This window comes from Xenorhabdus eapokensis (assembly GCF_001908105.1).
The window spans coordinates 1-57,671 of record NZ_MKGQ01000009.1 but is presented as its reverse complement, the minus strand read 5'-3'; the positions used below and the strand labels follow the sequence as shown (position 1 = coordinate 57,671).

Genomic DNA, 57,671 nt, shown 5'->3' with positions numbered 1-57,671 from the left:
TTCATTTATTGTTTTTTTGTTGCTTTTATCGGCAACTGTCATCGTATTACCTTTTTTTCCAAATAAAGAAATTTGGTTACTTGTGCGGTGCATTGCCGGTGTGGCCGTTGCTGGTATCTTTGTTGTGGTCGAATCCTGGCTATTGATCGGCGATAACCCCAAAGAACGCGCTAAACGCCTAAGCTTTTATATGACTTCCCTTTACGGGGGGACAACTGTAGGGCAATTATTGATTGGGCCTATCGGCACGCAGGGGATACTCCCCTTTATGGTGATTTCGGCACTGCTGTTTGTCGCGATTTTGCCCCCATTATTCGTTCGTCATGGTCAGCCTCCTGCTCTCCACCACCAAAGTATCTCGCTGAGAAAAATCACTGAATTCAGTAAACCCGCGATTGTTGGCTGCATGACATCCGGTATCGTTATGGGCACTATCTATGGTTTGATGCCTTTATCACTAAGTCAAAGTCATTTCAGTACTGATCAAGTCGGTGTATTGATGGCAGCCATTATTCTGGGCGGAATGGTCATACAACCGATTATCAGCAAGCTGTCCGTCATCATGAGCAAAACTTTCCTATTGGCAATGGTTTCATTATTGGGTGTATTCGCTGTAGGGCTGACTTATCTCTTTGAACATTACATTGTCATGATAGTGGCATTGGCTCTTTTGGGAATGTCGTCTTTTGCACTGTATCCCATTGCAATCACCCTTGCCTGTGACAAGCTGGATGCATCCTATATTGTAGCGGCAAGCCAAGCCATGCTGTTAAGTTACAGTATCGGTTCTGCCCTTGGACCACTGAGCGCAGGCCATTTTATGTTACAGCACTACTTTAAAGTTCAGCACAATGGGCTGATGAGTTTCTTTTTCATCGTGTTATTGGCTACTGCGATTTATATGTTGCTGGCGAGTTTGTGCCGCAAAGACCGTGTATTAGCAAGCTAATGAAAAATAAGCTAGATTCTTCCATACTGGTTATTGACAATACCAGACATATTCCCACCAAAAATAGAAGCTATAAATTATGTTAGCCAGTTGCATGTTCTTAACAGAAAAAATTAGAGATATGAAATGAAAATACAACAAGCCACCAACGCTGATTTTTTGACACTAATTCAGATTTGGGAAGCCTCTGTACTTGCTACGCATGATTTCTTGCCCAAAGCTATGATTGAGGTTTTACGCCCACAAATCCTTAACGATTATTTGCCCAATCTCACTGTTTATAAGGCGGTAGATGAACAAAATAATATCGTAGGATTTATTAGTACCGATCAACATCGTGTAGAAATGTTGTTTATTGCGCCACAAGCGCGGGGAACAGGGATCGGTAAGATGTTATTGCAATTTGCTATTAATAAGTTACAGATCAAAGAGTTGGATGTAAACGAACAAAATACACAAGGCGTCGGCTTCTACCAATATATGGGATTTCAGGTATTTTCCCGCTCAGAGCTTGATGGACAAGGAAATCCATTTCCTCTATTACATATGAAACTGGTTTGAAAGCCTCAAGATGTTAAAAAAATATATATAAATAAGATAAATACATAAATAATACTATTTACTATAAAAAATAAATAAATTTAAAGTAATGGCGTATTTTGTAAACATTGGAGTAGATTTTGATAAATCAATGATATAATGAAGCCTGTCTATCCCCATCACCTTTCAAGTTACAGCTTTGTCAGCTACGTTCATTCCCCTTAGTCACGTAGTTTTAAACACAGAGTTCGCTATATTCTTGGGGAACTTTTTCCCTTGCCACCGTGCTACAACTTGAAATCCAGTGGGTATAAATATTTTTTATTTTTGTTGAGTTTGAATATTAATGAGTAAATTACAACAACCTTCGCCTTCAGGAATGAAACTGTTTGCTGATCTTATCGGAAAACGTACTATGCCAGGGGTATATTGGCATTCCTCCAGCTATCGCGCTAAATTTGCCCTACGCAGTCTTCTGACTCCTGTTTCTACATTAAAGCTTTTGAATGGTATCACCAGAACGCCACATTATTTGGATATTCTGAAAAAACAACCCAGTTGGCCTTGTAAATTACATCGCCCATACTTAAGCATTAATTTTAAGCGCGACCAGATTGTCGGCGCCCTGAATGATCATTATCAAATATTATTCAAACAGTTAAAATCTACTGTTATTAGCCGGATTTTTGATGTTCATGATTATTTACTGGCAACCATTCAAGGAAAAAATGAAACATTTCTGATATATATTGATGCACTGGATAACCTGAATAAAGAAGGTGAACTCTCTCTCTATATAACTACCGCAGAGAATGTCACTCTGGCCAAATGCGCCTTCACTTTATTAACGATTGATCGCAAACAGACACTCTTTATTGGTGCACTACAAGGGCCGACTAAAGGGGATAATTCTCTGGAGATTATCCGCCATGCGACTAAAGAGTGTTATGGACTATTCCCTAAGCGCCTGTTGATTGAGGCTATTTGTCGTTTTGCCGATCATATGAATTGTGAGCAGATCTTGGCAGCCAGTAACGAGACTCATATCTACCGTAGCATCCGTTATTGGCATAAAAAGAAAAATCAGATGGTGGCCGATTACAATTCTTTCTGGGAATCGCTAAGTGGCATCAGAAAGGAAAACAATGAATTCCATCTGCCATCATTCATAGAAAGAAAATCTTTGGATGAGATCCCCAGTAAAAAACGCGCCGAATATCGTCGTCGCTATCAATTACTGGATGATCTGGAAAACAATATCAAGGCATCCCTGGAGACCGCCTGATTTCTACCAGAAAAAAAGACAAATCGACACTCAACGTGGCTTCGTCATTAACCAGGTAAGATGCGTTTTAATGGCGGGCCATTCATTGAACAGAATGCTATAAACGCAAGTATCCCTTATCGAACCATCTTTGGCACGTAAGTGATGACGCAAAATACCATCCAGTTTTGCTCCCAATCGTTCTATCGCCTTGCGGCTTTGATGATTTAAAAAATGGGTACGGAGTTCCACTGCAACACATTCCAGTTCCTCAAATGCATGCTGCAACAGTAAAAACTTTGCTTCCGTATTAATCGCAGTACGTTGGACAGAATGCGCATACCATGTAGAGCCAATTTCCAAGCGGGGAATATTCGCATCGATATTCATATAAGTTGTCATACCAACTGCCATCCCCGTTGCATTATTGATAACAGCAAAAGGCAACATACTGCCCTTGGCGTGCAGGGTTAAACGACGTTCAATTTCCGCATGAACATTGACGGGATCAGGCACACTGGCATACCACAGTTTATGTAGCTGTCCATCCTCAATAGAACGAACAAATTCATCATGTCTAGCATGTGACAAAGGTACTAAAGTCACACTTTTTCCGGTTAACGTAACCCAATCGGTTATTTTTCCCATAATGACATTCCCCCACATTTATTTCTATCACACTTATTTCTATCACACTTATTTCTACCAAGACTTAATTCCACCATTCTTATCGATCATTACGGAAGAATATATTCACAGTATGCACAGTTAAAAACATGCGACAATCATAAATAAGAGGCATTTCTCGCCTCAATAGATTTTCATTAAGGTGCCATTGAAGCTCTATTTCATGATATTTGTCACAATCAATTAACAAAGTGGTTCCAATAACGCCGGAACTGTCTAAATTTGATCATAATCTCATCCGACCACTTGGCTGTTTAGCCCCATACAGAAAACAATAATATTTTTTGAGCTACCAAATATTTGATGGAGAATGCAATGAGCAATTACCCTCACCTGCTTGCACCGCTGGATTTGGGCTTTACCACACTAAAAAACCGTGTATTGATGGGTTCAATGCACACTGGGCTTGAAGAGCATCCCGATGGTGCCCAACGTCTGGCGCAATTTTATGCAGAACGGGCTGCGGGAGGAGTCGCACTGATTGTGACCGGCGGTATCGCACCAAACCCGCAGGGCGTTGTTGCCGCAGGAGCAAGTGTCCTGAATAGTGAAGACCACCTGCCCCACCACAAGCTTATTACAAAGGCGGTACATCAGGCTGGGGGAAAGATTGCTTTGCAAATCCTGCATGCCGGACGCTATAGCTACCAGAAACATTCCGTTGCGCCTTCGGCCATTCAAGCGCCTATTAACCCCTTTATGCCTAAAGAAATGTCTGAGCATGACATCCAGCAGACAATAAAGGATTTTGCCCACTGTGCCCAACTGGCACAACGAGCAGGCTATGATGGCGTGGAAATCATGGGTTCAGAAGGTTATCTCATCAATCAGTTTCTGGTCACACGCACCAATCATCGACAGGATAAATGGGGGGGAACCTTCGAAAATCGCATGCGTTTTGCGATAGAAATTGTCAAAGCTGTCCGCGCTATCACGGGGGAACGTTTTATCATCATCTACCGCCTTTCCATGCTGGATTTAGTGGAAGATGGATCTAATTGGCAAGAGATTGAACAACTGGCACGGGAGATTGAAAAAGCAGGGGCATCCATTATCAATACCGGCATCGGTTGGCATGAAGCCCGTATCCCAACAATTGCCACAATGGTGCCCAGAGCCGGATTTAGCTGGGTTACACAAAAATTAATGGGGAAAGTCAGCATCCCTCTAATTACGACCAACCGCATCAATAATCCCCAGGTTGCCGAACAAATTCTCAGTGAAGGCTGCGCCGATATGATTTCTATGGCGCGTCCGTTTCTCGCTGATGCCGAATTTGTATTGAAAGCTGAACAAAACCGCGCTGATGAAATCAACACTTGCATAGGCTGCAACCAAGCCTGTTTGGATAGGATCTTTGTCGGCAAACTGACGTCTTGTCTGGTTAATCCACGCGCCTGCCATGAAACTGAATTCATTGCCACTCCGGTAAAAGCCCCCAAAACTATCGCTGTCATCGGTGCCGGACCGGCGGGATTATCCTTTGCTGTCACAGCAGCCAGCCGAGGACACCATGTCACGCTATTTGAACGAGACAACCAAATCGGCGGACAGTTTAATATCGCCAAACAGATCCCTGGAAAAGAAGAATTCCATGAAACCTTACGCTATTTTGAACGCCAATTAGCATTAAATGGTGTCAAAGTATGCCTTAACCATACTGCAACTATCGACCAACTTTTATCATTTGATGAAGTGGTCATCGCAACAGGGATTATGCCTCGCATCCCCAATATTGATGGTATTGAACATAAAAAGGTACTGACTTACCTTGATGTATTGAAACATAAACGGCAAGTCGGAAAACGTGTCGCCATTATCGGTGCCGGAGGCATTGGTTTTGACACCGCGGAATATCTCAGTCAAAACGGGCAAAGCACCAGCCTGAGTAGCCATGCTTTTAGCCATGAGTGGGGCATTGATCGGACAATTATGCATAGGGGGGGATTACGTCCCGAAGGTGCCCAGGTAGAGCGTTCCCCGCGTAAAATCTATCTGCTGCAACGCAAGGATTCCAAGGTCGGGGATGGCTTAGGAAAAACCACAGGTTGGGTACATAAAACCAGCCTGTTAATGCGAGGGGTCACTTTGTTAAACAGCGTTCAATATTTGAAAATTGATGATCAGGGGCTGCATATTCGTCGTGGCGATGAACAACAATGCCTGGAAGTCGATAATGTGATTATTTGCGCAGGACAAGAGCCACTGAAAGCACTCTACCAACCGTTACAAACAATGGGAAAAAGTGTACATCTCATTGGTGGTGCCGATATTGCCGCTGAGTTAGATGCACGCAGGGCAATCGCTCAAGGAGCTCAATTGGCGCTTAAAGCGTAGATCAAATCTCAAAGCAAGAACGGTGATAATTTATGCTAAACCCATTATCACCGTTCTTATTCCCGCTATTCGCCATTAACGCTGCGCCAGTTGATCAGCCGCTGAGCGAGACTCTTCGGCCTGACAAGCGGCTGCGGTAAACAGCACATCGGTAGAAGAATTCAGCGCAGTTTCAACAGAATCTTGCACTACACCGATGATCATACCCACTGCAACAACCTGCATGGCTATTTCATTGGAAATACCAAACATACTACATCCTAGCGGAATCAATAATAAAGACCCCCCAACAACCCCTGAAGTACCACATGCAGCAACAGCAGAAACTACGCTCAACAAAATGGCGGTTGGCAGATCAACATGAATATTCAACGTATTCACGGCGGCTAATGTCAATACGGTTATCGTCACTGCGGCTCCTCCCATATTGATGATCGCCCCCAAAGGAATAGAAATAGAATAAGTATCTTCATTTAAATTCATGCGACGACACATTGCTATATTAACTGGAATATTTGCCGCAGAACTACGAGTGAAGAATGCGGTTATTCCACTTTCACGCAAGCAAGCAAAAACTAACGGGTAAGGATTACGACGAATTTTCCAAAAAACAATTAATGGATTAATTATTAAGGCAATAAAAACCATACACCCTAACAATACAGACAATAATTGCACATAATCTAATAAAACATTAAACCCTGTTGTTGCAATCGTTGAAGATACCAATCCAAAAATACCAATAGGTGCAAAACGAATAATCACACGCAAAACTTGCATTACTGCTTCTGCTAGATCATGGACTATAAATTTAGTTGATTCTTTTCCATGACGTAAAGCGATACCTATTCCTGTTGACCATGCTAATATACTGATATAGTTGGCATTGATAAGTGCATCAATGGGGTTAGCTACTATATTGAGCAATATCCCTTTCAGAACTTCAATAATATTTTCTGGTGGTAATATCTGAATATCATTGGTCACTAACGTCAACGTCGATGGAAACAGCATACTACCAATTACAGCTACAATCGCTGCCAAGAAAGTTCCTAAAAGATATAGGAACAGTATGGGACGAATGCTACTTTTTTGGCCTGCTTTATAATTTGCAATCGCGGACATAACCAATACCCATACCAGAACAGGTGCTGCCGCTTTTAATGCTCCTACAAAAAGTGTCCCTAGTAATTCGACTGATTTAGCCACAGAAGGAGCCAACCATGCCAGTAATATTCCAGCAATTAAACCGATAGATATTTGTGTAACGAGGCTTCCTCGTATAACATAGTGTGCAAAGCCTTTTTGTTTTTTTTCCATAGTCTTTCCAATTGATATTTATACTTAATGAATCTGCCTGTATTTATATTTACTTTTTCAAGACAAGAAAATTTGAAAAGCCATAATCAATCCAACAAACAAAAATATCAACACTTAGTAACAAAATACTCACACTTATGTGATCAAAACGACAACCTTTGCCATTTCAAATAAATTAGCACATGCATTAACTTTTTAAGGCAAATCACTTTCCACAACTTAATAACAATTTAAAACCATTTAACCATCAAAAATAATCAGTTAAAAATGTTCACATTGTAAATGAATAAATAGTTATTCCTCTACATCACTAAAACAACTGAAATTTTGATGATTTGATATAATAACAATAGTTATTGTCAGAATAGGAAAATATATACCAATCTCACTTCAATATGCATGTAATATCTCCCCGCAAAGCGGGGAGAAATCAGGTTTCATATCGTGTTGTAAATTGCAGCTTGAAGTTTAATGCGTATAAACACCAGCCTTGCAATAAGGGAAAAACTCATATATAAAAACGATCTCTACAAAATAAAAAATGAGGATCAACATGTTTATTAATGTAACTAACAATCATCAAAATATAACAACCAATGAGATTAAAACAAACATTATTAAAGAAATGAAAGATAATAACTTTGTATATCTAAAAGCTGATCACTCTATGAAACTAATAAACAAATACATAAAGAATCGATCATTTGATATTGATAAATTTGTAAACAGCTGGAATAAGTTAGAACTTGATAAGTATATGGGTGACGGCGGTCAATATAGGAGAAGAAGATATTCAACATTAAGTTCCTATGTTAACTCAAAAGAAATAACACTCGAACCTCATCAATCTCACTTTCAAACAAAACACTATAACAATCTAAATGGAGATATAGAAAGGCATTATGAACCAATAAAAGACGAAATAATAAAAAGTGAAATCATGCAAGGTATTTTTCATTTATCACATGATTTATTTACAGAACTATCACCAAAAGGTAATTGGCATATAGAAACTCATCAATTTAGAATTGAAGTAACAGATAGTCAAATCGGAAAACCAACACCAGAGGGGATACATAGAGATGGTGTAGATTATGTTTTCATGCTATGCATAAACAGAATAAATTGTATTGGAGGCGAAAGTACTATTTATGACAAGAATAAAAATAAGTTAATATCTTTCACCATGAAAAATGCTTTTGAACTGGTAATGCTCAATGATAAAGAACTATTTCATGGAGTTAGTTCTATCTCCAGAAAAGATAAAGAAAAAAAAGCAGTAAGAGATATGCTTGTAATAACTTTCAGAAAAAAATAAGAGTAATAAAATGATTGAATTATTTGCTATTGCGACAGTAACTATTTTAGCGGTTATTAGTCCTGGAGCTGATTTTGCCATGATAACAAGAAATAGTCTTATTTATGGTCGTAAATCTGGGATTTACTCATCATTAGGAATATCTACTGGAGTCTTAGTTCATGTTTTTTATACTCTTATTGGCATCGGAGTATTAATAAGCCAAACACCCAGTCTTTTCTCTATAATAAGAATCGTAGGTGCATTATATCTAATATACATAGGTTATAATACTTTCATAAGTAAGAATACTGCTTTTGATAATAGTGAAAAATCAGAAATTATAGGAAATTTTGATTCTTTCAAGAATGGTTTTTTTACTAATGCCTTAAATCCAAAAACAACCTTATTCGTACTTAGTGTTTACACGCAAATTGTAAGTTCTTCAACGCCATTATACATCCAAATTTTGTATGGGATATTTATGTCTTTTTCTCATTTAATATGGTTTAGTTTTGTTGCTTATTTTCTATCCAGCAACAGATTAAGAGAAAAGTTATTAAATAAACAAAAAGCGATAAATATGGTTATAGGTATAGCACTTGCCATAATTGGTTTGTGGCTGATGATTTCACAGTTAATATAACAAAATCATTTCTCATAACAATTTCTATACATGAAGTATGTGATATGAAAACATTCACAGTCTCCTATACCTTTCTTCCAATTTGAAACTTTAGCTGTTCAATTGCCAACCCAGTCACATAGTCATCTTTGTGACTGGCATCTCATTTCTATGTCCTGTGACTCCAAATCTAATAGTATTGGACTAAAACCCATTTATTCACAACTAAAAGCCCTATCCATTACCAAAATCTTCTGTCTCGATACGGCTGATTTTGTTAAAGTGTGCCAGTCTATCTTTATGCCATCTTGAAGGGATTTCGAGATCATTTTATGACAACTGATATTAATAACTTTTGCTTACAAAGTATTTAATAGAAATTAACCATAAATGCACCATAAAAGTAAGATTTAATCCTTAATCCGTGTTTTAGGAACATTTGATGGAAATTGTAACAGACCTTATTTATGCACTCTGGCACCAAGATTACGAAACACTGGCTAATCCGTCGTTGGTATGGGTAATCTACATACTGCTATTTACCATCCTGTTTCTGGAAAACGGGATATTACCTGCGGCCTTTTTACCAGGCGATAGCCTGTTGATATTAGTCGGTGTCTTAATTGCAAAAGAAACCATGAGTTTCCCTGTAACATTAGTCATTCTCACCACCGGAGCCAGCCTCGGCTGTTGGATCGGATATCTTCAGGGAAAATGGCTTGGCAATACAAAATTAGTTCAGGGCTGGCTATCACATCTTCCTGCACATTATCATCAACGCGCACATAACTTATTCCATCGTCATGGCTTATCTGCCTTACTGATAGGTCGTTTTCTCGCTTTTATCAGGACATTGTTGCCAACACTGGCAGGACTTGCTGGGCTAAAAAATGGACGTTTTCAAATATTCAATTGGCTTAGCGGGTTCATATGGGTGGTTATTCTAACAACATTAGGTTATGCCCTTGGTAAAAGTCCTCTGTTCCGCCAGTATGAAGAATATCTGATGAGTTTTTTGATTTTGTTACCTGTGTGTCTATTGCTCATCGGGTTAATTGGCAGCCTGACTGTTATTTGGCGCAAAAAGCGCGCTAATAAACCTCTATCATAACGTTTTATTTTCCCTTTAGTTTCCCTGTGGTATGGTCGCGAAATATACCACAGGGAATTGATCTTTTGGTTCATCTAACTTTATCTATTCATCTTTGTCTCACAGCGACAGTCCTACTGTACTGCAGAACGCTTACTTGGATATCTCAACCATATTACTTAGTCTATCGTTCGGGAGTATTATGTTCTCCTTTTTGATGGTAAACTGAATTTTTTCACCTATACATTTTGCTCTTCGCAGAATCCGATAGGAGCAGAGAGGAATATCGGTCCAGTTTTGGCTGGCACCGTTGGTTTGCTGGTAGGTCTGGTTCATCACGAACGCTACTTCGTCGGAATCTCTAAGTTTCAGCACATCAGGAGAAAATAGCCTGACTGCATCATGGCTATCGCTGCTTCGACCAACCCAACCTTGCGTCTCGACAGCATTACCCACACCATAGTGCTTTCCCTGCCTACGGTAATCCTCGATCACATAGGGTTGTACACTATCGTCAGGGGCTTGCCAGTAAACCTTTTCGCGCACACGAACGTTTTTATGTCTTAGGTCCTCCAATACACCAGTACTGCTCGTCCAGATCAAATCGTGAGTAATGTGGCCACCGGCACCTTTTCTCATGTTGAGTGTATGGAATCCGATTATCTTGGGAGCTAATAGTTCAAGCAACCTAGGGCATTCTCTGATCAAATAGCTCCTCGTTTTTGAGTACTTCTTCCACCGTTCGGGTGATACTTTACTCATCACTGATACCAACTGTTCCACCCGGAAAGTATTCCCCCTACTGACCAGATTGACGACATCATGTAACTCACTATGTCGGATACGCTCATAGTGGGGGTTATCAGTTCTTAAAACTTTTTCAAATTCGGTAACCTGGAACATATGTTTCCTCCTGCAAACTCGTCTGGTTCACTGTCATTCAGCCAAAAAACATTATCACTTAATGTAAATCCGTGACAATTTTTCATCTATTCATACTTTCATCTCCTGATAAAAGCGTCTATGGTTGAAATTCATCCATCGTATATTTAAGGAGACAGGAAATGCCACAAAAGAAAAGCTCTGAAGATCTACGTGCTGAATTACAATCTCTTGCAGATACGCTAGAAGAAGTCCTCAATAGCTCCAGTGAAAACTCAAAAGCAGAGCTGGAAAAACTACGCAGCAAGGCAGAAAGAACGCTGAAAAATGCGCGTATGACGCTCAGTGAAGCGAGTGAGAAGCTGGTAGGTCAAACTAAAGAAATTGCAGGTCATGCGGATAGTTATGTTCGCGAAAATCCGTGGGCTGGTGTCGGTATAGGTGCTGCAATTGGGGTTGTATTGGGCGTTCTGCTTTCAAGGCGCTAATATGACCCAATCCTCTCACTCGAAAGGCCCTGGAAAAGGGCTATTTGATGCTGTACGGCGAGTAGCAGCAATTGCTGTTCATATAGTTGAAACTCGTATCCAACTCATTGCCGTTGAGTTGGAAGAGGGAACCGCAACACTGATACAATTGCTACTGCTGGTAGGATTGACATTATTATTCGCGGGCTTTGGTCTGATGTGCCTATTGCTGCTGATATTCTGGGCCACTGATCCAGCCTACCGAATAACGGCAATCGCTATCACGGCCGGAATGTTACTGCTCCTCGCCGTAGTTAGTGCAATATGGACGATAAAAAAGGCTCGAAAACTGACCTTTCTTAACGCAACTCGAACGCAATTGCATGTTGACCGCAAAATGCTGGAGGATGATTCTCATGAATAAATCGGGCTATCACCAGCGGAAGTTGCGAAAGCAGCAGCTATTAAAAGAGATCCAGCAACAGCGACAGTTAATTGCTGCATATAGCCGGAACTGGCTTGAAGTGATACAACCGTATGATAAGTTTTGGCAAACTCTTGTTGCTTTTAAGCCCTATGTTGCCATCGGTTCTGGCCTTGCCCTTCTTTATGGACTCCGCCATCCCAGGCAGTTTTATCGCTGGTCACGTCATATAATCAACATATTAGGGATCATTAAAATCGTACGAAACACCCTATACAAACATTAACATCAACGAACTTCTTCAAAAAAACTGCATGAAATAGTTAATATTCCTTACTATCAACCAATAACCTCCCTCTTTAGAATACTTCCCATCAGATAATGATTAACAAATTGTGCTATTCAGTCCACTTTTTGGACACTGAAATCTAAGCAGAGACTTATTTATCGCGACCGGCGGTATTTTGGGAGATAATAATGAAAAAATTTGAAGATAGTAGCCTATTAGTTGCCCGTATTTTAATATCCGTTCTTTTCATTATCGCAGGATATGGAAAATTAGGTAATGCCTATGCTGGAACGCAGGAATTTATGGAAGCCATGAAAGTGCCGGGTATTCTCTTACCACTGACTATCTTGCTTGAACTAGGGGGCGGACTTGCTGTGATGTTTGGCTTATTGACCCGCACCACGGCTGTGTTTACATTTATTTTTTGTATCCTGACCGCGATCCTGTTCCATAGCGATTTTTCAAATGACCTGAACATGACCATGTTTCTGAAAAACTTCTCCATCAGCGCAGGCTACCTGTTACTGGCGATGATGGGACCAGGAAGATTCAGTATTGACCATGTAATGAAGAAAAGTTGGTAATCGAAGAAAAACAGATCATTGCCCTTTTTATCGCCCCTGGCTGTGTATTTGCAGCAAGGGGCTTTTAATATTCGCTACATTCGCTTTATTATCTTGGCAGCATGCACCTTAATTGTTTTTCACGCATGTCATTGTTTAGCAAATAATTTAGGGATTTCACGCAAGCACCAAGACTTCGCTTCTCCCATACTATCACGCCGCCATGCCATGATAATGTTGGTTTCATGGCTGTATTCCGAACCAATCACCCGCAAACGACCTTCGGCAATATCTTGTTCCACCATAGGGTATGGCATAGTTGCCACTCCCAGTCCTGCCAAAAGCGCCTGACGTTTATTTTCCAGTGAACTCACCGTCAGGCGCGGTTGTTTATCCAATAACTTAACCGTCAACACCGGACGTTCCCTTGCCGTATCAGCAACAGCTATTCCACGATATTTCACCCATGTAGCATCAGACAAGGGTTCGGGTTCGTGATGAATAGGGTGATCTGCACTGGCAACATAGACATTGTTAATCGAATAAAGGGTCCGTGAATTCACTTCTGCTGACGGCCTGAAATGAAGATCAGGTGCAATCACAATATCAGCATATCCTGTTTCCAGACGCTCCCAGGCACCTGCCAATACTTCCGTCATTAACGAGAGTTGTGTATTCGATTTCGCCGCCAATTTATCCACGAGGGGAAACAGCGATGTCATTGGGAACAGCGCTTCACACACAATAGTCAGGTGTGTTTCCCAACCACGGGCGAGTGCTTCTGCATCTGCGGTCAATTTATCCGCAGCTTCAAGCAGTAACCGCCCTCGCTCCAATAGCATCCGGCCAACATTAGTAAATTTTGTGCGATGACCAGAGCGATCAAACAGTACAACGTCCAATTCCTCTTCCAATTTCTGCATGGTATAACTCAGCGCAGAAGGAACCCGACCCAACTCATCTGCTGCCGCAGCAAAACTTCCCCGTCGATCTATCGCATCCATTACCCGCAGGGATTCCAAGGTAAGCGCGCGCTCTTTGCCCATATTTTTCTCAATCAGGAATTTTGAATATAGCCACCAGATTAACTGGCTAACATTTCAACGTCCAGATAAAGAAAAAGCCCTATAAAGCATCTGCTCTATAGGGCCGAATCTGTGAAGTTGACCGATAAGCCGGGTTCTGTCTTGGACAGCCATTCATCTAGGCCAGCACTTGCGCACTGGCTCAAGCAACCTACCCGGGTTCGGTACGGGCCGTACCCTATGAACCCCTATTTGGTCTTGCTCCGGGTGGAGTTTACCGTGCCACGAACTGTTGCCAGCCGCGCGGTGCGCTCTTACCGCACCCTTTCACCCTTACCTGATCCCAAAATTGCTTTTACAAACAAAGCCAGGCCATCGGCGGTTTGCTCTCTGTTGCACTAGTCGTAGGCTTTCACCTCCCAGACGTTATCTGGCACCCTGCCCTATGGAGCCCGGACTTTCCTCCCCTTTACTTCTCCCGAAAGAGCAGTAAAGCAGCGACTGTCTGGTCAACTCCGGCGCGGATTATAAGAGGTTTACTATCCAATGTATAGGGTTTTCACGCGTCTTCTTCGATTTGTCCCGACGTCGTGTTTTGATCAAGTGCATAACGATACAAGGCATTTTTCTTCACACCGTGGATCTCTGCCGCCAAGGCTGCCGCCTTTTTCAATGGCAGCTCTTTTTGCAGCAGTGCCAATGTCCGTAAGGCTTCCTGTGGCAAGCTATCTTCGGCAGGCTTATGATACCCTTCCACAATCAGAACCATTTCTCCGCGGCGACGAGTTTCATCTTCCTTAACCCATGCCAGAAGTTCACCGGCGGGCATTCCTTGAATCGATTCCCACGTTTTGGTTAATTCCCGTGCCAACACGATATAGCGATCTGCACCCCAGACTTTCACAATATCTTCTAAACTGTCCAACAGACGGTGTGTCGATTCGTAGAAAATCAGCGTACGCGGCTCTTGTGCTAACTCACGCAGGGTATCCTGACGTCCTTTACTTTTCGCAGGCAAGAAACCTTCATAGCAAAAACGATCTGAAGGCAAGCCAGCAGCAGACAGTGCTGTAATTGCCGCACAAGGGCCAGGTAGTGGAACCACATTGATACCGGCTTCACGGCAACGGCGAACCAGATGATAGCCCGGATCGTTAATCAACGGCGTACCAGCATCAGATACCAAGGCGATGCTCGCTCCTTGTTCGAGTTTCGTAAGCAATTGATCTGCTTTTTGCTGTTCATTATGATCGTGAAGTGCGAACATGCGCGCATTAATGGCAAAATGTTGAAGCAACAAGCCAGTGTGTCGCGTATCTTCGGCTGCAATCAGATCGACATGTTTAAGAACTTCAAGAGCACGCTGAGTAATATCCCCCAGATTTCCAATAGGGGTTGGCACAACATATAGCGTGGATGTCGTAACCACTGCTCGATTGGTTTGATTCATTGTTTCATCCGAATGACCGATTTAAAATTGAGCATCTTTGAAAAAAACATCACTGGATACAGTATGCTTCCCTCAATTTTTGTGCGTTTAAAAACTGGTTTAATCTATACAGCGCTGCTGTCAACTATGATTATTGCAGGGTGTACCATGCCCGAACAGCAAGGGCAACCAACTTCTAAGCCTCAGGATAAGATCAGCGCAGAGATTAACCGCTATCAGGCCATTATTGACGCAGCACATAATCAGCCATCGTTGGATGTGATCCGTGCTTATATCGCATTGGCTTCCTACGCCCCAGATGAAGCTGCCCGCCAGAAAAATCTCGATGAGACCTGGCAATTACTGACGCAACTCTCCCCACAGCAAATGAGCGAATTGGTGATTAATGCCAATGAATATACGTTGCAGGGCTGGCTTGATTTACTCAATACCTATCAGACCAATAAACAGGATCTTGATAAACTGCGCCTCGCTATTCATGATTGGCAAACCCGTTATCCAAACAACCCGGCGGCACACAGTTTACCTACTGTCCTGCAACAAATGTTACAGGGAGCCAGCGGCAGCCATGCCACCATTGGATTATTTCTGCCTTTGAGCGGTCCGGCTAAAATATTTGGTGACGCTATTCGCCAAGGCTTCCTTGATGCCCAAAAAGGATTACCAAAGCCATCATTACCAAAACCGTCATTGCCAGAATCATCGTCGCCAAAATCATTATTGCCAGCAAACGACATCGATCCAAACGGTGCTGTTAACGCCGAGTCCTCTGCCAACCCTGAGAATGCCAGCACTGCAAACTCAGGGAATACTGGTACTGCCACAACTGAACCGGAAATAGGTGCGATCACAGATACAGCATCCCCAGAGACAACATCTCCGACAACCACAGCCTCTTCTACAATTAATGATGCTCCTGTCAATGATCAGACTATAAAAGTCTATGACACCAACAGCCAACCCCTTACCGAGCTACTGGAACAGGCTAAACAAGATGGTGTCACTCTGGTGGTTGGACCTTTACTGAAACCCAATGTGGAACAACTAGCTCAAATTGAAACTCCACTAAATATTCTGGCGCTCAATGAACTCGATATGCCACAAAGTCGGCCGAATATCTGTTATTTCTCACTCTCTCCTGAAGATGAGGCGAAAAATGCCGCCATGCATATCTGGCAACAGCAAAAGCGCAACCCCTTAGTGTTGATACCTCGCACCGAATTAGGCAGCCGAGTTGCAAAAGCCTTTGCACAAGAGTGGCAAAAGCTGGGTGGTCAGACGGTATTGCAACAATCTTTTGGTACGCTGGATGAAATGAGGCAATCCATGAATCGTGGTATTGGCATTCGTTTGTCGGGTACGCCGGTTATTTCCACAACCCCAGCAATGGCTCCCATCGATGCCGTTTATATTGTCGCAACAGCAAATGAACTGACAATGATCAAGCCAATGATCGATATGGCAATCAGCTCCCGTAAAAAGCCAGCACTGTATGCCAGCTCACGCAGTAATAAAGCTGGTTCAGGCGCTGATTTCCGCCTGGAAATGGATGGCATGCAGTTTAGCGACATTCCATTGCTGACAGGCATAAATGTGCCGTTAATACAGCAAGCAGCCAAAAAATTCACCAATGATTATTCGCTGATGCGTCTCTATGCAATGGGCATTGATGCGTGGTCACTGACCAATCAATTTACGCAAATGCAGCAAGAAATGGGCTTTCATTTGAGCGGTGCTTCGGGGGAACTATCCGTGATGGATAACTGTACTATCTTGCGTCAGTTGCCTTGGATGCAATTCAATAATGGGCGCATAATCCTTGAAAATGCCAATAACACCGAAAATACCAATAGCACGGAAGGGATCGTGGCCATTTCAGAATGAAAAAACCAACAGGCAATCGCTACGCACTGGGACGCCATTATGAACATCAGTCTAAACTGTTCTTGCAAAAACAAGGGCTTGTTTTTGTTGCTGAGAATGTAAAAATTCGGGGCGGGGAAATCGATCTGATTATGCGTGACAGGCATACATGGGTATTCGTTGAAGTTCGTTTCCGCCGAAATGCGCAATATGGTGGCGCCATTGCTACAATTACTCAAAGTAAGCGCAGGAAGCTCTTGTATACAGCTGCTGTCTGGCTGTCCCGACGCAATGAATGTCTGGAAACGGCATCATGCCGCTTCGATGTTTGTGCAATAACAGGACAGAAATTTGAATGGCTGAAAAATGCCTTCACCCTGAATGAGAACCTATTTCAATAGGTTCTCAATTTTATCGCTAAGTAAATAATTCCAATATACATAGGTCATAACGTGCTGGATAGAATTAAAGTCTGTTTTACAGAAAGTATTCAAACTCAGATCGCAGCAGCAGAAGCATTACCCGACGCAATATCACGCGCCGCGATGATGATGGTGCAATCACTGCTAAGCGGCAACAAAATTCTTTGCTGTGGTAATGGTGGATCTGCCGCAACGGCACAACGTTTTACTGCCAGCATGATCAATCGTTTTGAAACGGATCGACCAAGTCTGCCAGCCCTGTCGTTGAATACTGATAATGTGGTGATCACCGCTATCGCTAACAGTAAACAGCCTGACGAAATCTACGCTAAACAAGTCAGAGCCCTGGGACAAGCGGGGGACGTCTTGCTTGCGATTTCTACACATGGAAACAGTCGAGATATTATTAAAGCGGTGGAAGCTGCTGTTACACGTGATATGACGATCGTTGCACTGACGGGTTACGATGGCGGTGAACTGGCGGGGTTACTCGGTCCTCAGGATGTTGAGATACGTATTCCCTCACATCACAGCGTCAGGATCCAAGAAGTTCATATGTTGACAATCAACTGTCTGTGCGACTTAATCGACAACACGTTATTCCCTCATCAGGATGAATAAGGAGCCAATTCATGCGGTTATTTTCTCTATTATTGGTATGTTTCAGTGTCATGTTGTTACAAGGATGTATTGGTGCAGCTGTCGTAGGTTCCGCTGCAATTGCCACAAAAGCCGGTTCCGATCCGCGAACCATTGGGCAACAAGTTGACGACACTACGCTGGAAGCCCGTGTCAGCAATGCCATCAGCAAAGATCCACAAATTAAGGCACAAGCCCGCGTGGCGGTGACTGTATATCAAGGCAAGGTTCTTTTAACTGGGCAAAGCCCCAATATGGCTCTGGCCGAACGGGCAAAACAGATGGCTGCAAAAGTAGGAGGCACTGACGTGATATATAATGAGATCCGTCAGGGCAATCCCATTACTCTAGGCACGGCCTCCACTGATGCTTGGTTAACAACCAAAGTGCGCTCCAAAATTTTAACCAGTGATGCCGTGAAATCATCCAGCATCAAAGTAGTGACAGAAGATGGTGAAGTCTTTTTGTTTGGCATCGTCACCCAACAAGAGGGATCTGCGGCGGCGAAAATCGCCAGCGAAACCAGTGGCGTAAAACGTGTCACAACCGCATTTACTTATCTGAACTAAAAATCATCATTAGGGCGGCATCAATCAATACCGCCCGCTCTCACATCCTGTACTCGACTCCCACTTCAAGTTATTTTGCTTTAAGTAATTCACACCCCCCATTAACTGTATTTGCCGCAAAATCCATTGCTGACGTTGCAGTATGTACCTGGAAGGCGCATTGACTTTATAACGATGAGGGTTTGGCAATACAGCAGCAAGCAATGCCGATTCTGTAGCTGTCAATCGACAGGCAGGCTTGCCAAAGTAATGCTGAGCCGCTTCCTCAACCCCAAAAATACCGTTGCCAAATTCAGCAATATTGAGATAGACCGTTAAAATACGTTTCTTTGACCAGAGTAATTCCAGTGCGGCCGTCATTCCCGCTTCTAATCCTTTTCTTACCCAACTACGACCTTCCCAGAGAAATAAATTTTTGGTTGTTTGCTGGGAAATTGTCGATGCTCCTCGAATTCGCTTCTCATATTTTTTGTTATATGCCACAGCAGTTTCGATAGCCTCAAAATCAAATCCCCAATGTTTTGGGAATTTTTGATCTTCTGCTGCAATGACAGCTAGCGCCATATAAGGTGAAATATGATTCTGATCCGTCCACGAAGAACGAGAAACATAAGATAAATTAATTGACATTAAAGCAGAGACTTGCCTCTCTATCATCATCATAGAAAACGGCACGGGCAAAAATGAAAAGGCGATTACAGCAACAAACCACAAAACCGTGATCGACACGACAATTCTTTTCAGCCAGCGCCACAATATTGAAAAAGAATTTCTCATCCGATTACTCAATAATTTCCAATATTTTTCTAACCAATTTATCAATTCCTTTTTCTGCCTGAGCCAAAGATTCTGCGAGCATATAAGCGGGTGTTGTTACAATTTTGTTTTCAAAATCAATGACAATATCATCAACAGGGCACGCCACATGTATCCCTCCCATTTTCTCTATTTGAGTCACCGTTGCTGGATCGTTACCGATGGTTACTTTTATCGGTTTGCCTAATATTTTAGATACCATAACAGGGGCAATGCACATGAATCCCATTGGTTTACCTTGTTGATGCATATTTCGCACTATACTCAACAATTCTTTATTTATTTCACAATCTGATCCTTTGAATGCGAAATTACATAAATTCTTGGCCGCACCAAAACCACCAGGAATAATTAGCGCATCCAGCTCATCAATATTAACTTTAGATAAAGGCTGTATATTTCCACGTGTCAGGCGAGCTGATTCTTCCATTATGCAGCGACTTTCTGACTTCTCTTCTCCGTTAAGGTGATTAATAACATGATGTTGTAATTCATCTGGCGAAAAAAAAGACACTTCAGCGCCAAGACGGCTTAAAGAGAGCATAGTGAGAACTGATTCGTGAATTTCACTTCCATCGTACACACCACATCCACTTAATATAACGGCAACAGATTTCATATTTCTCTCCATTTGTAGTAGATTAATGCTTAACCCCTTAGAGGGTTAAACACCAATCTTCATCACAGATTTTAATGAATCTTGTAACAAAAATTCTTATCTTTGCTATGTTGATACTTGTATTCTGTGTGAAAGAATTCTTTAATGACTCGCATCGAAAACAAACCTTAGATAAGCGGGTAAACAAGTTTCCCTGGTGTTGGCGCAGTATTAGCGCACCCCAACTTCGGTTGGGGTTATTTTTTTGTAACGCTTGATAACCAATTTCTTAATATTTCCATATCTTGCTTCCATTCCAACTTTAACTCATCCACCCATTCCTGAACATTATCCCACCACGCAGGTAAATCCGGTGACTGAATCTGCTGAGCCAATTGCTGCAAATGGCGTAACCCTACTGAACCAGCCGCTCCTTTGATCTTATGTGCCTCTTCCGTAATGCCTTTTTGATCTCTGGCAGTCATATTGGAATCCAGCAAGGCAAGGTAATTTGGCATCATGGTTTCAAAAATAACCAGGTTGTCTGTGATCATTTTTGGCCCAACTAATTCGATATATTGGTTAAGCATCTCCGTATCCAGCCGCTCTTCCTCCTGATTCACAAGGTCAACTTCAACTAAGGTGTTGTCAGAATCAGTTCCCTTACCCCAATACTTTTCAATCACGGCAGTCAACGCCTTGACAGATAACGGCTTATTGAGCACATCATTCATACCCGCATCAAGGTATTCTTTTTTATCTTTTAATACATTAGCCGTCAGCGCGATCAAAGGAGGCAACGATTGAGAAGAGTAACGTTGATGCAATTGGCGGGAAATATCCAACCCCGTCATATCCGGTAATTGGATATCCAGTAACACTAAGTCATATTCATCAGGATCAAACATTGCCAGTGCATCATGGCCATTCATGGCAACATCCACACTGTTCCCTAATTTCTCCAGTACCGAACGGGCTACAATGACGTTCAATTCAATATCTTCTACCAATAAGATATTCAATGCTGGTAATGGCATAATATCTTGTTCAGCCTTCCCTTCCGGGTGTTCATTAATAGCTGGGGCAACGACAGATAGGGTAAAGCAAGAACCTTTGCCTAACGTACTGTTCACTACAATGTCCCCTCCCATGCTTAGGGCAAGACGCTTCGAAACCGCAAGGCCAATTCCGGTTCCGGTGGCAGGACGCCCGCCAGCACTGTCTTTAACCTGGTAGTACATGGCAAAGATTTTTTCCCATTCGTCAGCAGGAATCCCAATGCCGGAATCTGTCACTTCAAAGAATAGGCGTTCTTCTTCACACCAGATACGAACTTTAATTTCACCTTCTGGCGTAAATTTCACGGCATTACTAATCAGGTTCCACAAAATTTGTCGCAAACGGGTTCCATCCGTCAGCACTTTTGTGGGTAATGGCAACTCTGGCTCCAGAACAAATTTAATCCCCTTCGGCTGCGCTAATAAACCTGCAATATTTTCTAAATCTGTCATGAAACCCGTGAAATCAATCGGTTGGTTATCAAGTTGGATTTTGCGGCGCTCAATTTTATCTAACTCTATAATATCATTAAAAATATTACCCAAAGTAATGGCGCTGACATGGATTGTTTCCAGGTATTTACGTTGTTCTGGTGTTAAGTCGGTATCCATCAGAATTCGGCTCAAGCCCACAATGCCATTTAAAGGCGTACGAAGCTCGTGGCTAATCGTAGAGATAAAAGTGGTCTTATCCCTGCTGGCGTTTTCTAATGCGTCCTGATAGCGTTTACGCTCCGTTATATCGCGCCCAAATCCCATTAATCCATGTCGCTTGCCAACGCGATCATAAAAAGGCACTTTCCTGAGTTCAAAGCAGGCCTTGCGTCCATCGGGGTAAACTAACCATTGCTCATAGGTCAGGGATACATTGTGGCGAAATACTTTTTCATCGGTTTCCATCACCTTGCTGGCAATTTCTTTATCGTAAACATCTGTCGGCGTCAGGCCGATAAGCTGTTTTTCGCTTTTGCCAGTCAGCAATTCCATCGCCCGATTACAACCGGAAAATTCATTATCTTCATTACGGTAATAAACTAAGTCCGGGGAAGCATCCAGAAACGAACGCAGCAGTACCGATTGCTGCTCAAGCTCAATCTGGGTTTTTTCACGCTGTTCCATTTCCAGTTTGAGTTTATCCAACAAAACCAAATGGGCTTTTTCCGCCTTCTCTCTGTCGCTAATCTCTTGGTTCAATTGGTCGATGTTTTCTTTGAGTTGCAGGTTTAATTTCGCATCACGCTGGCGCATTTCTTCCAGTTTTGCGACCAGACTCGATAAACTCTGGCGGGATTCTTCAAGCTGTTCGACGACAATGGAGAGAAAATAAACGGCCCAGGGGGTAATCAACAAACCAAAAAAGATGGAACGAATTAAATCAATACTTTGTACTTCCCCATGCAGGACAAATGTCACCGCCATCTGCATTGCCATCGCAAGAACAACTAAAACTGATGCAAGTAATATAGAAAAACGTACCAATCCCAGCTTCATCATCAAATCTACATAATATTGGGCAAGTCCTCGAATCAGCTTCATAACAGCTCCCAGTAAAATCTTTTCCAGTAAAGTTACTAGATTGAATCATAACGTAAAAAAGTCCCAACTTCGTTATGGGATATTACTTCCACCCCCTCACAAGGAATAAAAATGAAAATAACAAGAATAATTATGCAAATAAATTTCACCACTTCCATTTTGATTAAAAAACACCCATCACTTATTCTTCCAAATTGGAAAATACACAATATAAATCCAACTTAATCAAGAAAATTAGAGAAAAACATCAAAACAGTGACATTTTAATGCATATTCAAAATAGATAATGTGGCGATTTTAGTGATATAAATCACATCATTTAAGAGAAATGATCTTAGTCACAAAATACAAAAAATCGCCATTTACTCATAAAAATCAAAAAAATAGATACAAAACATCAATAAAAAACGTGATTTAACACGATTTGACCAACTCTGTTTTTACCGTTAAGTTGGGAATTCGCTGAAAATCACTTGTCAGATGATCCTCTGACTCATATTTATGCAGTGATAGATAACATAACATCATTTTGATCCACCGCTTGTTAACGCCAATAAAACAAGTGGCGTTTTACTGAGGGCGCAAATCAGACGCCTGTAGAAAAAAGATATATTGATGCCACCTCGCGAGTGATGTGAGAGTCGGACAGAACTTGGGGAGCTTTACAATGTTGTATGATAAATTGCAGGAAAAAGATAACTGTGGCTTTGGATTAATCGCACATATTGAAGGAGAGCCAAGCCACAAGGTGGTACGCACAGCCATACACGCACTGGCTCGGATGCAACACCGCGGCGCAATTCTGGCAGATGGAAAAACGGGTGATGGCTGTGGTTTGTTAATGCAAAAACCTGACCATTTCTTTCAAATGGTCGCCCGTGAGCAATCATGGCGGCTTGCTAAAAATTATGCCGTCGGCATGTTGTTTCTCAGTCAGGATGCCAAAATCGCCCAATTATGCCGTGATATTATTGAACAGGAATTACAGCACGAAACCCTGTCCATTGTGGGTTGGCGGGAAGTTCCAATCAATCGCGCTATCTTAGGTGATATCGCCCTATCGAGTTTACCTCGCATTGAGCAAGTTTTTATTAATGCACCTGCCGGATGGCGAGCGCAAGATCTGGAACGCCGCCTGTTCGTTTCCCGCCGCCGCATAGAAAAACGTATCACCGACAACGACTTTTATATTTGCAGCCTGTCCAATCTGGTCACGATATATAAAGGATTGTGCATGGCTGCGGATTTACCGCGTTTCTACCCCGATTTGGCTGACCTGCGCATGGAGTCTGCCATCTGTTTGTTCCACCAACGCTTTTCAACCAATACCGTTCCCCGCTGGCCACTGGCACAACCCTTTCGCTATCTGGCTCACAATGGGGAAATCAATACCATTACCGGAAACCGCGAATGGGCGAAAGCACGCGCCTATAAATTCCGCACGCCATTGATCCCTGACTTACATACTGCTGCGCCTTTTGTTAATGAAACCGGCTCCGATTCCAGTTCACTGGACAACATGCTGGAACTGTTTCTCAATGGCGGTATGGATTTAATCCGCGCAATGCGTCTGCTCGTTCCACCGGCATGGCAGAATAATCCTGATATGGATGATGATCTGCGGGCGTTCTTCGATTTTAATTCCATGCACATGGAACCTTGGGATGGTCCCGCCGGCATCGTTATTTCTGATGGGCGTTATGCCGCCTGTAATTTGGATCGCAATGGCTTGCGCCCTGCCCGCTATGTGATTACCAAAGATAAGCTGATTACCTGTGCTTCGGAAGTCGGTATTTGGGATTACCAACCCGATGAAGTCGTCGAGAAAGGCCGAGTCGGGCCAGGTGAGTTAATGGTTATCGATACCTATGAAGGACGTATTCTCCACTCAGCGGAAACTGACAATGATTTGAAAAGCCGTCACCCTTATAAAGAATGGCTAGAAAAAAACGTCAAACGGTTGATTCCCTTTGAAGAGTTGCCGGAAGCACAGGTCGGACAGCGAAATTTAGATGATCGCCTGTTGGCAACTTATCATAAGCAGTTTACCTACAGTAATGAGGAGTTGGATCAAGTTATCCGTACCCTCGGTGAGAATGCTCAAGAGGCGACCGGCTCAATGGGCGATGATACACCGTTTGCCGTACTCTCCAGCCGTCCTCGCATTATCTACGACTATTTTCGCCAGCAATTCGCCCAAGTGACTAATCCTCCCATCGATCCATTACGTGAAGCCCATGTGATGTCTCTGGCTACCCGCATTGGGCGAGAAATGAATGTCTTTTGTGAAGCGGAAGGGCAGGCTCATCGGTTGTGCTTTCAATCACCCGTCCTGCTCTACTCTGATTTCGTACAACTGACAACACATCAGGAATCCTATTATCGCGCGGATACGCTGGATTTGACCTTCAATCCACAGGAAATCCCCCTGAAACAGGCTGTGTTAGCTTTATGTGAAAGGGCAGAAGAACTCGCCCGCAATGGGGCTGTGTTGCTGGTATTGTCCGATCGCAATATTTCACCTGAACGCGTCCCCATCCCTGCGCCAATGGCTGTCGGAGCGATCCAACACTGCCTGGTTGAAAAAAAACTGCGCTGTGACACCAACTTGATCGTAGAAACCGCCAGTGCACGTGATCCACATCATTTTGCCGTGTTGATTGGTTTTGGCGCTACCGCTGTTTACCCTTATTTGGCCTATGAATCACTGGGAAAAATGGTGGATGATGGCACAATCAATGCGCCCTATGCCCGCGTGATGTTGAATTACCGCAATGGCATTAATAAAGGGTTGTATAAAATTATGTCCAAAATGGGCATTTCTACTATTTCTTCTTACCGTTGCTCTAAATTATTTGAAGCCGTCGGCCTGCATTCCGACGTAACAAATATCTGTTTCAATGGTGTTGTCAGCCGTATTGGCGGGGCTGATTTCAGCGATTTTGAACAAGATCTGCGTAATCTTTCTAAAAGAGCTTGGCTGCATCGCTATCCCATCGATCAAGGGGGACTGCTGAAATATGTCCATAATGGGGAATATCACGCTTATAACCCTGATGTTATCGGAACATTGCAAGCCGCCGTTCACAGTGGCAACTACAGTGATTATCTGAAATATTCCGAACTGGTCAATGGGCGCCCCATTACAACATTGCGGGATCTGCTAGCCCTTGCTCCTAAAGGTGATCCCATCAATATTGCCGATGTTGAGCCCGTAGAAGAATTATTCAAACGTTTTGATACCGCCGCCATGTCCATTGGTGCACTTAGCCCCGAAGCTCATGAAGCGTTGGCCGAAGCGATGAATACACTAGGGGGTTTTTCTAATTCTGGAGAAGGTGGCGAAGATCCCGCGCGTTATCATACAAATAAAGTTTCCCGTATCAAGCAAGTTGCTTCAGGCCGATTTGGGGTTACACCCGCGTATCTAGCCAGTGCCGATGTGATCCAGATAAAAGTTGCCCAAGGGGCAAAACCCGGGGAAGGCGGTCAATTGCCAGGAGATAAGGTCACGCCTTATATTGCCAAATTGCGCTACTCCGTTCCTGGGGTTACTCTGATTTCTCCCCCCCCACATCACGATATTTATTCAATCGAAGATCTGGCTCAATTGATTTTCGATCTTAAACAAGTGAATCCGCAGGCGCTGATCTCCGTCAAACTGGTTTCAGAGCCTGGTGTAGGAACTATTGCCACAGGTGTCGCCAAAGCCTATGCCGATTTGATCACTATTGCTGGTTATGATGGCGGAACAGGTGCCAGCCCTCTCTCTTCTGTCAAATACGCGGGTTGTCCGTGGGAGTTGGGACTTGTAGAAACCCAACAAGCGCTGGTTGCCAATGGGCTACGCCATAAAATCCGCCTTCAGATTGATGGTGGTTTGAAAACGGGACTGGATATCATCAAAGCGGCTATTTTAGGTGCAGAAAGTTTCGGTTTTGGTACTGGCCCAATGGTTGCCCTCGGCTGTAAATATTTGCGCATCTGTCACTTAAATAACTGTGCCACAGGTGTCGCTACACAAGATGAAAAACTACGCCAATCTCATTATCACGGCCTGCCAGAAAGAGTGATTAACTATTTCCGCTTTATTGCGCAGGAAACACGTGAACTGATGGCACAATTAGGGGTGAAAAAACTGACCGATTTGATTGGCCGAACAGACTTGCTGGAAATACTTGAGGGCATTTCTGCCAGACAAAGCAAGCTCAATCTCGAACCATTACTGGAAACGGCAGAACCTCATATCGGCAAAGCGTTACATTGCACAGAAGGTAATCCACCTTTTGACCAGGGTACGCTAAATAAATTGATCGTCGCCCAAGCGATGCCTTATGTAGAAAACGCACAAAGCAAGACGTTCTATTTTGATATCTACAACACCGATCGTTCTGTTGGCGCCTCTCTCTCCGGTGAAATTGCGGCGAGGTATGGCGATCAAGGGCGGGCTACCGATCCGATCAAATTGCACTTCAATGGAACGGCTGGACAAAGTTTCGGCGTCTGGAATGCTGCCGGTGTCGAACTGACCTTAATTGGTGATGCCAATGATTATGTTGGTAAAGGTATGGCTGGCGGCTGTATTGCCATCCTTCCTCCTGCCGGCTCAGCATTTAAAAGCAATGAAACCACTATTATCGGCAATACCTGCCTTTATGGTGCAACCGGCGGGAAACTCTTTGCTGCTGGACATGCCGGTGAACGCTTCGCAGTACGTAATTCCGGTGCCATCACCGTTATTGAGGGGATCGGCGATAATGGTTGTGAATACATGACTGGCGGGATCGTCTGTGTCCTGGGCAGCACTGGCGTAAATTTTGGCGCAGGCATGACTGGTGGATTTGCTTACGTACTTGATGAATTTGCTGACTTCCGCAAACGCGTCAATCCAGAACTAGTAGAAGTACTCTCAATAGATACCCTTGCTATTCATAAAGAACATCTGCGGGGATTAATCACCGAACATGTCCGTCTGACAAACTCTCAACACGGTGAAAGCATATTGGAAAATTGGTCTCAGTGGGTCAATAAGTTTGCTTTGGTGAAACCGAAATCCAGTGATGTCAATGCGTTGTTAGGGCACCGTAGCCGTTCTTCTGCCGAATTGCGGGTTCAGGCACAGTAAGGAGTTAATAATGAGCCAAAATGTTTATCAATTTATCGACTTACAACGTGTCGATCCTCCTAAGAAATCATTGAAAATCAGAAAAATAGAATTTGTTGAGATTTATGAGCCATTTTCTGAGATTCAGGCACAGGCACAAGCAGATCGCTGTCTCTCTTGTGGTAATCCATACTGTGAATGGAAATGTCCGGTACATAACTACATCCCAAATTGGCTGAAACTCGCTAATGAAGGGCGCATCATTGAAGCAGCAGAATTATCCCACCAGACCAACAGTCTGCCGGAAGTCTGCGGGCGGGTCTGTCCGCAAGATCGCCTGTGTGAAGGTGCTTGTACCCTGAATGATGACTTTGGTGCTGTCACTATCGGCAACATTGAACGCTATATTAATGACACCGCTATCGCAATGGGCTGGAAACCGGATCTGTCGCATGTCATCCCAACCGGTAAACGTGTCGCCGTGGTTGGAGCAGGGCCAGCAGGATTAGCCTGCGCAGATGTCCTGACACGTAATGGCGTACAAGTGGTGGTCTACGACCGCCATCCTGAAATTGGCGGCTTGCTCACCTTTGGTATTCCCGCCTTTAAACTGGAAAAAGAGGTGATAATTCGCCGTCGTGAAATATTTTCCGGGATGGGTATTGAATTCCGGCTAAATACAGAGATAGGCCGAGATATCACTCTGGCCGAACTCGCCAAAGAATTTGATGCCGTATTTCTTGGGGTGGGTACATATCAATCCATCCACGGTGGACTGGAGAACGAAAACGCGGATGGAGTATATGATGCCTTGCCTTTCTTAATCGCCAACACCCGTCATTTGATGGGTTACTCTTCTCTGCCTGAACAACCTTATGTCGATATGAAGGGTAAACGTGTTCTGGTACTGGGCGGCGGTGATACAGCAATGGACTGCGTCCGTACTTCAATTCGCCAGGGTGCAACCCATGTTATCTGTGCCTATCGGCGGGATGAGGAAAATATGCCCGGCTCTCGTCGTGAAGTAAAAAATGCTAAAGAAGAGGGCGTTGAGTTTCGTTTTAATCTGCAACCAATCAGCGTTGAGATTAATGGCGCAGGACGGGTTTGTGGTGTCAAGGTGGTGAAAACACAACTGAGTGCCACCGATGAAAAAGGCCGTCGTCAGGCTGAAATTATTCAAGGTTCCGAATTTTTGATAGAAGCCGATGCGGTGATTACGGCATTTGGTTTCAAACCTCACACCATGAGCTGGCTGGATGAACATCACGTCAAGTGCGATCAAAACGGCCGCATTATAGCGCCTGAATCCAGTGAACTCCCTTTCCAAACCAGTAATCCTAAAATATTCGCAGGTGGGGATGCTGTACGTGGTTCTGATTTGGTAGTGACCGCCATTGATGAAGGCAGAAAAGCCGCTTTCAGTCTCCTCGACTACCTTGAAATCTAATATTTCATTCTTTTTTCTAATAGCTTCTCCGACCTTTTAGTCGGGGAAGTTCTCCCAAAATAAAAATACCAACCTTTTTTTATTTTCTTTTACTACCAGATTACTTGTATTTTTGGCATTTATGCGACTATTCTTATACTCTAAAGTTAAATATATCGATTTAACCTCCTGCTCATTATAGCAATACAGCGATAGTGCAATACCGTAATACAGCAATAAGGTTTATTTTTTTCGGCAATAAAATTGCTTAGCAAAACTGATTAAATAGAAATGAAATAAAAAACGATTACAGTGATAATAACAGGTAGAAATATATGCGCTTACTCACCCAGATACTCTGCTTCTCTTTTATATCCTTGGCAAGTTTGCCCTCACTGGCCAGATTCTCTACTCCTGCCGAAATTATGCAGCAAGTGCGAGAAAGAGGAGTAAATTCTGTTGTAGCAGAGATAAACGCAGAACATAACGGGGAGAAGATTATCCAGAATATTGCAACCGGTGATAAACAATGGCTGCAAGTTGCCTTTAAGCTATCCCCCAATATCCATCCAGAATTTTCGCGGCAAATTACTTATGCTTTATCGGTTGCTTTAACTGAAAATCCGGTAGAGGTATTGTCACTGATAAAATCACATCGCACTCTCTCATTTACTGATATCTGCAATATACCGCCAACGATCAGAGGACCAAGTCAACAAAAAGCATTTGCCAAGAAAATGATAGATAGGCTAAGAGCTGCGGAAAAATCTAATCAGGGAGCAAACCAATATAATATCGAAGCCTGTATATGGCAATTTGAGAAAACGCTTAGTTACATGTAAGACTAATATGCTAAAAATAAAGGAGATCAATGTCTCCTCTATTTTCATCTCTAACGAAACCTTTCACCTTTCAGGCTGCGGTCTTACTGACTGCAATTTGAACTCTATTAGGTATAAGATTTGAACAATTATTTTACGACGCGCAAGGCTGGGCGGCCTTTTGGCGGTTGAGGTGGTTCGTCATCTGGCGAATCATCATCGTAAGAAGCTTTTCTATTATGCTTACTCTTATGGATAAGCACCAGATTATCCGCTGCTGGTATATCCGTTTCTTCTGACTCGGTATTATCCACGTCATAGGCTAATTCTGGCTCAAACATCATTCCGGCGCCATTTTCACGGGCATAAACCGCAATCACTGCCGCCATTGGAACAGTTACTTGACGACCAACACCACCAAATCGAGCATTGAATCTCACTTCATCGTTCGTCAATTGCAAATTGCCAACCGCTCTCGGCGAGATATTCAAAATAATTTGCCCATTTTGTGCATATTCCATCGGGACGTTAACGCCATAAAAGTTAACATCCACAACAATATGCGGGGTCATGTCATTATCCAACAGCCATTCATAATGTGCCCGCAATAGATAGGGGCGGCGTGGAGACATTTGAGTCATCTCCATATATTAACTCCGTGATTGTAAACGCATTTCACGTTCAGCTTCCGTCAACGAAGCCAGGAATGCGTCACGTTCAAATACACGCTGCATATAGACTTGAAGATCTTTGGCACCTGGTCCTGATAGCTCAACGCCCAAGACAGGCAAACGCCACAGCAGCGGAGATAAATAACAATCTACCAAGCTGAACTCTTCACTCATGAAGAAAGGCATTTCTCTGAAAATTGGCCCAATCGCCAGCAATTCTTCAGCAAGCTGTTTACGTGCAGCATTCGCTTCCTGAACACTGCCTTCCTGAATTTTGTACATCAGGGAATACCAGTCTTTTTCAATTCTATGCATCATCAGACGGCTGGAGCCTCGTGCGACAGGATACACAGGCATGAGTGGTGGATGCGGAAAACGCTCATCCAGATATTCCATAATGATGCGAGAATCATACAGGGTCAGCTCACGATCAACGAGAGTAGGAACAGATTGATAAGGATTCAAGTCAATCAAATCCTGAGGCAAATTACCCGCTTCAACGTGTTCAATTTCTACGCTGACCCCTTTTTCCGCCAGCACAATTCTCACTTGATGGCTAAAAATGTCGGTCGGGCCGGAAAACAGAGTCATTACCGAACGTTTGTTGGCAGCGACAGCCATGAAAACCTCCAAGTTTATCTAAAAAAAGGAACGAACAGCCCTTCAATAAACAGCGGCTATTCTCGCTCATATTCTCATCCTGTTTCGCACTTATTATCCGAGGTTATCCCCTTTATCTCCTGGTAACGGCTTTATTGGCTGTAACGAGAAAATATCTTGGGATATTACATCTTACCTCTGCCAAATCGGGCAAACTCATGGATAAGGCAAAAAATTGTTACTAGTTTACCAGATTTTGCACATTTTGTGGGGAAGTACATTGAGAATTAATGATGAAATATTAGAGTCTGGGAATTAATTTCTCAAAAATGCTCTTTTTTTGCAAAAAATAGCGAATTATCGGAGAGTGAACAATCTGAAGGGATAAAAAACCCGCCATAAAAATGGCGGGTTTTTAACTTTAACCCACTGCCACAGTTGTGGCAATAAATTAACGTTTGGAGAACTGTGGACGACGACGTGCTTTGCGCAGACCCACTTTTTTACGTTCAACTTCACGAGCATCGCGAGTAACGAAGCCAGCTTTGCGAAGTTCAGAACGCAGAGTCTCGTCATAAGCCATCAGTGCACGGGTGATACCGTGACGGATTGCGCCTGCCTGACCAGAAATACCACCACCTTTAACAGTGATGTACAGATCCAGTTTGTTCAGCATATCAACCAGCTCAAGTGGCTGACGAACAACCATGCGTGCAGTTTCACGGCCGAAGTAAACTTCGAGGCTGCGTTGGTTGATTACGATGTTACCGCTACCTGGCTTAATGAAGACACGAGCGGAAGAGCTTTTGCGGCGACCAGTGCCGTAGTATTGATTTTCAGCCATTGCCTATAATCCCGATTAAATGTCCAGAACTTGTGGTTGCTGTGCCGCGTGGTTGTGCTCGCTGCCCGCGTAAACTTTCAGTTTACGGTACATTGCACGACCCAGTGGCCCTTTTGGCAGCATGCCTTTAACCGCGATTTCAATGACACGCTCAGGACGGCGGGCAATCATCTCTTCAAAGGTCGCTTGCTTGATACCACCGATGTGGCCAGTGTGGTGATAATAAATTTTGTCAGAACGTTTGTTGCCGGTGACAGCAACTTTTTCTGCGTTAACAATAATGATGTAATCACCAGTATCAACGTGCGGAGTGTACTCCGCCTTGTGCTTGCCGCGCAGGCGACGAGCTACTTCAGTTGCAAGACGGCCCAAGGTTTTGCCATCTGCGTCAACAACATACCAGTCGCGTTTTACGGTTTCTGGTTTAGCTGTAAAAGTTTTCATTAAAGCTTACCCAATTATAAGTTACACGTTGGTGAACACTCGATGTTCAGAAACTGTTTTTGAGGTTCACACGACTCATGTCCAGCAAACCTACCCCTTCGAATAGCCTATGCCGGCACTAATGCAAGTTTTTTGGGAAATAAAAAATCCTGCTGTAACGTGGGGTCGCAAGATTATAGAGAACTCATCATAAAAAATCGACCCCAAATTCAAGAATTATGCCAACGGACAAAGAAATCAGGGCAAATGAGGCAGTTTCAGGTATTCCTCACTTTGCATTTCCTGCAATCGAGACAGGCAACGTTGATATTCAAATGTCAACAACTCCCCCTGATAAATCTGTTCCATCGGCGCATCCGCATTAATGATCAGTTTCACCTGACGCTCATAGAATTCATCTACTAAGGCTATGAAACGCCGAGCGGCATTTTCATTTAATGCCGTTATGATCGGCATATCGTGCAACAAAACAGAATGATAAATCTTCGACAAGGCAATATAGTCCAGTTGACTGCGCGGATCTTCACACAATGTTTTGAAATGGATTGCCAATACCCCATCAACACTCCTGATGACAGGCATATCACGATGATTGATCGTCAATATTGGATTCGGCTCCCCTTCTCGCCCGACCAAACGCAGGAACATACGGTGCATCTCTTGGCGATTTTTTTCTGATAACGGCGTCAAATAGAGATGAGCCTGTGTCAGTGTCCGTAGGCGATAATCGATACCGGCATCGACATTCATAACATCACAATATTTTTTGATCTGCTCAATGGCTGGCAGAAATCGCGCACGCTGCAACCCATTTCGGTATAACTCATCCGGTGGGATATTGGATGTCGCCACCAAGGCAATTCCCCGGACAAACAAGGCTTCCAGCAATGTGCCGAGGAGCATAGCATCCGTAATGTCGGACACAAAAAACTCATCAAAACAGAGTATATCCGTCTGCGCCTTGAAACCATCAGCAATTATCTCCAAAGGATCTTCATGTCCTTGTAACGTTGTTAATTCTTCATGTACCCGTAACATGAAACGGTGGAAATGGAGACGCAATTTTCGCTCAGTGGGTAAGCTCTGGTAAAACATATCCATCAGCCATGTTTTGCCACGCCCAACACCTCCCCACATATAAAGTCCCTGTACAGGCTGGCATCGCTCAGAGGATGGCCGACCAAACAACTTGCCCAATATACCTTTCAGTCCACTGGCTTGCGGAGTGTGATTCGGTTGAGCATTGATAAGGTCACGATGAATAATATCGAGGCGTTCAACAGTCTTACGCTGTACTTCGTCAGGTTGATACTGCCCCTCAGACAGCGCTGATTGATAGAGAGATGAAGGTGTAATCGGTGACATGAAAATGACAATCCTTAAAATTTTTTATTTTCAGTATGTATCGTAATTTACGGGTAAGAACTATGCCAATTCCTACTTATTTGAATTGAGATATATACTTTTAAATAAGAACCTTGCCTACGTACTTTGATAAATCTGTATAAAATTAATATATTAGGTTACAGATAAATGAATTAATTAATAATCAATATTCCACTCTGACTAAATTAACGGTTATAGTGTTTGTTATGAACCAAGAGCCTATCCCAATAGTTGTATATCCTTGCAAACAGAACTGCCTAATGGGATAAAGCTCTAGAACATTGCAAAAACAGTATTGCAGAATAACGATGTTACTAAAGGAGTTGCCATGACTTGGGAATATGCCCTGATCGGATTAATCATCGGTTTTATCGTCGGCGCGCTGGCTGTCCGCTTTGGCAGCTCAAAGCTACGCCAACAAAATGCACTACAAGCTGAATTGGAGAAAAATCGGGCTGAATTGGAAGAATATCGCAAAGAGCTGGTCAGCCATTTCGCCCGTAGTGCTGAATTACTTGACAATATGGCACGCGATTACCGTCAGTTGTATCAACACATGGCTAAAAGTTCCAATGAACTGATGCCCAATATGCCCGTACAGGATAATCCTTTCAATTATCATCTGGGTGAATCCAACACTAAGACACAGAAAGTAACGGCTAATATGCCTCCACGGGATTATTCTGAGGGTGCATCAGGCCTACTTCGTCCTACTCAAGATAAATAATAATGGACTTTGCCGTGGTAGCGATGGCTGCCACGGTTTTCTGTGATGCTTTTCATCCCATGAAAAAAGTTTTGTTTTTTAATTTTAATCCACGTAAATACCTGTAAAGAAACTTATTCAAACGACTTTATTAGTGAACTTTGCTGAACCATTGGTAGTCATAACAGCATTGAAACAATTATGCTTAAAACCTATCCAGCTAAACCTAATTTTCGGAAACATCATTTCCAAAGCAGCTAAACGCTCTGGCAGGATAGGCCTCTTAAGTACAATTTCCTTTTCTGGCTTAGGTATTAAGAGAACGTCTTCATGAAAAGAAAAAATACATTGCTTAACGCACTCGCTATTAGTATCGGACTGTCTTTAGCTTCAATTCCCATGGTCAGTAATGCAGCCCTACCTGCTGCAATGAGCTCTCAAGAATTACCTAGTCTCGCTCCCATGCTGGAAAAAGTGCTTCCTTCTGTTGTTACTGTTCATGTTTCTGGTACAGAAGTGCAAAGCCAACAGCTTCAATTACCCGAAGATTTCCAGTTCTTCTTTGGGCCGGCTTTTCCTCCTCAAGAACCAAAAAGCCGCCCATTCACGGGGTTAGGCTCCGGAGTGATTATTGATGCTAGCAAAGGTTATATATTAACCAATAGCCATGTGATTAATAATGCTAATAAAATACGCGTTCAATTAAATGATGGTCGTGAATTCTCAGCGAAATTGATTGGACGAGATCCACAAACTGACATTGCACTTTTACAAGCGCAAGATGCCAAGAATCTGACGGCCATCAAGTTTGCCGATTCCGACCAACTGCACGTTGGAGACTACGCGATTGCCATCGGTAACCCATTCGGATTAGGGCAAACCGTCACATCTGGGATCATTTCTGCTCTTGGCCGTAGCGGTCTGAATCTGGAAGGTCTGGAAAACTTTATCCAAACCGATGCCCCTATCAATCGGGGTAACTCTGGTGGCGCATTGATTAACCTGAAAGGGGAGTTGATCGGTATTAACACCGCTATCATCGCACCTGGCGGGGGTAATGTGGGTATTGGTTTTGCCATCCCAAGTAATATGGCCAAAACCCTTTCCGCACAGCTTATTGCCCACGGGGAAGTGAAACGCGGCATACTTGGTATCAAAGGCACCGAGATGACAGCGGACATTGCCAAAGCGCTCAACATTGAAGCACAGAAAGGGGCATTTGTCAGCGAAGTGATCCCTAAATCGGCTGCCGCTAAAGCGGGCATTAAATCAGGAGATGTCCTGATTTCCTTTGATGGCAAGAAAATTAACAGCTTTGCGGAGCTACGGGCGAAGATTGGTACAACCGCGCCGGGCAAAGAAGTCAAAATTGGCCTGCTGCGCAAAGGGAGGCCACTTGAAGTCACCGTCATCCTGGATAACAGTGACGGCGAGCCAACTAAAGCCGAAAAACTGAGTATCGCCCTGCAAGGCGCAACCCTGAGCAATAGCACGATAAAAAATACCCAAGGCATCAAAGTGGATTCGATTATTCCGAACTCACCTGCTGCAATATCAGGCTTACAGAAGGATGACTTAATTATTGGTGCCAATAATGTGCGTGTCCGCAATATCAGTGCATTACGCCAGATCACTGAAGAGAAGCCTTCTGTTATCGCCTTAAACGTCTTGCGTGGTGACGATAATGTTTATCTCTTACTGCGTAATTAATCTATTGAGTGTGAAAAATACAACCTATACCCAATAGATTTCGAGTTGCGGCACAAGCAAGCCGCAACTTGCAAGATAAAACGACAGACGCAGGATGCTGTGTCTGTCTACTTCTATGCTATTCTTCTTTCAATCAATTACTACTCTGAATAATGTCATGCTGATCAAGTTATTGCGCTCTATACTCATAGGATTATTGATTGCCGCTATTTTGCTGGTCGCTATCCCCTCCCTGCGCCCCAGTGGTTTGAAAAATTTCCTGAGCGATACTAACAGTAGCGATAAGGTATCCAGTTTTAGCAAAGCCGTCCGTCGGGCTGCTCCTGCTGTAGTCAATATTTACAGCAGCAGCATGGGCAGTTTTTCCCAAGAAAGCCGGGAGCTATTTCCCTTGGGTTCTGGTGTCATTATGAGTGAACAGGGCTATATTCTCACTAACCGACATGTTATCAATAAAGCCACTTCCATTATTGTCGCCTTACAAGATGGGCACTTTTATGATGCACTGCTAGTTGGCTCAGATGGCCCCACAGATCTGGCGGTTTTAAAAATTAATGCCACAAACCTTCCTGTGATCCCAATTAATTCTAAACGAGTAGCTCACGTAGGGGATATCGTGTTGGCTATCGGCAATCCGTACAATCTGGGACAAACCATTACACAAGGCATTATCAGCGCAACTGGGCGCGTCGGCCTTAGCCCAACACGTCGCCAGAATTTCCTGCAAACAGATGCGTCAATTAACCAAGGCAACTCTGGTGGTGCTTTGGTCAATACGCTAGGTGAATTAGTTGGCATCAATACGTTGACGTTCGATAAATCTGAGTTTGGTTCAACACCGGAAGGGTTGGGATTTGCCATTCCAACAAAACTGGCGACCACAATTATGCAGAAATTGATCCGTGATGGCCGAGTTATCAGGGGATATATAGGCATCACTGCCAGAGAATTACCCTATATTCGCTCATCAGGCAGTAATATCAATCAAATTAAGGGATTACGTGTTTTCCAGGTCGCACCCAATGGTCCTGCTGAAAAAGCGGGGATCAAAGTGGGAGATATCATTACCAGTGTTAATCACCAACCAGCCATCTCACCGGTGGAAACAATGGATAAGGTTGCGGAAATTCGTCCGGGCAGTGTTGTTCCTGTCACGGTACTACGCGATGGAACTTCCCTCACACTTAACGTCACAATCAATGAGTTTGATGGCTACTAATCTTTTCTCGCCCACCATTTTTTCACCCACAAGGTGGGCGAGATGGGCGAAAAAGAATCTCTAATTCCGTTTAGCCAGTCGTCTTAATGCGCTCAATATTGGCCCCAAGACCACGCAGCTTATCTTCAATATGCTCGTAACCACGGTCAATATGATAAATACGGTCTACAACTGTCGTTCCTTCGGCAATGCAACCCGCCAAGACCAAACTTGCAGAAGCACGCAAATCCGTCGCCATGACCTGGGCACCAGATAGTTTTTCAACACCATGACACAGCACGGTATTGCTCTCAATTTCAGCCCGTGCTCCCATGCGAATCAACTCAGGGATATGCATGAACCGATTTTCAAAAATGGTTTCGGTGATCATACCTGCGCCATCTGCAACCATATTCAATAGGCTAAATTGTGCCTGCATATCAGTTGGAAAGCCCGGATGAGGTGCCGTGCGAAATGTCACTGCTTTCGGCCGCTGACCATGCATATCAAGGCTAATCCAGTCCTCTCCCACTTTGATATCCGCCCCTGCTTCACGCAGCTTGGCTAAAACAGCATCCAAAGTATCAGGTTTCGCATGACGACAAACCACCTTACCGCGTGAAACCGCCGCAGCGACCAGGAAGGTTCCCGTTTCGATACGATCAGGCAGTATACGATGAACACCACCAGCCAAACGTTCAACTCCCTCAATCACAATGCGATCGGTGCCTGCACCTTTGATTTTTGCTCCCAGCATATTAAGAAAATTAGCTGTATCTTCAATTTCAGGCTCACGCGCAGCGTTTTCAATGATGGTTGTGCCTTCTGCCAATGTTGCCGCCGTCATGATCGTAACCGTTGCCCCAACACTGACTTTATCCATCACAATGCTGGCACCTTTCAAACGGCCATCCACCGTGGCGCTGACATACCCCTCATCCAGCACGATTTTCGCACCAAGCTGCTCCAGGCCAGAAATATGGAGATCAACAGGGCGAGCCCCAATAGCACAGCCGCCTGGCAAAGAAACCTGCCCCTGACCGAAACGTGCCACCAACGGTCCCAATGCCCAGATGGATGCTCGCATTGTCTTAACCAGTTCATAAGGGGCACAATATTCATTGACGCCACTGGCATCAATAAAAACAGAGCCATTGCGCTCCACTGTCGTTCCCAAGCGATTTAGCAATTTGATCGTGGTATCAATATCTCTCAATTCAGGAACATTCTGTAATTCAACGGGCTCTTCTGCCAGTAACGCTGCGAACATAATTGGTAAGGCGGCATTTTTTGCCCCAGAAATAGTCACCTCTCCCGACAGGCAGGTAGGCCCTTTCACACGAAATTTATCCATCTGTCATGATTCTCTTATTTAATTCAAAGTGTGCTGTTCGCGGCGAGGCAAACAACCTTAAAGTCCCTGAAGCTTACGATCACGCTGCCACTGTGCCGGCGTATAGGCTTTGATTGACAACGCATGAATGCGATTATCAGCGATGTATTCCATCAAAGGAGCATAAACCGCTTGCTGCTGTTTAACCCGACTCAGGCCATCAAAAAATTCGCCAACGGCAATAACCTGAAAGTGGCTGCCGTCACCGCTAACAATAACTTCTTCAAGTGCCAATTTTTCCATCAGCACTTTTTTGATTTCATTCGTATCCATAAATCTGCTCACACTAAATTAAAAAAATAATAGTAGATGCTTATCCTAATGGAATACAGGCAACTCTTAAACCAAGAAAAACGCCCCTGTAAGTTGATAGCTTACAAGGGCGCTGATGATCAAACAGAATTACGCCTTAGGCTGATTATCGTCCAGAAGAGCTTGCAGGCCATACAACGTTATCAACGTGCTCAACCGTTCACCTACGCCTGAAAAGGTCAGTGTCCTGCCACGTTTCTGGCATTCCCCCTTGAATTGGACAAACAGAGCCAATCCCGTCGAATCCACACGGCTTAGTTGGGAGACATCAATATTGTCAATGCCCGCCAAAGCTTGCTCTTTTTGTTGCCAAAGCGGCAGCAAACTATCACGATCCAATGTACCTTGTAGAAACAATGTATTACCGGCTTTTTCCCAGCTAACAGTTCCCTGATTGTCGTTTTCGTTACTCATAGCGTTATCAAAAGTCGCTTTTTCCATATCACTTTTTCTTTTCTAAAGTGATCGGGGCTTTCGCACTGATAGCCAATTGTTCTGTCAGAGCATCAATGCCTTTATGACGCAGGATATCCGCCCATTCATTCTGCTTGGTCGTGATCATACTCACACCTTCTGCAATCATGTCATAAGCCTGCCAATAACCTGTCTTACTGTTTTTACGCCATTGGAAATCTAAACGAACGGGTGGCTGTCCATTAGGATCGGTAATCGTGACACGAATGGCTACTATCGTCTTATCACCCAGCGGCTGCTCTGGTGCAATCTGATAATCTTGTCCGTGATACATCGCTAAGGCCTGACCATATGCCTGCTCCAGATAGGATTCAAACGCCTTGAAATAAGTATCACGCTGCTCAGGGGTCGCTTGTTTGTAGTAAGGCCCCAGAACTAGAGCTCCTGCATATTTTATCTGCACATAAGGCAGCAATTCTTGACGCACAATCTGGCGCAAAACGTCTGGATTGGCCTGAATCTGCGGTTGCTCGTTCTTCAAACGGCTAAACGTTTTTTCCGCTGCCTCTTTCATCAAGGCGTAAGGGTTGGTTTGATCTGTAGCGCTGGCTAATGGCGCAACCACCAGCAATGCAACCATAAGTAATCGCTTAAACATAAATGTTGTTCCTCCTAAATAGTGAGTTGCTGGTTAGTGTGCTTGTTCAGGTGCCGAAGCGGATTTTTCCTGACTGCCGCTACTACTTTTATACAAGAACTGACCAATCAAATCTTCAAGTACCATCGCCGGCTTGGTATCTTCAATACGATCGCCATCTTTCAACATGGCAGTGCCTAAATCAGGGTCGTCAAACCCAATATTGAGAGCAATATATTGCTCTCCCAATAACCCTGACGTTCGGATAGAAAGCGAACTGGTATTGGGAATATTGTCGTATTGCGTGAAAATATCCAATTCAACTTGTGGCGTATAAGTTTTGTGATCCAGCCAGATCTTATCCACACGACCAATCACAACTCCGCCAACTTTCACCGGTGAACGTACTTTCAGGCCACCAATATTGTCAAATGCGGCATAGACACGATAAGTTGGCTGATTACCGAAAGATCGGATATCTGCAACTTTGAGGCATAAAAAAATGATTGCAGCCAACGCAATCAAGACAAAAATCCCCACCCAAATTTCATTTTTCTTGCTTTGCATCGACTTAGTTCCCAAACATCAGTGCTGTCAGCACAAAATCCAAACCCAATACCGCCAACGACGCATGAACTACTGTGCGCGTCGTCGCCCTGCTGATCCCTTCCGATGTCGGGATAGCATCATAACCATTGAACAGTGCAATCCAGGTAACTGTAATAGCAAAAACAACACTCTTGAGAAAACAGTTGAGCAAATCTTTTTGCCACTCTACCGCAGATTGCATAGATGACCAGAAAAAGCCACCATCAATACCTTTCCAATCAACACCCACTATTGCACCGCCCAAGATCCCCACAGCAACGAAGATCAAGGAGAGCAAAGGCATACTGATAAAACCCGCCCAAAAGCGCGGAGCAATAACTCGGCGTAGCGGGTCAACTGCCATCATTTCCAGACTGGAAATCTGTTCAGTGGCTTTCATCAAACCAATTTCTGCGGTCAAAGCTGAACCTGCTCGCCCCGCAAACAGTAGTGCAGTCACCACTGGCCCCAGTTCACGCAGCAGTGACAACGCCACCATCATGCCAAGACTGCCTTCCGCACTAAATGTGGTCAAAACCAGATAGCCTTGCAAGGCCAACACCATGCCAATAAATAATCCTGAAACCACAATGATCAGAAGGGATTGAACACCGACGCTATACAGTTGCTGGCGCAACAGTGTCCATTGTTTGGCAGGCTCTGGCTTACCCATGATTGCATTGAACAGCATAAAACCCGCACGGCCGAATGAAGCCGTAACCTCAATCGTACGCCGGCCCATTGCTGCTAATGCCCGTGTTAACATCAACATTCCATCATCCTAATAACTCAGTTTTGTAATCCCCGGCAGGGAAACGGAAAGGTACAGGCCCATCAGCAATACCATCAAGAAACTGACGTACCCGCTGATCCTGATTCATTCTCAATTGATCTGGAGTACCTTCTGCGATCACCCTCTTCTCAGCCACAATATAAGTATAATCGGCAATACTCAGTACTTCAGGCACATCGTGGGAAACAACGACACACGTAACACCAAGCGCATGATTCAGCTCATCGATCAGCTTCACCAAAACGCCCATCGTGATAGGATCTTGGCCGACAAACGGCTCATCAAACATGATTAAGTCAGGATCGAGTGCAATCGCCCTTGCTAATGCCGCTCTCCTTGCCATACCGCCAGAAAGTTCCGATGGCATCAAGTGTGCAGCACCACGCAATCCCACCGCTTCCAGCTTCATCATCACTGTTGTGTGAATCAACACTTCAGGCAGTTGGGTATGCTCACGCAGGGGAAAAGCCACATTGTCAAAAACATTCAGATCAGTGAACAAGGCACCGGACTGAAATAACATGCTCATTTTCTTGCGGGCAGCATAAAGGCGTGGGCGGGACAATGCCGGAATATTATCGCCATCAAACCAAATTTCACCACGTTCAGGGCGAATTTGCCCCCCAATCAAACGCAGCAAGGTGGTTTTTCCTATCCCAGAGGGTCCCATAATGGCGGTAATTTTTCCTTTCGGAACAGTCAGATTAATATCAGCAAAAATTGGGCGTTGGCCTCGGGTGAAATGCATTTCGCAGATCTCAATAAGATTTGCTGTTTGTTGACTCATTATTGATAGCCCCTAACCGTTAATAGAACTGTCTTCATGACTGTATTTAAGTAATTAATAATGCATACTACAAAAAATTGCCTAATTTTGCGTTAGCAAAGTGGTGACAAATTTTACTTTTTATCGCTTGATCGTCAGAATGTATAAGTCTAGCTGAATAAACATTCCATGTTTAAAAATCAACCATTATTAGCATTATGCTCGGAATAAAACTTATTTAAGGGACACTCCATGTTTCTGACAATTGTACTGCTCATAACCGGGTTGATTTTACTGGTGTATGGTTCCGATAGATTAGTTTATGGTGCGGCCGTTTTTTCCCGTGCAATGAAAATACCCCCTTTCATTATCGGCTTGGTTATTATGGGAATAGGAACCTCGCTGCCAGAACTGATGGTCTCTGTCACGGCAATTTTGGATGGACAACCAGACATGGCCATCGGCAATGCCATTGGTTCTAATATTACTAACCTGTTGCTAATTACGGGAGCCGCAGCTTTTATTCGGCCAATCAAGGTAAAATCAGAAATTCTGCGACAAGAAGTGCCCCTGATGTTAGCGATCACGGCATTTGCAGGATATTTGCTGTCCAATGGATACCTGAGCCGACAGGATGGTATCCTTTTAGTGCTTGCAGCCCTCTTTTTTATCTCACTGATGATAAAAATGACCGCTTTCTCCCGACACAATAGGGTTGATAGCTATACCGAGGAGCGAAATTCTGAATTGCCTGTCGAAGGCAACAAAGGCATTGCGCTTCTTTGGGTTGTTCTGGGGTTAATTATTCTTCCCATTTCTACCCGTATGGTGATTGATAATGCAACCGTTATTGCGCGTATTTATGGTGTTAGCGAACTGGTGATTGGCCTGACAATGCTTGCCGTAGGCACCAGCTTGCCTGAACTTGCCACCGTCATTGCAGCAGCCATAAAAGGTGAAAATGATATGGCAATGGGCAATATTGTTGGCTCGAATGTATTCAATATCACCCTTGTCTTGGGTGTTCCCGCCATACTTTCCCCTAGCGCCTTTTCACCGCAAGCATTTTCCCGTGATTTTTGGGTCATGATGGCGGCGAGTATACTATTTACGGTATTTTGTCTGGGAAGAAAGCATCGATTGAACCGATTGAACGGCATCTTGCTACTAAGCTGTTTTATCGCTTATTTTGTCGTACTTTTTGTGTCTAATTATTACGGTACTGAGTAATTGCCGATTGAATGGGAAAAGAGTGGGAAGTAAAAATGCCTAAAATCGATTTTCAGCAAGCAGGTAAGCAAGTATTACAGATTGAACTTGAAGGGCTGGTTGGCCTGGAGCAATACATTAATGACGATTTCAGCCAAGCCTGTGAATTAATGTTTAGTTGTGAAGGAAAAGTCATTGTGATGGGGATGGGCAAATCCGGTCATATTGGGCGAAAAATCGCGGCGACATTTGCCAGCACCGGTACACCTTCGTTCTTTGTCCATCCTGGCGAAGCCAGCCACGGCGATCTTGGCATGGTAACAGCAAAAGACATCGTACTGGCTATTTCCAATTCCGGTGAATCAAATGAAATTCTGGCGTTAATTCCCGTACTCAAGCGACAAAAAGTTCCGCTCATCTGCATGACAAATAATCGCAACAGCAATATGGGCAAAGCCGCAGATATCCACCTATGCATCAAAGTGCCACAAGAAGCCTGTCCATTGGGGTTAGCCCCGACGACCAGCACCACCGCTACACTCGTCATGGGAGATGCATTAGCCCTTGCACTCTTGCAAGCCCGTGGCTTTACGGCTGAAGACTTCGCCCTTTCCCATCCTGGTGGAGCACTCGGACGCAAACTTTTGTTACTGGTCAGTGACTTAATGACCACAGGTAATGACATTCCCCGTGTTCCTCGTACAGCGACCCTGCGCGAGGCTTTGGTGGAAATCACCCGCAAAAAATTGGGCATGACGGTGATTTGTGATGATGACATGCAGATCAATGGTATTTTTACCGATGGCGATTTGCGCCGTGTTTTCGATATGGGTATCGATTTAAACAATGCAAAAATCTCTGATGTCATGACTGCCGGAGGTATTCGTATCAAACCCAACGCACTGGCAGTAGATGCCTTAAACCTGATGCAATCACGCCACATTACCTCACTCTTGGTCACGGAAGGTGACAAATTACTGGGTGTACTACACATGCACGATCTTTTGCAGGCTGGCGTTGTTTAAAACATAAGCATAACATCAATCTTAAGAGAATTTTTTAATGAGTCAAAAAGAGTACCTGGACACCTGTTATGGCCTAGTTAATAAAGCAATTATCGAAAAAGCCCGTCAAATCCGTCTTTTGATTTGTGATGTTGATGGCGTGCTGTCTGATGGGTTTATCTACATGGGCAATGAAGGCGAAGAACTGAAAGCCTTTAACGTTCGTGATGGTTATGGTATCCGTTGCCTAATCACTTCCGGTATTGAAGTCGCCATCATTACTGGCCGTAACGCAAAATTGCTGGAAAATCGGGCAGAAACCCTAGGTATTACACATCTTTACCAAGGACAACACGATAAGGTTTTGGCGTATAAGGAACTGTTGGATAAACTAGCGTTGCAGCCAGAGCAAGTCGCCTATATTGGTGATGACCTTATTGACTGGCCTGTCATGGCACAAGTTGGATTATCTGTTGCAGTTGCTGATGCCCATCCATTACTGTTGCCAAAAGCAGATTATGTGACTCAGATTGCCGGCGGTCGTGGTGCAGTCAGGGAACTTTGTGATTTGGTGCTCTTCGCGCAGAATAAGCTCGAAGAGGCCAAAGGGTTATCCATATAAATTAAAATTGAAAAAAGAATGAGCAAAATTCAATCCTGGCTGATCGCAATACTGGCACTGATCGCGCTTGCGCTGATCGGCTGGAATTTCTCGAATGTAAATGATGATACCTCGTCGGCCATTGTGGATGATGGTTATCCGACTTATCAAACCCAGGAAGCCATCACTTTTGTTTATGATCCGGCAGGTAAACTCACTTACAAACTGCTTGCTGACGATGTTAAAAACTATACGGAAGCCAAACTGACCTGGTTTACCAATCCGGTATTGACAACATTTGACCCTAATGGCGCCCCTGGAACCCCGATAGCGACATGGACAGTACGCGCCAATAAGGCCAAACTGACCCAAGATAAGATGCTCTATCTGTACGGGGATGTCCAGGTGGATAGCCTGAACGATGCGTCGCAATTACAGCGGATCACAACAGACAATGCGATCGTCAATCTGACAACCCAAGACGTCGCATCCGATGACCGAGTCACGCTTATCGGTGTCGGTCTGAAATCTGTTGGCATGAAAATGCGTGGCAATCTGCGAAATAAAACTGCTGAACTGATTGAAAAGGTGACCACTCAATATGAGATCCCACATGAACAACCTAATCCGTAATTCCGTTATTGCCAGTACTCTTTTTGCCGTCAGCCTGCCCGTACTGGCCTTAAAAGACGATACAAAAAAACCCATTACCATTAACTCAGAAAGACAGTCGCTGGATTTAACCGGAAACATTGCCACATTTACGGATAATGTCATCGTAAAACAAGGCTCGATCGACATTCATGCAGATAAAGTCGTTGTTAGCCGCCCGGAAGGAAATTCTGACAAGACAGTTATTGAAGCATTCGGTAATCCTGCCACTTTTTACCAATTGCAAGATGATGGTAAGCCTCTCAAAGGTCATGCATCAAAGATGCGCTATGAGATGGATAAAGAGCTGGTCACCCTAACGGGAGACGCCTATCTTGAACAATTAGACAGCAATATCAAAGGCGATAAAATCACTTATCTGGTACAGACACAACAAATGGAAGCCTTTAGCGATAAAGGTAAACATGTCACTACCATCCTGTTACCTGCCCAGCTACAGGAAAAAGGCTCAAGTGTTAACGGCGCTGACACTCAGAAAAAGGGTAAATAACGACCGATGGCAATATTAAACGCAGAAAATCTGGCGAAAGCCTATAAAGGCCGTAAGGTCGTTGAAAACGTCAGCCTAAACGTGAAATCAGGGGAGATTGTTGGTTTACTTGGCCCCAATGGAGCAGGGAAAACCACTACTTTCTATATGGTGGTTGGTATTGTTCCACGTGATGCTGGCTCGATCACCATTGATGAAGAAGATATCAGCCTGCTGCCCTTGCATGAACGTGCACGCCGTGGGATAGGTTACTTGCCGCAGGAAGCTTCTATCTTCCGTCGTTTGAGTGTATTCGACAATTTGATGGCAGTACTGGAGATCCGCAAGGACCTGACTCAGGAGCAGAGAAAAACGCGTGCAGAAGAGTTGATGGAAGAATTTCACATCTCTCACCTGCGTGATAACCTTGGGCAATCACTTTCCGGTGGTGAACGCCGTCGCGTGGAGATTGCCCGCGCACTGGCGGCCAATCCCAAATTCATTCTGTTAGATGAACCTTTTGCCGGCGTTGACCCCATTTCCGTTCTGGATATTAAAAAGATCATTCAACACTTGCGCGATTACGGATTGGGAGTACTGATTACTGACCACAATGTCCGTGAAACCCTGGATGTCTGTGAACGTGCCTATATCGTCAGCCAGGGTCATTTGATTGCCCACGGCTCCCCGAATGACATCCTGAATAACGAGCAGGTCAAACGCGTCTATTTGGGTGAAGGTTTCCGCCTTTAACTCTTATCCTTCTATCAGGTGCGATTCAAGGAACTATGCAAGCTAGATTAAGGAGAAAGTGGTAACGCTATGAAGCAAAGTTTGCAACTCAGGCTCAGTCAGCAATTGACGATGACGCCACAACTCCAGCAAGCCATCCGTTTGTTGCAACTATCTACGCTTGAGCTTCAGCAAGAGATTCAGCAAGCTTTGGAAACCAACCCGCTGCTTGAACAAGATGACCTGCATCAGGAAGTGGAGAATCAGGCACTTTCTGATGTTGACACTGAAATCATGGATACCCGTGAAGCACTTGAACAGAAGGATATGCCGGAAGAGTTACCACTGGATGCCAGTTGGGATGAAATTTACACTGCGGGCACACCTTCAGGAACTCACAGTGATTATAGCGCTGATGATTTTCCCGTCTATCAGGGAGAAACCACTCAAACCCTGCAAGATTACCTCATGTGGCAGGCAAGATTGACGCCATTTACCGAAACGGATGCTGCCATTGCCACTGCAATCATTGACGCCATTGATGACAGCGGATACCTGACGATTTCCATTGAAGAACTCCTTATCAGTATTGGTGATGATGAGCTGACGTTGGCAGAGGTCGAAACCGTCCTCAAACGCATCCAACATTTTGATCCAATCGGCGTTGCTGCCCGCGACTTACGCGAATGCTTGCTTATCCAGCTTTCTATGCTGCCGCCAGAGACACTTTATCTAAAGGATGCCAAACTTATTGTCAGCAACTATCTGGGACTACTGGGTAACCGAGACTTCCGTAATTTATTACGTCAGAGCAAATTAAAAGAGATCACCCTGAAAGGGGCAATTGATATCATTCAGTCACTGGAACCCAAACCTGGTCTGGTCGTTAATACCGGTGAATCCGAATATGTTATTCCTGATGTATTGGTGCAGAAAGAAAATGGAAGCTGGCAAGTCCGGCTAAATACCGATAGCATTCCCCGTCTGCGTATCAACCAACACTACGCAGCACTGGGGCAACGGGCCAACAATGAGAGTGACAGCCTGTTCATACGCAATAACTTGCAAGAGGCCAAATGGCTGCTCAAGAGCCTCGAAAGCCGTAATGAAACATTGCTGAAAGTTGCCTGCTGTATTGTTGAACGGCAACAAGATTTTTTTGAGTATGGTGAGGAACACATGAAACCTATGGTACTGGCTGATATTGCCTATCAGGTTGACATGCATGAATCCACCATTTCCCGCGTGACGACCCAGAAGTACTTGTATAGTCCACGCGGGATTTTTGAGCTTAAATATTTTTTCTCCAGTCACGTCAACACCGACAGTGGCGGTGAAGCCTCTTCTACCGCAATACGTGCTCTGGTGAAAAAACTGGTCGCGGCAGAAAACCCGGCCAAGCCACTGAGTGACAGTAAATTGACCAGCATACTCGCTGAGCAAGGTATTCAAGTGGCTCGCCGGACTGTCGCGAAATATAGAGAGTCGTTATCCATCCCGCCTTCAAACCAACGTAAAAAACTGGTTTGAACAACACAGAGAAGGAAAACACTATGCAAACCACGCAACTCAAAACCATGCAACTCAATATTACAGGCCACAATATTGAAATCACAGATGCACTTCGCAACATAGTGAACACCAAATGCAGCAAATTGAATCAATATTTCGATAAAATTAACCTCATTCAGGTCATCCTCCGAGTGGAAAAGGTGCAAAGGATCGCCGAAGCTACGGTGTATGTTAATGGAGGTGAGTTGCATGCAAGCTCAGAACATGAAGACATGTATGCGGCCATTGATGTATTAGTAGATAAGCTAGCGCGTCAATTGACCAAACACAAAAGTAAATTGAGACAACATTAATCGCTTTCAGGCAACGGGGCTGTCATAAAATTATCACTGTTCTATGTACTTAGTCGATCTATAGATCGGTTTTAGAGCAGTGCATTAATACCGGATGCCTCATCAGGCATCTGGTATAACAAGGCCCTAAGTGAATAAAGAAATGAACAACGAAACAGATTTACCACTAAGCTCAGTGCTTTCATCCGAATGTACACGCAACAATGTACCTTGTTCGAGTAAAAAGCGCGCCTTAGAGATTATCAGTGAACTGGCATCAAAACAGCTTGGCGTGCCGGAAAATACCGTATTTGAAGCTATTCTTTCGCGCGAAAAAGTAGGCACAACAGGAATTGGCAGCGGGATTGCGATCCCTCATGGCAAATTGAATAAAGAGTGCTCGAATAATGCCGTGGGCGTATTTTTGCACCTGGAACAGCCCATTACTTTTGACGCTATCGATAATCAACCTGTTGACTTGCTGTTTGCTTTATTGGTGCCATCAGACCAGTGTCAAACCCATTTACACTCACTATCATTGATTGCAAAGCGCCTTGCAGATAGAAATCTCTGCCGTCGCCTGCGCTCAGCGCAGAGTGATGAAGAACTGTATAAAATTATTACTGAATAAATAGCGATTATAATTATAAACATTTAGGGGGAGTCACCTCATGGTGCTGATGATAGTCAGTGGTCGTTCAGGTTCTGGGAAATCCGTTGCTTTGCGAGCACTGGAAGATATGGGCTTCTATTGCGTGGATAACCTGCCCGTTGTGTTGCTGCCAGAATTGGCAAACACACTGGCTGAACGTGATATTTCGGCGGCGGTTAGCATTGATGTCAGAAATATGCCGGAGTCACCAGAAGTTTTTGAAGAAGCACTGACGCAATTGCCCGACAGTTTTTCGCCACAGCTACTGTTTCTTGATGCGGATCGTAATACCCTGATCCGCCGCTACAGCGACACCCGTCGTTTGCATCCACTCTCCAGCAAAAACCTGTCATTGGAAAGTGCCATTGACCAAGAAAGCGATTTGCTTGAACCCCTGAGGTCACGCGCTGACTTGATCATTGATACATCGGAAATGTCCGTTCACGAACTGGCGGAAATGCTCAGGACACGTCTATTAGGCAAGCGGGAACGAGAATTGACCATGGTGTTTGAATCCTTTGGTTTCAAACATGGTATTCCCATCGACGCAGATTATGTTTTCGATGTGCGTTTCCTGCCAAACCCGCATTGGGATCCCAAACTACGCCCAATGACTGGTTTGGATCGCCCTGTGGCAGCGTTTTTGGATCGCCATACAGACGTTCATAATTTTATTTATCAAACCCGTAGCTATCTTGAGCTTTGGCTACCTATGCTGGAAACCAATAACCGTAGCTATCTGACTGTCGCTATTGGTTGCACAGGCGGTAAACACCGTTCAGTCTATGTAGCAGAACAGTTGGCTGATTATTTTCGATCCCGTGGCAAAAACGTGCAATCACGCCACCGCACACTGGAAAAACGCAAATAATAATATGAATGACACATGCCATGACAGTCAGACAACGACTTGAAATTAAAAATCGACTTGGAATGCATGCTCGGCCTGCGATGAAACTGCATGATTTGGTACAACAGTTTCAATCAGAAGTGATTCTGCGCAACAGCAGTAACTTACAGGCCGAAGCCCGTAGCGTCATTGCCATGCTAATGCTGGATTCTGAACAAGGCAGCTATATAGACGTTGAAGTCAACGGGCCGGATGAACAGCAAGCGCTGGCGGCCATTATCGAACTCTTCAACGCAGGGTTTGACGAAGAGTAACACCTTCCTTCTAAAGATATTGTCTCGAATGGCTTCTTATTGGAGACAATCACTCCCTCCTAGCTAAAATCTAACATTCATGACAGCACACATAATCAATGTCAGGACTGGGCTTAAATATCCCATATTGCAAAAAAGAAACCTCTTTCGATCTGACGCTACAGAGCAAACAGTTAGAGAGCGCTTCGGGGTGGTGTGTTCTTGATCCTATTTTCAAGGTAAACGCAACATCAGTTATTAAAACCAACAAAAGGTAAAAAATCATTAATATAATCTGTTTATTAAATATTCACAGAGGATAAAATCAAGATAATACAATCATTAACTTAGATAATTAATCTAACTATTTATAAATAGTGTCACATAGATAATAAATAATAGCTTTCAACAAGTTAACCATGTGAAATTAAATTAAAAAAAACTTATTATTAAAGCGCAATTACATGCAGAACATTATGCATACAGCCCCAAAACTGGAGATTTACTTCATGCGTTTTAATAAAACCACACTGGCAATTCTTCTTGGTTTGAGTCTCTCTCAAGGTGTTGCCCAGGCAGCACCTGTGCTCTCTTTAGATAACACCCATGCAGAAAGCATCGCGGCAACCAATAACGCCTGGGTTGAAATCAATACCACGACTTTCGAAAATAATATTCACACCCTGCAAAAAAAACTGAATACAGGCACCAAAATGTGTGCGGTTTTGAAAGGCGATGCTTACGGTCATGGCATCGACCTGCTGATGCCATCCATCATCAAAACTGATGTACCTTGTGTAGGTGTTACCAGTAATGAAGAAGCCCGTATCGTGCGTGAAAGCGGCTTTAAAGGACAATTGATGCGTGTCCGTACGGCTGACATGATTGAAATTGAACGCACACTGGGCTATGACATGGAAGAGATAATCGGCGATCTGGCTCATGCCCAAGCCATTGATGCGCTGGCAAAAAAACACGGTAAAGAAATTCGCGTTCATCTGATGCTGAACACAGGTCTTATGAGCCGCAATGGATTGGAGATGAAGACTGAGCAGGGCAAACAAGACGCCCTGAAAATTGCTCAGTTGCCTAATCTGAAACTGGTCGGCATGATGAGTCACCATGCATTCACTAATATGGACGCCATCCGTGACAGTATTAATAACTTCAAAGAACAAACTTCTTGGTTGATCAAAACGGCAAACCTGAACAGAGACGAAATCACTCTGCACGCATCAAGCTCTTTTGCCTCACTTAGCATTCCTGAAGCCCAATTCGACATGGCTCGCGTTGGCAGTGCGCTGTACGGCATCCTGACCACCAGCCATCCAGAGTTCAAGCCCTTAATTCAAATGAAAACTCGTGTTGCTTCTGTTAAAACATATCCTAAAGGTAATGGTGTCGGTTACGACAACACTTACATTCTGCAACGCGATTCCAAGCTCGCTAACTTGCCAGTGGGTTTCTCTGATGGCTTTAGCTCTGCCCTGTCAAACAAAGCTCATGTTCTGATCAACGGTCACCGTGCACCTGTTGTCGGTAGTGTTTCCATGAACACCGTGATGGTCGATGTTACCGACCTACCCGAAGTGAAAAGTGGCGATGAAGTGGTCATTTTCGGTAAACAAGGTAACGACGAAATCACCCAGTCTGATATTCAGAAATGGGGTGGAATGCATGTTGTTGAGTTTTCTTCCATTTGGGGTGAAACCAACCCACGGATCGTAACCACCGGCTTATAATTTGCGCTTCAAATAATAGCAGGCTGTTCTTTTCCTCCATTGTGGATAAGCCTTGTTTCATTAGCAAGGTAAAACAGTTCGTGATCATGATCTCTTTATTTTCGCGACAGAACAGCCTAATATCACTTTAATTACTTTGAAAATAACACCCCCCTCCTTGCGATGTGGGGTGTTATTTTGTATTGAGCTTAATTTGGAGTGTGGTATGAAAAAACCTAAAATCATTATCAATGAATTAGATGCTGAACGTTTAGATTCTCTATTGGAACAACCTGCTTTTGCTAATACCAGTATCGCAGATGCCTTGAATGCAGAGCTGGATAGGGCAGAAATAGTGGCTCCGGTAGATATCCCAGCCGATGTTGTCACCATGAACAGTGAAGTTCGCTTTATTGATCAAGGCACGAATGAAGAGCGTGTTCGCACACTGGTCTACCCTGCTTCCTTGCAGGACAGCACCAAACATCTGTCTGTCATGGCGCCTTTAGGGGCTGCTCTTCTGGGGTTGCGGGTGAATGATGAAATAACATGGAAGTTGCCAAACGGTGAAACAACCCAAATAAAAGTATTAGAAATACTTTATCAGCCAGAAGCCGCAGGAGAATATCACCGCTAATTTCCAGCCAGCTCAGTTACACCGAACTGGCTGCTGTTAATTGAGTATCCCTATTGACCGGCGATACTCATTTCCGGCAACAACACCGAACCACACTGAATATTGCTACGTGTTTCGATATCATTACCGATTGTCACCATATTCGCCCACATATCTTTCAAATTGCCGGCAATGGTGATCTCACTGACAGGATATTGAATCTCGCCATTCTCAACCCAAAAGCCGGATGCGCCGCGAGAATAATCCCCTGTCACCGCACTAACGCCTTGCCCCATCAGCTCCGTGACGATCAGGCCAGTGCCCATTTCACGCAACAAGCCAGCAAAGTCCAGCCCCTGACCTGCTATACGCCAGTTATGAATTCCACCTGCATGACCCGTGTTCACCATTCCCAACTTACGGGCAGAATAGGAAGTCAACAACCACGTCTGCAAAACACCGTCCTTAACAATATCACGTGTTGTTGTACGCACACCTTCACTGTCAAATGGTGTTGAAGCTAACCCACGCAGCAAATGCGGCTGTTCTTCAATCGTCAGCCATAAAGGCAAGATCGGTTTGCCAAGGCTATCCAACAAGAAAGAAGATTTACGATAAATGCTGCTACCGCTGATCGCGCCAACCAAATGACCGAACAACCCCGTTGCCACCTCCGCAGCAAAGATAACCGGCGCTTTCATGGTTGATAATTTACGCGCTCCCAGACGAGAAAGCGTCCGGCGAGCACACTCTTGCCCTACCCACTCAGGCGATTTCAACTCGTCTAAATGGCGGCTCACGGTATAGGCATAATCGCGTTCCATGTTGCCATCTTGCTCAGCAATCACACAGCTTGACATAGAATGACGGCTGGAGCAGTAGCTTTGCAGCATCCCATGACTATTACCAAATACCCGAATACCATAATGGCTGTTGAAACTTCCGCCTTCCGTATTAGTAATACGCTCATCTGCCTGCAATGACGCTTGTTCAGCGCGGGCTGCCAACTCAATGGCCTTATCTGCATCCAGATCAGCGGGATGGAAAAGATCCAACTCAGGCGCGTCAAAGGCTAATAACGCTTTATCGGCCGGACCAGCATAAGGATCTGGAGAGGTATAACGCGCAATATCAATGGCGGCCTGCACAGTACGGGCAATCGCTTCTGGGCTGAGATCTGTTGAGGAGGCGCTGCCTTTGCGCTGCTGGTGATAAACCGTGATCCCCAATGCGCCGTCACTGTTAAACTCAACATTTTCGACTTCACTAAAACGGGTACTGACGCTAATCCCCGTCGTTTTATTGACCGCGACTTCCGCAGCATCACAACCGGATTTAGCCAATTCCAGCGCATGGGCAACCGCATCTTCCAACAGCTTACGCTGCTCCGCGATTTGTTGATTAGTGACTATCATTAATTAACGTAATCCAATGAATTAAAGAGAGAATTAGTCAGAAAAAATGCCTGCTTCCGGCTTATGACACGAATGTCGAGTGGTAATCAGGCAATTTTCCCAGTTACAATACACAATATTAGGATGTTAACACCCACCGGACGATAGGTCATGTTCCAAAACGTACCTTATCCGGCCTTTTTAGAAGGAAAACAATTATGGCAAAGCAGCCTGAAGATTGGCTCGACAATTATCCTGCTGAAGAGGAAGAAGAAGAGATAATCTGGGTCAGTAAAAGTGAAATCAAGCGGGATGCTGAAATCCTGAAAAAGTTGGGAGCAGAACTGGTTGAACTGAGTAAAAGCCAACTGGAACGAATTCCACTGGATGAAGATTTGCGGGCAGCTATTGAGTTGGCGCAGAAAATCAAACGAGAAGGTCGTCGCCGTCAATTGCAGTTAATTGGTAAGCTGCTGCGTGCCCGCGATCCTGAACCTATCACCGTTGCGTTGGATAAACTGAAAAACCGTCACAACCAGCAAATCGTTGTTTTACATAAGTTAGAAGAACTGCGTGACAAATTGCTTGAAAATGAGGATGCCTTTGAAGAAGTCATCGCACTGTATCCACATACTGATCGCCAGCAACTTCGCTCATTGGTTCGTAATGCGAAAAAGGAGAAGGCAGCTAACAAGCCACCTAAATCCTACCGTCAAATTTTCCAATATTTGAAAGAGTTATCGGAATCCGCTTAACCCATCTTCACCGCCATTTCGTTAAGAATTGGCGGTCATTTCCTGCTTTTTTAGTGCCAAATGGGAAAAATCAGAATCGCAATTCAATACAGTACAGCAATGGAATGTTGCCCCTATTTTTATCTGAATTTCTTCTCAAAAACAGCCAACATCCCCATATCCCGCCAAAATCAAACGAAAATTGAATCTAATTGGTTAATTAATTTGACCTATAAGCATGTACAATAAACGTGCTTTGCTGATCAATCTCCCATTTTATCTCACTGATATTCAGCATGACACCGAAACCCTATTGATAAAACATAAGTTAAATTCAATGAAAAATGAAAAGGAATCGCTTTATCTAAAAGAGCGCGCTTACCTGCGAGAGCTGGCTGGGCACATCGCGAAAAAGTCGCCACATCTGGCTGAATTTCTGGTTTCCTCTCATGATCCCGATATTGTCCGCGTTTTCGAAGCCTTTGCGTTTTTGATTGCCAACCTGCGGGACAAGCTGGAGGATAATTTTCCCGAAATTGTTCACGGCATTCTCTCCCGTATCTGGCCGTTAGCCCTGTCCCCTATCCCACCGACGACGATAGTGCAGTTTACGCCCACGGATGATGAACATCAGGGCACTGCCGAGATCCCGATCAGTACATCGGTGTCTGCCAGCCTTAACGGGCAGTTGATCAACTTTAAAACCTGCCGTCCTTTGCATATTGAACCCTTGATTGTGCAGGAACGCGCCGTCAGGAAAACGGGCACGCACAGTGAAATCATCCTGATACTATGCCAAACCGGTTTGGCGTCTTCTTTTTGGCAAAGTGGCTCACTGACGTTCTTCCTCGGCACCGACATAGCGCGTGCTACTCAGCTCAGCCTGTGGCTGGATCAACATATCTGTGATATCAGCCTGAACACACAGGGTGAACGGCGAACAATTAAACGTTTTCCTGATGGCTGGCATGGCTTGCTTGACGAACCGTTGCTGCCCACCGCCAAAAGTCCCTATTCCGGCCTGCAACCGTTGATGGAATACTATGCGTTGCCGGCGCTTTATAACTTTGTCACGCTGGATATCAGCAGCAGTTGCTCAAAAGTCCCGCTGAATGACGATGGCACGTTTGAGCTGATTTTGCGTTTCGAGGGTGAATTGCCACTGGAGGATGTCGAGGGGGCATTTTTGCTGGGTTGTGTTCCGGCGATCCATCTGGAAAACCAGACCAGCCCGCCTGTCCGATTGGAAGCCGGTAATCACCGCTATCCGCTGCCATTGGGAGAATCGGTGTGCCTGTACCGGCTGCGGGAGGTTCAGGTGGTGGTGCAGCCCGAAGACAGCGAGCAGCGTGGCACGCCTTATCACTGGCTGCCGATTGAGCAGTTTGTTCCCGCCGGCCGTGTTTCCGATAACGATGCGCAGCCCGACACCTTTTACTACCAGCTCCAGACTGAGTCTGATTTTCTGGGCAGAACTCGGCACTGGCTGTGCTTTTTTGATTTGACCGGCAACCCGGCAAACAACCTGCCGGAGATTGCTGTCTCGTGCTCTTTCATCGGTTACCATAAGCAGGCACTGACGCTGGCACAGGGCGCCATTACCGTGACGCCGGAAAGTGCACCGTCTCATCTTGATGTACAGAATATTATTCCGGTGGTAACCGATTATCCGCCCTTGTTACAGGAAAATAACAGCTGGCCGCTGCTTTCCTGCCTCTCCAGCCCGCCGATGATGTTATTTGCCACCGACAGCCTGAAACAGTTTCTCCGCCTGTTTGACCCGCATAACGAGACCAACCGTCCGCTGAGCCGCCAGTTCCAGCAACACATTGACGGCATTATGCAGGTAAAAGAGCGCCTGACTGACCGCTTACGGCGGGGGGAACCGGTTCGTGGGTATGTGTTATCGCTCACGCTGGATCCCGGTTGTTACCGCACGTCCGGTGAGATGTACCGTTTCAGCCGGTTAATCAATCAGGCGATGGCCTGCTTTATCAGCCAGTCCACGTTCGTCATGCTGGAAATTTTTACCCCCGACAACAGTGAAGTGCTGTGGCAGTTCTGGCACGTCGATGGATTACGCCCTGCCATGTAATAAATGATAAGGAATAAAAATGAAAAGTGGACTACGTTTTACCTGCCGTATCGCGGGTGTGCCGGAAGACACCTTTGCGGTCGGCGATTTTTCTTTGCAAGAACAACTCGCTGAGCTGTTTACCCTCAACCTGACATTGGTCAGGGTCGGTAACGCGAACCCGTTTAAACCACAGGCGGAGATTGATTTGGCCTCGCTGCTGATGCAGGAAGCGGTGTTGCAGGTTTTTTATGGTGAAACGGAGCAGCGCAAAATCACC

The 57,671-nt window shown here is 44.4% G+C and carries 56 protein-coding genes, 1 other RNA gene and 2 pseudogenes (1 of these 59 running past the window's edge); 37 read left to right on the top strand and 22 right to left on the bottom strand.

The annotated features are described in order from the left end of the window. The 3 genes from Xedl_RS08620 to Xedl_RS08610 all read left to right on the top strand — a co-directional run. Nucleotides 1–949 carry the 3' portion of an MFS transporter gene (locus Xedl_RS08620; protein WP_074023408.1) on the top strand. It extends 221 nt beyond the left edge of the window, so only the last 949 of its 1,170 coding nucleotides appear in the window; its start codon lies beyond the left edge, outside the window; it ends in the stop codon at nt 947–949. A 126-nt stretch (nt 950–1,075) separates the two neighbouring features. Next, nucleotides 1,076–1,510, top strand: a complete 435-nt coding sequence (locus Xedl_RS08615) for an acetyltransferase (protein ID WP_074023407.1) — start codon at nt 1,076–1,078, stop codon at nt 1,508–1,510. Nucleotides 1,511–1,835: 325 nt separating this feature from the next. Next, the gene (locus tag Xedl_RS08610; protein WP_074023406.1) at nt 1,836–2,774 is read left to right on the top strand and encodes a VirK/YbjX family protein; all 939 of its coding nucleotides are present in this window, start codon (nt 1,836–1,838) and stop codon (nt 2,772–2,774) included. 30 nt (nt 2,775–2,804) lie between these two features. On the opposite strand, the gene Xedl_RS08605 is transcribed toward Xedl_RS08610, so the two are convergent. After that, nucleotides 2,805–3,401, bottom strand: a complete 597-nt coding sequence (locus Xedl_RS08605; protein WP_074023405.1) for a GNAT family N-acetyltransferase — start codon at nt 3,399–3,401, stop codon at nt 2,805–2,807. A gap of 354 nt (nt 3,402–3,755) precedes the next feature. On the opposite strand from Xedl_RS08605, the gene Xedl_RS08600 reads away from it, so the two are divergent. Next, entirely contained in the window at nt 3,756–5,777 is a 2,022-nt protein-coding gene (locus Xedl_RS08600) for an NADPH-dependent 2,4-dienoyl-CoA reductase (protein ID WP_074023404.1), read from the top strand. Between the two features lie 75 nt (nt 5,778–5,852). Here the strand turns inward: Xedl_RS08600 and sstT are convergent, their stop codons facing one another. Next, nucleotides 5,853–7,097 (bottom strand): serine/threonine transporter SstT, encoded by a 1,245-nt coding sequence (gene sstT / locus Xedl_RS08595; RefSeq protein ID WP_074023403.1) that lies wholly within the window; start codon nt 7,095–7,097, stop codon nt 5,853–5,855. Between the two features lie 553 nt (nt 7,098–7,650). Here sstT and Xedl_RS08590 point away from each other — a divergent pair. The 3 genes from Xedl_RS08590 (at nt 7,651) to Xedl_RS08580 (ending at nt 10,130) form a co-directional block, all read left to right on the top strand. After that, nucleotides 7,651–8,415 (top strand): 2OG-Fe dioxygenase family protein, encoded by a 765-nt coding sequence (locus tag Xedl_RS08590; RefSeq protein ID WP_158024354.1) that lies wholly within the window; start codon nt 7,651–7,653, stop codon nt 8,413–8,415. A 10-nt stretch (nt 8,416–8,425) separates the two neighbouring features. After that, on the top strand, nt 8,426–9,040 hold the full coding sequence (locus Xedl_RS08585; protein ID WP_074023401.1) for a LysE family translocator: 615 nt from the start codon (nt 8,426–8,428) through the stop codon (nt 9,038–9,040). A gap of 421 nt (nt 9,041–9,461) precedes the next feature. Next, nucleotides 9,462–10,130, top strand: a complete 669-nt coding sequence (locus Xedl_RS08580; RefSeq protein ID WP_074023400.1) for a DedA family protein — start codon at nt 9,462–9,464, stop codon at nt 10,128–10,130. A 132-nt stretch (nt 10,131–10,262) separates the two neighbouring features. On the opposite strand, the gene Xedl_RS08575 is transcribed toward Xedl_RS08580, so the two are convergent. Further along, complete coding sequence (locus Xedl_RS08575; protein WP_074023399.1) at nt 10,263–11,012, bottom strand: hypothetical protein; 750 nt, start codon at nt 11,010–11,012, stop codon at nt 10,263–10,265. Nucleotides 11,013–11,173: 161 nt separating this feature from the next. Between Xedl_RS08575 and Xedl_RS08570 the strand changes: the two genes are divergently transcribed. The 4 genes from Xedl_RS08570 to Xedl_RS08555 all read left to right on the top strand — a co-directional run bounded on the left by Xedl_RS08570 (nt 11,174) and on the right by Xedl_RS08555 (nt 12,755). Next, the gene (locus tag Xedl_RS08570; protein ID WP_074023398.1) at nt 11,174–11,479 is read left to right on the top strand and encodes an ElaB/YgaM/YqjD family protein; all 306 of its coding nucleotides are present in this window, start codon (nt 11,174–11,176) and stop codon (nt 11,477–11,479) included. Between the two features lies 1 nt (nt 11,480). After that, nucleotides 11,481–11,882 carry a phage holin family protein gene (locus tag Xedl_RS08565; RefSeq protein WP_074023397.1) on the top strand — a complete coding sequence of 134 codons (402 nt, stop codon included), beginning with the start codon at nt 11,481–11,483 and terminating at the stop codon, nt 11,880–11,882. Next, nucleotides 11,875–12,168: a YqjK-like family protein gene (locus Xedl_RS08560; protein WP_074023396.1), complete on the top strand. Its 294-nt coding sequence runs from the start codon at nt 11,875–11,877 to the stop codon at nt 12,166–12,168. The genes Xedl_RS08565 and Xedl_RS08560 overlap by 8 nt, the downstream gene beginning before the upstream one ends. 191 nt (nt 12,169–12,359) lie before the next feature. Further along, nucleotides 12,360–12,755 (top strand): DoxX family protein, encoded by a 396-nt coding sequence (locus Xedl_RS08555; RefSeq protein WP_074023395.1) that lies wholly within the window; start codon nt 12,360–12,362, stop codon nt 12,753–12,755. Between the two features lie 128 nt (nt 12,756–12,883). Here the strand turns inward: Xedl_RS08555 and Xedl_RS08550 are convergent, their stop codons facing one another. The 3 genes from Xedl_RS08550 to rsmI all read right to left on the bottom strand — a co-directional run bounded on the left by Xedl_RS08550 (nt 12,884) and on the right by rsmI (nt 15,209). Continuing rightward, nucleotides 12,884–13,780, bottom strand: coding sequence for a LysR family transcriptional regulator (locus Xedl_RS08550; RefSeq protein ID WP_074023394.1), 897 nt, complete (start codon nt 13,778–13,780; stop codon nt 12,884–12,886). Between the two features lie 109 nt (nt 13,781–13,889). After that, an RNA gene (gene rnpB, locus Xedl_RS08545) (RNase P RNA component class A) lies at nt 13,890–14,276 on the bottom strand. Between the two features lie 42 nt (nt 14,277–14,318). Next, entirely contained in the window at nt 14,319–15,209 is an 891-nt protein-coding gene (rsmI, locus tag Xedl_RS08540; protein WP_074023393.1) for a 16S rRNA (cytidine(1402)-2'-O)-methyltransferase, read from the bottom strand. A gap of 63 nt (nt 15,210–15,272) precedes the next feature. On the opposite strand from rsmI, the gene Xedl_RS08535 reads away from it, so the two are divergent. Genes Xedl_RS08535 through dolP form a run of 4 tightly spaced genes read left to right on the top strand, consistent with a single transcriptional unit; the run spans nt 15,273 to nt 18,702 of the window. Next, nucleotides 15,273–17,093 (top strand): penicillin-binding protein activator, encoded by a 1,821-nt coding sequence (locus Xedl_RS08535; RefSeq protein WP_083600297.1) that lies wholly within the window; start codon nt 15,273–15,275, stop codon nt 17,091–17,093. Further along, nucleotides 17,090–17,473: a YraN family protein gene (locus tag Xedl_RS08530; protein ID WP_074023391.1), complete on the top strand. Its 384-nt coding sequence runs from the start codon at nt 17,090–17,092 to the stop codon at nt 17,471–17,473. The genes Xedl_RS08535 and Xedl_RS08530 overlap by 4 nt, the downstream gene beginning before the upstream one ends. Before the next feature lie 51 nt (nt 17,474–17,524). Continuing rightward, complete coding sequence (gene diaA / locus Xedl_RS08525) at nt 17,525–18,115, top strand: DnaA initiator-associating protein DiaA (RefSeq protein WP_074023390.1); 591 nt, start codon at nt 17,525–17,527, stop codon at nt 18,113–18,115. 11 nt (nt 18,116–18,126) lie between these two features. Further along, a complete protein-coding gene (gene dolP, locus Xedl_RS08520) occupies nt 18,127–18,702 on the top strand; it encodes a division/outer membrane stress-associated lipid-binding lipoprotein (protein ID WP_074023389.1) in 576 nt (191 codons plus the stop codon). Between the two features lie 24 nt (nt 18,703–18,726). On the opposite strand, the gene mtgA is transcribed toward dolP, so the two are convergent. The 3 genes and pseudogenes from mtgA to arcB form a co-directional block, all read right to left on the bottom strand. Continuing rightward, complete coding sequence (gene mtgA / locus Xedl_RS08515) at nt 18,727–19,479, bottom strand: monofunctional biosynthetic peptidoglycan transglycosylase (protein ID WP_074023388.1); 753 nt, start codon at nt 19,477–19,479, stop codon at nt 18,727–18,729. Nucleotides 19,480–19,483: 4 nt separating this feature from the next. Next, nucleotides 19,484–20,137, bottom strand: a complete 654-nt coding sequence (elbB, locus tag Xedl_RS08510) for an isoprenoid biosynthesis glyoxalase ElbB (protein ID WP_074023387.1) — start codon at nt 20,135–20,137, stop codon at nt 19,484–19,486. Nucleotides 20,138–20,327: 190 nt separating this feature from the next. Then, nucleotides 20,328–22,710, bottom strand: a pseudogene (arcB, locus tag Xedl_RS08505) (aerobic respiration two-component sensor histidine kinase ArcB); the annotation flags it as partial. A gap of 667 nt (nt 22,711–23,377) precedes the next feature. On the opposite strand from arcB, the gene gltB reads away from it, so the two are divergent. The 3 genes from gltB (at nt 23,378) to Xedl_RS08490 (ending at nt 30,085) form a co-directional block, all read left to right on the top strand. Then, nucleotides 23,378–27,835, top strand: coding sequence for a glutamate synthase large subunit (gltB, locus tag Xedl_RS08500; RefSeq protein WP_074023385.1), 4,458 nt, complete (start codon nt 23,378–23,380; stop codon nt 27,833–27,835). A 10-nt stretch (nt 27,836–27,845) separates the two neighbouring features. Next, nucleotides 27,846–29,264, top strand: a complete 1,419-nt coding sequence (locus tag Xedl_RS08495; RefSeq protein ID WP_074023384.1) for a glutamate synthase small subunit — start codon at nt 27,846–27,848, stop codon at nt 29,262–29,264. 314 nt (nt 29,265–29,578) lie between these two features. Next, nucleotides 29,579–30,085 (top strand): hypothetical protein, encoded by a 507-nt coding sequence (locus tag Xedl_RS08490; protein ID WP_074023383.1) that lies wholly within the window; start codon nt 29,579–29,581, stop codon nt 30,083–30,085. 128 nt (nt 30,086–30,213) lie between these two features. Here Xedl_RS08490 and sspB read toward each other — a convergent pair whose 3' ends face one another. The 5 genes from sspB to zapE form a co-directional block, all read right to left on the bottom strand. Continuing rightward, nucleotides 30,214–30,711 (bottom strand): ClpXP protease specificity-enhancing factor, encoded by a 498-nt coding sequence (sspB, locus tag Xedl_RS08485; protein ID WP_074023382.1) that lies wholly within the window; start codon nt 30,709–30,711, stop codon nt 30,214–30,216. A gap of 3 nt (nt 30,712–30,714) precedes the next feature. Continuing rightward, nucleotides 30,715–31,356 (bottom strand): stringent starvation protein SspA, encoded by a 642-nt coding sequence (sspA, locus tag Xedl_RS08480; RefSeq protein ID WP_074023381.1) that lies wholly within the window; start codon nt 31,354–31,356, stop codon nt 30,715–30,717. Between the two features lie 430 nt (nt 31,357–31,786). Beyond that, nucleotides 31,787–32,179 (bottom strand): 30S ribosomal protein S9, encoded by a 393-nt coding sequence (rpsI, locus tag Xedl_RS08475; protein WP_045959780.1) that lies wholly within the window; start codon nt 32,177–32,179, stop codon nt 31,787–31,789. A 15-nt stretch (nt 32,180–32,194) separates the two neighbouring features. Next, entirely contained in the window at nt 32,195–32,623 is a 429-nt protein-coding gene (gene rplM / locus Xedl_RS08470) for a 50S ribosomal protein L13 (RefSeq protein WP_011148147.1), read from the bottom strand. A 237-nt stretch (nt 32,624–32,860) separates the two neighbouring features. Further along, nucleotides 32,861–33,988, bottom strand: coding sequence for a cell division protein ZapE (zapE, locus tag Xedl_RS08465; protein ID WP_074023380.1), 1,128 nt, complete (start codon nt 33,986–33,988; stop codon nt 32,861–32,863). 349 nt (nt 33,989–34,337) lie between these two features. Between zapE and zapG the strand changes: the two genes are divergently transcribed. From zapG to degS, 3 genes are all read left to right on the top strand, one after another. Then, nucleotides 34,338–34,736, top strand: a complete 399-nt coding sequence (gene zapG / locus Xedl_RS08460; protein WP_074023379.1) for a Z-ring associated protein ZapG — start codon at nt 34,338–34,340, stop codon at nt 34,734–34,736. Nucleotides 34,737–35,045: 309 nt separating this feature from the next. Further along, a complete protein-coding gene (locus tag Xedl_RS08450) occupies nt 35,046–36,425 on the top strand; it encodes a Do family serine endopeptidase (RefSeq protein ID WP_074023378.1) in 1,380 nt (459 codons plus the stop codon). 157 nt (nt 36,426–36,582) lie between these two features. Further along, nucleotides 36,583–37,644, top strand: a complete 1,062-nt coding sequence (gene degS / locus Xedl_RS08445) for an outer membrane-stress sensor serine endopeptidase DegS (RefSeq protein WP_074023377.1) — start codon at nt 36,583–36,585, stop codon at nt 37,642–37,644. 70 nt (nt 37,645–37,714) lie between these two features. On the opposite strand, the gene murA is transcribed toward degS, so the two are convergent. The 7 genes from murA to mlaF form a co-directional block, all read right to left on the bottom strand. After that, entirely contained in the window at nt 37,715–38,977 is a 1,263-nt protein-coding gene (gene murA, locus Xedl_RS08440) for a UDP-N-acetylglucosamine 1-carboxyvinyltransferase (RefSeq protein ID WP_074023376.1), read from the bottom strand. Between the two features lie 57 nt (nt 38,978–39,034). Next, on the bottom strand, nt 39,035–39,289 hold the full coding sequence (ibaG, locus tag Xedl_RS08435) for a BolA family iron metabolism protein IbaG (RefSeq protein WP_074023470.1): 255 nt from the start codon (nt 39,287–39,289) through the stop codon (nt 39,035–39,037). Nucleotides 39,290–39,418: 129 nt separating this feature from the next. After that, the gene (gene mlaB / locus Xedl_RS08430) at nt 39,419–39,769 is read right to left on the bottom strand and encodes a lipid asymmetry maintenance protein MlaB (RefSeq protein WP_074023375.1); all 351 of its coding nucleotides are present in this window, start codon (nt 39,767–39,769) and stop codon (nt 39,419–39,421) included. Nucleotide 39,770: 1 nt separating this feature from the next. After that, nucleotides 39,771–40,400: a phospholipid-binding protein MlaC gene (gene mlaC / locus Xedl_RS08425; RefSeq protein ID WP_074023374.1), complete on the bottom strand. Its 630-nt coding sequence runs from the start codon at nt 40,398–40,400 to the stop codon at nt 39,771–39,773. Between the two features lie 33 nt (nt 40,401–40,433). Further along, nucleotides 40,434–40,946 carry an outer membrane lipid asymmetry maintenance protein MlaD gene (gene mlaD, locus Xedl_RS08420; protein WP_074023373.1) on the bottom strand — a complete coding sequence of 171 codons (513 nt, stop codon included), beginning with the start codon at nt 40,944–40,946 and terminating at the stop codon, nt 40,434–40,436. A 4-nt stretch (nt 40,947–40,950) separates the two neighbouring features. Then, nucleotides 40,951–41,733, bottom strand: a complete 783-nt coding sequence (mlaE, locus tag Xedl_RS08415) for a lipid asymmetry maintenance ABC transporter permease subunit MlaE (RefSeq protein ID WP_074023469.1) — start codon at nt 41,731–41,733, stop codon at nt 40,951–40,953. Nucleotides 41,734–41,743: 10 nt separating this feature from the next. After that, the gene (gene mlaF / locus Xedl_RS08410; protein ID WP_074023372.1) at nt 41,744–42,547 is read right to left on the bottom strand and encodes a phospholipid ABC transporter ATP-binding protein MlaF; all 804 of its coding nucleotides are present in this window, start codon (nt 42,545–42,547) and stop codon (nt 41,744–41,746) included. Nucleotides 42,548–42,778: 231 nt separating this feature from the next. Here mlaF and Xedl_RS08405 point away from each other — a divergent pair, with 231 nt between their 5' ends. The 13 genes from Xedl_RS08405 to rnk all read left to right on the top strand — a co-directional run bounded on the left by Xedl_RS08405 (nt 42,779) and on the right by rnk (nt 53,210). Further along, nucleotides 42,779–43,756, top strand: a complete 978-nt coding sequence (locus Xedl_RS08405) for a calcium/sodium antiporter (RefSeq protein ID WP_074023371.1) — start codon at nt 42,779–42,781, stop codon at nt 43,754–43,756. Between the two features lie 35 nt (nt 43,757–43,791). Then, a complete protein-coding gene (gene kdsD, locus Xedl_RS08400; protein WP_074023370.1) occupies nt 43,792–44,760 on the top strand; it encodes an arabinose-5-phosphate isomerase KdsD in 969 nt (322 codons plus the stop codon). Nucleotides 44,761–44,797: 37 nt separating this feature from the next. Further along, the gene (gene kdsC, locus Xedl_RS08395; RefSeq protein WP_074023369.1) at nt 44,798–45,361 is read left to right on the top strand and encodes a 3-deoxy-manno-octulosonate-8-phosphatase KdsC; all 564 of its coding nucleotides are present in this window, start codon (nt 44,798–44,800) and stop codon (nt 45,359–45,361) included. A gap of 18 nt (nt 45,362–45,379) precedes the next feature. After that, nucleotides 45,380–45,973 (top strand): LPS export ABC transporter periplasmic protein LptC, encoded by a 594-nt coding sequence (gene lptC, locus Xedl_RS08390; protein ID WP_074023368.1) that lies wholly within the window; start codon nt 45,380–45,382, stop codon nt 45,971–45,973. Further along, nucleotides 45,954–46,502 (top strand): lipopolysaccharide ABC transporter substrate-binding protein LptA, encoded by a 549-nt coding sequence (gene lptA / locus Xedl_RS08385; protein WP_074023367.1) that lies wholly within the window; start codon nt 45,954–45,956, stop codon nt 46,500–46,502. The genes lptC and lptA overlap by 20 nt, the downstream gene beginning before the upstream one ends. A gap of 6 nt (nt 46,503–46,508) precedes the next feature. Continuing rightward, nucleotides 46,509–47,234 carry an LPS export ABC transporter ATP-binding protein gene (gene lptB, locus Xedl_RS08380; protein ID WP_074023366.1) on the top strand — a complete coding sequence of 242 codons (726 nt, stop codon included), beginning with the start codon at nt 46,509–46,511 and terminating at the stop codon, nt 47,232–47,234. Between the two features lie 69 nt (nt 47,235–47,303). After that, on the top strand, nt 47,304–48,743 hold the full coding sequence (gene rpoN / locus Xedl_RS08375) for an RNA polymerase factor sigma-54 (protein WP_074023365.1): 1,440 nt from the start codon (nt 47,304–47,306) through the stop codon (nt 48,741–48,743). Between the two features lie 47 nt (nt 48,744–48,790). Next, nucleotides 48,791–49,078 (top strand): ribosome hibernation promoting factor, encoded by a 288-nt coding sequence (gene hpf, locus Xedl_RS08370; RefSeq protein ID WP_074023468.1) that lies wholly within the window; start codon nt 48,791–48,793, stop codon nt 49,076–49,078. A gap of 142 nt (nt 49,079–49,220) precedes the next feature. Continuing rightward, on the top strand, nt 49,221–49,688 hold the full coding sequence (gene ptsN / locus Xedl_RS08365; protein ID WP_074023364.1) for a PTS IIA-like nitrogen regulatory protein PtsN: 468 nt from the start codon (nt 49,221–49,223) through the stop codon (nt 49,686–49,688). A 40-nt stretch (nt 49,689–49,728) separates the two neighbouring features. Continuing rightward, a complete protein-coding gene (rapZ, locus tag Xedl_RS08360; protein WP_074023363.1) occupies nt 49,729–50,580 on the top strand; it encodes an RNase adapter RapZ in 852 nt (283 codons plus the stop codon). Nucleotides 50,581–50,600: 20 nt separating this feature from the next. Beyond that, nucleotides 50,601–50,873 carry a PTS phosphocarrier protein NPr gene (gene npr, locus Xedl_RS08355; protein WP_074023467.1) on the top strand — a complete coding sequence of 91 codons (273 nt, stop codon included), beginning with the start codon at nt 50,601–50,603 and terminating at the stop codon, nt 50,871–50,873. A 488-nt stretch (nt 50,874–51,361) separates the two neighbouring features. Then, nucleotides 51,362–52,594 carry an alanine racemase gene (gene alr / locus Xedl_RS08350; RefSeq protein ID WP_074023362.1) on the top strand — a complete coding sequence of 411 codons (1,233 nt, stop codon included), beginning with the start codon at nt 51,362–51,364 and terminating at the stop codon, nt 52,592–52,594. A 205-nt stretch (nt 52,595–52,799) separates the two neighbouring features. Then, entirely contained in the window at nt 52,800–53,210 is a 411-nt protein-coding gene (rnk, locus tag Xedl_RS08345) for a nucleoside diphosphate kinase regulator (RefSeq protein ID WP_074023361.1), read from the top strand. Between the two features lie 50 nt (nt 53,211–53,260). Here the strand turns inward: rnk and pmbA are convergent, their stop codons facing one another. Beyond that, the gene (pmbA, locus tag Xedl_RS08340) at nt 53,261–54,604 is read right to left on the bottom strand and encodes a metalloprotease PmbA (RefSeq protein WP_074023360.1); all 1,344 of its coding nucleotides are present in this window, start codon (nt 54,602–54,604) and stop codon (nt 53,261–53,263) included. A gap of 197 nt (nt 54,605–54,801) precedes the next feature. Here pmbA and yjgA point away from each other — a divergent pair, with 197 nt between their 5' ends. From yjgA to Xedl_RS08325, 3 genes and pseudogenes are all read left to right on the top strand, one after another. After that, entirely contained in the window at nt 54,802–55,338 is a 537-nt protein-coding gene (gene yjgA / locus Xedl_RS08335) for a ribosome biogenesis factor YjgA (RefSeq protein WP_074023359.1), read from the top strand. A 217-nt stretch (nt 55,339–55,555) separates the two neighbouring features. Beyond that, nucleotides 55,556–57,412: a type VI secretion system baseplate subunit TssF gene (locus tag Xedl_RS08330; RefSeq protein ID WP_244149685.1), complete on the top strand. Its 1,857-nt coding sequence runs from the start codon at nt 55,556–55,558 to the stop codon at nt 57,410–57,412. A 19-nt stretch (nt 57,413–57,431) separates the two neighbouring features. Next, nucleotides 57,432–57,671, top strand: a pseudogene (locus tag Xedl_RS08325) (type VI secretion system tip protein VgrG); the annotation flags it as partial.

Bases quoted from the DNA above. Each gene is read 5' to 3' on its own strand.
- pmbA (WP_074023360.1), bottom strand. From the start codon at position 54,604: ATGATAGTCACTAATCAACAAATCGCGGAGCAGCGTAAGCTGTTGGAA.
- alr (WP_074023362.1), top strand. From the start codon at position 51,362: ATGCGTTTTAATAAAACCACACTGGCAATTCTTCTTGGTTTGAGTCTC.
- Xedl_RS08615 (WP_074023407.1), top strand. From the start codon at position 1,076: ATGAAAATACAACAAGCCACCAACGCTGATTTTTTGACACTAATTCAG.
- Xedl_RS08495 (WP_074023384.1), top strand. From the start codon at position 27,846: ATGAGCCAAAATGTTTATCAATTTATCGACTTACAACGTGTCGATCCT.
- zapE (WP_074023380.1), bottom strand. From the start codon at position 33,988: ATGTCACCGATTACACCTTCATCTCTCTATCAATCAGCGCTGTCTGAG.
- Xedl_RS08575 (WP_074023399.1), bottom strand. From the start codon at position 11,012: ATGTTCCAGGTTACCGAATTTGAAAAAGTTTTAAGAACTGATAACCCC.
- elbB (WP_074023387.1), bottom strand. From the start codon at position 20,137: ATGAAATCTGTTGCCGTTATATTAAGTGGATGTGGTGTGTACGATGGA.
- sspB (WP_074023382.1), bottom strand. From the start codon at position 30,711: ATGGAGATGACTCAAATGTCTCCACGCCGCCCCTATCTATTGCGGGCA.
- gltB (WP_074023385.1), top strand. From the start codon at position 23,378: ATGTTGTATGATAAATTGCAGGAAAAAGATAACTGTGGCTTTGGATTA.
- hpf (WP_074023468.1), top strand. From the start codon at position 48,791: ATGCAACTCAATATTACAGGCCACAATATTGAAATCACAGATGCACTT.
- Xedl_RS08405 (WP_074023371.1), top strand. From the start codon at position 42,779: ATGTTTCTGACAATTGTACTGCTCATAACCGGGTTGATTTTACTGGTG.
- Xedl_RS08580 (WP_074023400.1), top strand. From the start codon at position 9,462: ATGGAAATTGTAACAGACCTTATTTATGCACTCTGGCACCAAGATTAC.
- degS (WP_074023377.1), top strand. From the start codon at position 36,583: ATGCTGATCAAGTTATTGCGCTCTATACTCATAGGATTATTGATTGCC.
- ibaG (WP_074023470.1), bottom strand. From the start codon at position 39,289: ATGGATACGAATGAAATCAAAAAAGTGCTGATGGAAAAATTGGCACTT.
- murA (WP_074023376.1), bottom strand. From the start codon at position 38,977: ATGGATAAATTTCGTGTGAAAGGGCCTACCTGCCTGTCGGGAGAGGTG.
- npr (WP_074023467.1), top strand. From the start codon at position 50,601: ATGACAGTCAGACAACGACTTGAAATTAAAAATCGACTTGGAATGCAT.
- Xedl_RS08450 (WP_074023378.1), top strand. From the start codon at position 35,046: ATGAAAAGAAAAAATACATTGCTTAACGCACTCGCTATTAGTATCGGA.
- Xedl_RS08600 (WP_074023404.1), top strand. From the start codon at position 3,756: ATGAGCAATTACCCTCACCTGCTTGCACCGCTGGATTTGGGCTTTACC.
- Xedl_RS08490 (WP_074023383.1), top strand. From the start codon at position 29,579: ATGCGCTTACTCACCCAGATACTCTGCTTCTCTTTTATATCCTTGGCA.
- lptB (WP_074023366.1), top strand. From the start codon at position 46,509: ATGGCAATATTAAACGCAGAAAATCTGGCGAAAGCCTATAAAGGCCGT.
- Xedl_RS08535 (WP_083600297.1), top strand. From the start codon at position 15,273: ATGCTTCCCTCAATTTTTGTGCGTTTAAAAACTGGTTTAATCTATACA.
- dolP (WP_074023389.1), top strand. From the start codon at position 18,127: ATGCGGTTATTTTCTCTATTATTGGTATGTTTCAGTGTCATGTTGTTA.
- mtgA (WP_074023388.1), bottom strand. From the start codon at position 19,479: ATGAGAAATTCTTTTTCAATATTGTGGCGCTGGCTGAAAAGAATTGTC.
- yjgA (WP_074023359.1), top strand. From the start codon at position 54,802: ATGGCAAAGCAGCCTGAAGATTGGCTCGACAATTATCCTGCTGAAGAG.
- ptsN (WP_074023364.1), top strand. From the start codon at position 49,221: ATGAACAACGAAACAGATTTACCACTAAGCTCAGTGCTTTCATCCGAA.
- mlaD (WP_074023373.1), bottom strand. From the start codon at position 40,946: ATGCAAAGCAAGAAAAATGAAATTTGGGTGGGGATTTTTGTCTTGATT.
- kdsC (WP_074023369.1), top strand. From the start codon at position 44,798: ATGAGTCAAAAAGAGTACCTGGACACCTGTTATGGCCTAGTTAATAAA.
- mlaF (WP_074023372.1), bottom strand. From the start codon at position 42,547: ATGAGTCAACAAACAGCAAATCTTATTGAGATCTGCGAAATGCATTTC.
- mlaB (WP_074023375.1), bottom strand. From the start codon at position 39,769: ATGGAAAAAGCGACTTTTGATAACGCTATGAGTAACGAAAACGACAAT.
- sspA (WP_074023381.1), bottom strand. From the start codon at position 31,356: ATGGCTGTCGCTGCCAACAAACGTTCGGTAATGACTCTGTTTTCCGGC.
- Xedl_RS08555 (WP_074023395.1), top strand. From the start codon at position 12,360: ATGAAAAAATTTGAAGATAGTAGCCTATTAGTTGCCCGTATTTTAATA.
- sstT (WP_074023403.1), bottom strand. From the start codon at position 7,097: ATGGAAAAAAAACAAAAAGGCTTTGCACACTATGTTATACGAGGAAGC.
- rpoN (WP_074023365.1), top strand. From the start codon at position 47,304: ATGAAGCAAAGTTTGCAACTCAGGCTCAGTCAGCAATTGACGATGACG.
- rpsI (WP_045959780.1), bottom strand. From the start codon at position 32,179: ATGGCTGAAAATCAATACTACGGCACTGGTCGCCGCAAAAGCTCTTCC.
- mlaE (WP_074023469.1), bottom strand. From the start codon at position 41,733: ATGTTAACACGGGCATTAGCAGCAATGGGCCGGCGTACGATTGAGGTT.
- Xedl_RS08565 (WP_074023397.1), top strand. From the start codon at position 11,481: ATGACCCAATCCTCTCACTCGAAAGGCCCTGGAAAAGGGCTATTTGAT.
- mlaC (WP_074023374.1), bottom strand. From the start codon at position 40,400: ATGTTTAAGCGATTACTTATGGTTGCATTGCTGGTGGTTGCGCCATTA.
- Xedl_RS08605 (WP_074023405.1), bottom strand. From the start codon at position 3,401: ATGGGAAAAATAACCGATTGGGTTACGTTAACCGGAAAAAGTGTGACT.
- Xedl_RS08550 (WP_074023394.1), bottom strand. From the start codon at position 13,780: ATGGGCAAAGAGCGCGCGCTTACCTTGGAATCCCTGCGGGTAATGGAT.
- Xedl_RS08530 (WP_074023391.1), top strand. From the start codon at position 17,090: ATGAAAAAACCAACAGGCAATCGCTACGCACTGGGACGCCATTATGAA.
- kdsD (WP_074023370.1), top strand. From the start codon at position 43,792: ATGCCTAAAATCGATTTTCAGCAAGCAGGTAAGCAAGTATTACAGATT.
- Xedl_RS08330 (WP_244149685.1), top strand. From the start codon at position 55,556: ATGTACAATAAACGTGCTTTGCTGATCAATCTCCCATTTTATCTCACT.
- Xedl_RS08560 (WP_074023396.1), top strand. From the start codon at position 11,875: ATGAATAAATCGGGCTATCACCAGCGGAAGTTGCGAAAGCAGCAGCTA.
- Xedl_RS08585 (WP_074023401.1), top strand. From the start codon at position 8,426: ATGATTGAATTATTTGCTATTGCGACAGTAACTATTTTAGCGGTTATT.
- lptA (WP_074023367.1), top strand. From the start codon at position 45,954: ATGAACAACCTAATCCGTAATTCCGTTATTGCCAGTACTCTTTTTGCC.
- rsmI (WP_074023393.1), bottom strand. From the start codon at position 15,209: ATGAATCAAACCAATCGAGCAGTGGTTACGACATCCACGCTATATGTT.
- rnk (WP_074023361.1), top strand. From the start codon at position 52,800: ATGAAAAAACCTAAAATCATTATCAATGAATTAGATGCTGAACGTTTA.
- Xedl_RS08570 (WP_074023398.1), top strand. From the start codon at position 11,174: ATGCCACAAAAGAAAAGCTCTGAAGATCTACGTGCTGAATTACAATCT.
- lptC (WP_074023368.1), top strand. From the start codon at position 45,380: ATGAGCAAAATTCAATCCTGGCTGATCGCAATACTGGCACTGATCGCG.
- Xedl_RS08590 (WP_158024354.1), top strand. From the start codon at position 7,651: ATGTTTATTAATGTAACTAACAATCATCAAAATATAACAACCAATGAG.
- rapZ (WP_074023363.1), top strand. From the start codon at position 49,729: ATGGTGCTGATGATAGTCAGTGGTCGTTCAGGTTCTGGGAAATCCGTT.
- rplM (WP_011148147.1), bottom strand. From the start codon at position 32,623: ATGAAAACTTTTACAGCTAAACCAGAAACCGTAAAACGCGACTGGTAT.
- zapG (WP_074023379.1), top strand. From the start codon at position 34,338: ATGACTTGGGAATATGCCCTGATCGGATTAATCATCGGTTTTATCGTC.
- Xedl_RS08610 (WP_074023406.1), top strand. From the start codon at position 1,836: ATGAGTAAATTACAACAACCTTCGCCTTCAGGAATGAAACTGTTTGCT.